Source organism: Methanofollis ethanolicus (genome assembly GCF_001571385.1).
GTDB classification, from domain to species: Archaea; Halobacteriota; Methanomicrobia; order Methanomicrobiales; family Methanofollaceae; genus Methanofollis; species Methanofollis ethanolicus.
In genome coordinates this window covers 1,851,932-1,908,710 of record NZ_BCNW01000001.1, presented here as the reverse complement: position 1 = coordinate 1,908,710, position 56,779 = coordinate 1,851,932, and the positions used below count along the sequence as shown (strand labels likewise).

At 60.3% G+C, this 56,779-nt stretch carries 54 protein-coding genes and 1 pseudogene (2 of these 55 cut by a window edge); 33 read left to right on the top strand and 22 right to left on the bottom strand.

The window, feature by feature from the left end; translation table 11 throughout:
* Positions 1-1,324, bottom strand: partial view of an ABC-ATPase domain-containing protein gene (locus tag MEFOE_RS09365; RefSeq protein ID WP_235809599.1) — the 5' portion only. Its footprint begins 470 nt before the window's first position; the window shows 1,324 of its 1,794 coding nt (coding positions 1-1,324); the start codon lies at positions 1,322-1,324; its stop codon lies off the left edge, out of view.
* On the opposite strand from MEFOE_RS09365, the gene MEFOE_RS09360 reads away from it, so the two are divergent.
* From MEFOE_RS09360 to MEFOE_RS09350, 3 genes are all read left to right on the top strand, one after another.
* Positions 1,318-1,800 (top strand): YkgJ family cysteine cluster protein, encoded by a 483-nt coding sequence (locus MEFOE_RS09360; RefSeq protein WP_067051433.1) that lies wholly within the window; start codon positions 1,318-1,320, stop codon positions 1,798-1,800. The two genes, MEFOE_RS09365 and MEFOE_RS09360, sit on opposite strands and share 7 nt — an antisense overlap.
* 456 nt (positions 1,801-2,256) lie before the next feature.
* Positions 2,257-4,743: a translocation/assembly module TamB domain-containing protein gene (locus tag MEFOE_RS09355; RefSeq protein ID WP_153015929.1), complete on the top strand. Its 2,487-nt coding sequence runs from the start codon at positions 2,257-2,259 to the stop codon at positions 4,741-4,743.
* Positions 4,744-5,309: 566 nt separating this feature from the next.
* Positions 5,310-6,512: a DUF308 domain-containing protein gene (locus tag MEFOE_RS09350; protein ID WP_067051429.1), complete on the top strand. Its 1,203-nt coding sequence runs from the start codon at positions 5,310-5,312 to the stop codon at positions 6,510-6,512.
* Between the two features lie 301 nt (positions 6,513-6,813).
* Here MEFOE_RS09350 and MEFOE_RS14785 read toward each other — a convergent pair.
* A pseudogene (locus tag MEFOE_RS14785) lies at positions 6,814-7,163 on the bottom strand (transposase); the annotation flags it as partial.
* 147 nt (positions 7,164-7,310) lie between these two features.
* Between MEFOE_RS14785 and MEFOE_RS09345 the strand changes: the two are divergent.
* The 3 genes from MEFOE_RS09345 to MEFOE_RS09335 all read left to right on the top strand — a co-directional run bounded on the left by MEFOE_RS09345 (position 7,311) and on the right by MEFOE_RS09335 (position 11,065).
* On the top strand, positions 7,311-7,682 hold the full coding sequence (locus MEFOE_RS09345; protein ID WP_067051427.1) for a tetratricopeptide repeat protein: 372 nt from the start codon (positions 7,311-7,313) through the stop codon (positions 7,680-7,682).
* A gap of 983 nt (positions 7,683-8,665) precedes the next feature.
* Positions 8,666-9,358, top strand: coding sequence for a queuosine precursor transporter (locus MEFOE_RS09340; protein ID WP_067051425.1), 693 nt, complete (start codon positions 8,666-8,668; stop codon positions 9,356-9,358).
* 546 nt (positions 9,359-9,904) lie between these two features.
* Positions 9,905-11,065 (top strand): TIGR04083 family peptide-modifying radical SAM enzyme, encoded by a 1,161-nt coding sequence (locus tag MEFOE_RS09335; RefSeq protein ID WP_067051423.1) that lies wholly within the window; start codon positions 9,905-9,907, stop codon positions 11,063-11,065.
* 186 nt (positions 11,066-11,251) lie between these two features.
* Here MEFOE_RS09335 and MEFOE_RS09330 read toward each other — a convergent pair whose 3' ends face one another.
* The 14 genes from MEFOE_RS09330 to MEFOE_RS09265 all read right to left on the bottom strand — a co-directional run bounded on the left by MEFOE_RS09330 (position 11,252) and on the right by MEFOE_RS09265 (position 25,639).
* Positions 11,252-11,641, bottom strand: coding sequence for a cupin domain-containing protein (locus MEFOE_RS09330; protein ID WP_067051421.1), 390 nt, complete (start codon positions 11,639-11,641; stop codon positions 11,252-11,254).
* A gap of 58 nt (positions 11,642-11,699) precedes the next feature.
* Positions 11,700-12,689 carry a TIGR03557 family F420-dependent LLM class oxidoreductase gene (locus tag MEFOE_RS09325; RefSeq protein WP_067053167.1) on the bottom strand — a complete coding sequence of 330 codons (990 nt, stop codon included), beginning with the start codon at positions 12,687-12,689 and terminating at the stop codon, positions 11,700-11,702.
* 495 nt (positions 12,690-13,184) lie between these two features.
* A complete protein-coding gene (locus MEFOE_RS09320; RefSeq protein WP_067051419.1) occupies positions 13,185-14,522 on the bottom strand; it encodes a PAS domain-containing protein in 1,338 nt (445 codons plus the stop codon).
* A 451-nt stretch (positions 14,523-14,973) separates the two neighbouring features.
* On the bottom strand, positions 14,974-16,722 hold the full coding sequence (locus MEFOE_RS09315) for a DUF2070 family protein (RefSeq protein ID WP_067051417.1): 1,749 nt from the start codon (positions 16,720-16,722) through the stop codon (positions 14,974-14,976).
* The gene (locus MEFOE_RS09310; RefSeq protein ID WP_067051416.1) at positions 16,719-17,375 is read right to left on the bottom strand and encodes a diphthine--ammonia ligase; all 657 of its coding nucleotides are present in this window, start codon (positions 17,373-17,375) and stop codon (positions 16,719-16,721) included. Before MEFOE_RS09310 ends, MEFOE_RS09315 begins: the two co-directional genes overlap by 4 nt.
* Position 17,376: 1 nt before the next feature.
* Entirely contained in the window at positions 17,377-18,264 is an 888-nt protein-coding gene (locus MEFOE_RS09305; protein WP_067051414.1) for a carbohydrate kinase family protein, read from the bottom strand.
* Positions 18,261-18,599 (bottom strand): DUF555 domain-containing protein, encoded by a 339-nt coding sequence (locus MEFOE_RS09300; RefSeq protein ID WP_067051411.1) that lies wholly within the window; start codon positions 18,597-18,599, stop codon positions 18,261-18,263. The genes MEFOE_RS09305 and MEFOE_RS09300 overlap by 4 nt, the downstream gene beginning before the upstream one ends.
* Positions 18,600-18,603: 4 nt before the next feature.
* Entirely contained in the window at positions 18,604-19,131 is a 528-nt protein-coding gene (locus MEFOE_RS09295) for a nitroreductase family protein (RefSeq protein ID WP_067051409.1), read from the bottom strand.
* Positions 19,118-19,474 carry a hypothetical protein gene (locus tag MEFOE_RS09290; RefSeq protein ID WP_067051407.1) on the bottom strand — a complete coding sequence of 119 codons (357 nt, stop codon included), beginning with the start codon at positions 19,472-19,474 and terminating at the stop codon, positions 19,118-19,120. The genes MEFOE_RS09295 and MEFOE_RS09290 overlap by 14 nt, the downstream gene beginning before the upstream one ends.
* A 54-nt stretch (positions 19,475-19,528) precedes the next feature.
* On the bottom strand, positions 19,529-19,837 hold the full coding sequence (locus MEFOE_RS09285) for a DUF5350 family protein (RefSeq protein ID WP_067051404.1): 309 nt from the start codon (positions 19,835-19,837) through the stop codon (positions 19,529-19,531).
* A gap of 48 nt (positions 19,838-19,885) precedes the next feature.
* On the bottom strand, positions 19,886-21,709 hold the full coding sequence (gatE, locus tag MEFOE_RS09280; RefSeq protein WP_067051402.1) for a Glu-tRNA(Gln) amidotransferase subunit GatE: 1,824 nt from the start codon (positions 21,707-21,709) through the stop codon (positions 19,886-19,888).
* Positions 21,699-22,940 carry a Glu-tRNA(Gln) amidotransferase subunit GatD gene (gene gatD, locus MEFOE_RS09275; protein WP_067051399.1) on the bottom strand — a complete coding sequence of 414 codons (1,242 nt, stop codon included), beginning with the start codon at positions 22,938-22,940 and terminating at the stop codon, positions 21,699-21,701. The genes gatE and gatD overlap by 11 nt, the downstream gene beginning before the upstream one ends.
* Complete coding sequence (argH, locus tag MEFOE_RS09270; protein WP_067051397.1) at positions 22,933-24,417, bottom strand: argininosuccinate lyase; 1,485 nt, start codon at positions 24,415-24,417, stop codon at positions 22,933-22,935. The genes gatD and argH overlap by 8 nt, the downstream gene beginning before the upstream one ends.
* Positions 24,418-25,105: 688 nt before the next feature.
* Complete coding sequence (locus MEFOE_RS09265; protein WP_067053164.1) at positions 25,106-25,639, bottom strand: helix-turn-helix domain-containing protein; 534 nt, start codon at positions 25,637-25,639, stop codon at positions 25,106-25,108.
* 188 nt (positions 25,640-25,827) lie between these two features.
* Here MEFOE_RS09265 and MEFOE_RS09260 point away from each other — a divergent pair, with 188 nt between their 5' ends.
* From MEFOE_RS09260 to hisB, 19 genes are all read left to right on the top strand, one after another.
* Positions 25,828-27,042 (top strand): ABC transporter substrate-binding protein, encoded by a 1,215-nt coding sequence (locus tag MEFOE_RS09260; RefSeq protein WP_067051395.1) that lies wholly within the window; start codon positions 25,828-25,830, stop codon positions 27,040-27,042.
* A complete protein-coding gene (locus MEFOE_RS09255; RefSeq protein WP_067051392.1) occupies positions 27,042-27,854 on the top strand; it encodes an ABC transporter permease in 813 nt (270 codons plus the stop codon). Before MEFOE_RS09260 ends, MEFOE_RS09255 begins: the two co-directional genes overlap by 1 nt.
* Positions 27,851-28,612 carry an ABC transporter ATP-binding protein gene (locus tag MEFOE_RS09250; protein ID WP_067051390.1) on the top strand — a complete coding sequence of 254 codons (762 nt, stop codon included), beginning with the start codon at positions 27,851-27,853 and terminating at the stop codon, positions 28,610-28,612. The genes MEFOE_RS09255 and MEFOE_RS09250 overlap by 4 nt, the downstream gene beginning before the upstream one ends.
* Positions 28,613-28,673: 61 nt before the next feature.
* Positions 28,674-29,174, top strand: a complete 501-nt coding sequence (locus MEFOE_RS09245) for a 50S ribosomal protein L16 (protein WP_067051388.1) — start codon at positions 28,674-28,676, stop codon at positions 29,172-29,174.
* A gap of 92 nt (positions 29,175-29,266) precedes the next feature.
* On the top strand, positions 29,267-30,109 hold the full coding sequence (locus MEFOE_RS09240) for a fumarate hydratase (RefSeq protein ID WP_067051385.1): 843 nt from the start codon (positions 29,267-29,269) through the stop codon (positions 30,107-30,109).
* Positions 30,106-30,648: a FumA C-terminus/TtdB family hydratase beta subunit gene (locus MEFOE_RS09235; protein WP_067051383.1), complete on the top strand. Its 543-nt coding sequence runs from the start codon at positions 30,106-30,108 to the stop codon at positions 30,646-30,648. Before MEFOE_RS09240 ends, MEFOE_RS09235 begins: the two co-directional genes overlap by 4 nt.
* Before the next feature lie 14 nt (positions 30,649-30,662).
* Positions 30,663-30,935, top strand: a complete 273-nt coding sequence (locus MEFOE_RS09230) for a 4Fe-4S dicluster domain-containing protein (RefSeq protein WP_067051381.1) — start codon at positions 30,663-30,665, stop codon at positions 30,933-30,935.
* Entirely contained in the window at positions 30,932-32,032 is a 1,101-nt protein-coding gene (locus MEFOE_RS09225) for a 2-oxoacid:acceptor oxidoreductase subunit alpha (RefSeq protein ID WP_067051379.1), read from the top strand. The genes MEFOE_RS09230 and MEFOE_RS09225 overlap by 4 nt, the downstream gene beginning before the upstream one ends.
* Complete coding sequence (locus MEFOE_RS09220) at positions 32,029-32,817, top strand: thiamine pyrophosphate-dependent enzyme (protein WP_067051376.1); 789 nt, start codon at positions 32,029-32,031, stop codon at positions 32,815-32,817. The genes MEFOE_RS09225 and MEFOE_RS09220 overlap by 4 nt, the downstream gene beginning before the upstream one ends.
* A complete protein-coding gene (locus MEFOE_RS09215; protein WP_067051374.1) occupies positions 32,814-33,362 on the top strand; it encodes a 2-oxoacid:acceptor oxidoreductase family protein in 549 nt (182 codons plus the stop codon). The genes MEFOE_RS09220 and MEFOE_RS09215 overlap by 4 nt, the downstream gene beginning before the upstream one ends.
* Positions 33,349-34,434: a succinate--CoA ligase subunit beta gene (locus MEFOE_RS09210; protein ID WP_067051372.1), complete on the top strand. Its 1,086-nt coding sequence runs from the start codon at positions 33,349-33,351 to the stop codon at positions 34,432-34,434. The genes MEFOE_RS09215 and MEFOE_RS09210 overlap by 14 nt, the downstream gene beginning before the upstream one ends.
* Positions 34,431-35,297 (top strand): succinate--CoA ligase subunit alpha, encoded by an 867-nt coding sequence (sucD, locus tag MEFOE_RS09205; protein ID WP_067051370.1) that lies wholly within the window; start codon positions 34,431-34,433, stop codon positions 35,295-35,297. Before MEFOE_RS09210 ends, sucD begins: the two co-directional genes overlap by 4 nt.
* Positions 35,294-36,091, top strand: coding sequence for a DNA integrity scanning protein DisA nucleotide-binding domain protein (locus tag MEFOE_RS09200; protein WP_067051368.1), 798 nt, complete (start codon positions 35,294-35,296; stop codon positions 36,089-36,091). Before sucD ends, MEFOE_RS09200 begins: the two co-directional genes overlap by 4 nt.
* Positions 36,092-37,321: 1,230 nt before the next feature.
* Complete coding sequence (locus MEFOE_RS09195; RefSeq protein ID WP_067051366.1) at positions 37,322-37,849, top strand: zinc ribbon domain-containing protein; 528 nt, start codon at positions 37,322-37,324, stop codon at positions 37,847-37,849.
* 110 nt (positions 37,850-37,959) lie between these two features.
* Positions 37,960-38,736 carry a DUF169 domain-containing protein gene (locus MEFOE_RS09190; RefSeq protein WP_067053160.1) on the top strand — a complete coding sequence of 259 codons (777 nt, stop codon included), beginning with the start codon at positions 37,960-37,962 and terminating at the stop codon, positions 38,734-38,736.
* A 286-nt stretch (positions 38,737-39,022) separates the two neighbouring features.
* Positions 39,023-40,228 carry a methionine adenosyltransferase gene (locus MEFOE_RS09185; protein WP_067051365.1) on the top strand — a complete coding sequence of 402 codons (1,206 nt, stop codon included), beginning with the start codon at positions 39,023-39,025 and terminating at the stop codon, positions 40,226-40,228.
* A 50-nt stretch (positions 40,229-40,278) separates the two neighbouring features.
* Positions 40,279-41,151 (top strand): ATP phosphoribosyltransferase, encoded by an 873-nt coding sequence (gene hisG / locus MEFOE_RS09180; protein WP_067051363.1) that lies wholly within the window; start codon positions 40,279-40,281, stop codon positions 41,149-41,151.
* A 6-nt stretch (positions 41,152-41,157) separates the two neighbouring features.
* The gene (gene hisA, locus MEFOE_RS09175) at positions 41,158-41,868 is read left to right on the top strand and encodes a 1-(5-phosphoribosyl)-5-[(5-phosphoribosylamino)methylideneamino]imidazole-4-carboxamide isomerase (RefSeq protein ID WP_067051361.1); all 711 of its coding nucleotides are present in this window, start codon (positions 41,158-41,160) and stop codon (positions 41,866-41,868) included.
* Entirely contained in the window at positions 41,865-42,446 is a 582-nt protein-coding gene (hisB, locus tag MEFOE_RS09170; RefSeq protein WP_067051359.1) for an imidazoleglycerol-phosphate dehydratase HisB, read from the top strand. The genes hisA and hisB overlap by 4 nt, the downstream gene beginning before the upstream one ends.
* Before the next feature lie 1,324 nt (positions 42,447-43,770).
* On the opposite strand, the gene MEFOE_RS09165 is transcribed toward hisB, so the two are convergent.
* The 3 genes from MEFOE_RS09165 to MEFOE_RS09155 form a co-directional block, all read right to left on the bottom strand.
* Positions 43,771-43,977, bottom strand: coding sequence for a histone family protein (locus MEFOE_RS09165; RefSeq protein WP_067051357.1), 207 nt, complete (start codon positions 43,975-43,977; stop codon positions 43,771-43,773).
* A gap of 194 nt (positions 43,978-44,171) precedes the next feature.
* Complete coding sequence (gene mtxX, locus MEFOE_RS09160) at positions 44,172-44,912, bottom strand: methanogenesis marker protein Mmp4/MtxX (protein WP_067051355.1); 741 nt, start codon at positions 44,910-44,912, stop codon at positions 44,172-44,174.
* Positions 44,909-45,916 (bottom strand): methanogenesis marker 2 protein, encoded by a 1,008-nt coding sequence (locus tag MEFOE_RS09155; RefSeq protein WP_067051353.1) that lies wholly within the window; start codon positions 45,914-45,916, stop codon positions 44,909-44,911. Before MEFOE_RS09155 ends, mtxX begins: the two co-directional genes overlap by 4 nt.
* A gap of 146 nt (positions 45,917-46,062) precedes the next feature.
* Here MEFOE_RS09155 and MEFOE_RS09150 point away from each other — a divergent pair, with 146 nt between their 5' ends.
* Positions 46,063-47,433 carry a replication factor C large subunit gene (locus MEFOE_RS09150; RefSeq protein WP_067051351.1) on the top strand — a complete coding sequence of 457 codons (1,371 nt, stop codon included), beginning with the start codon at positions 46,063-46,065 and terminating at the stop codon, positions 47,431-47,433.
* A 467-nt stretch (positions 47,434-47,900) separates the two neighbouring features.
* Here the strand turns inward: MEFOE_RS09150 and MEFOE_RS09145 are convergent, their stop codons facing one another.
* A complete protein-coding gene (locus MEFOE_RS09145; RefSeq protein WP_067051350.1) occupies positions 47,901-48,302 on the bottom strand; it encodes a UPF0146 family protein in 402 nt (133 codons plus the stop codon).
* A gap of 15 nt (positions 48,303-48,317) precedes the next feature.
* On the opposite strand from MEFOE_RS09145, the gene MEFOE_RS09140 reads away from it, so the two are divergent.
* The 5 genes from MEFOE_RS09140 (at position 48,318) to MEFOE_RS09120 (ending at position 52,595) form a co-directional block, all read left to right on the top strand.
* On the top strand, positions 48,318-48,854 hold the full coding sequence (locus MEFOE_RS09140; RefSeq protein ID WP_067051348.1) for an archaemetzincin family Zn-dependent metalloprotease: 537 nt from the start codon (positions 48,318-48,320) through the stop codon (positions 48,852-48,854).
* Positions 48,855-48,915: 61 nt separating this feature from the next.
* On the top strand, positions 48,916-49,461 hold the full coding sequence (locus MEFOE_RS09135; RefSeq protein WP_067051345.1) for a universal stress protein: 546 nt from the start codon (positions 48,916-48,918) through the stop codon (positions 49,459-49,461).
* Positions 49,462-49,469: 8 nt separating this feature from the next.
* On the top strand, positions 49,470-50,741 hold the full coding sequence (locus tag MEFOE_RS09130; RefSeq protein WP_067051342.1) for an ArsB/NhaD family transporter: 1,272 nt from the start codon (positions 49,470-49,472) through the stop codon (positions 50,739-50,741).
* 125 nt (positions 50,742-50,866) lie between these two features.
* A complete protein-coding gene (locus MEFOE_RS09125) occupies positions 50,867-52,141 on the top strand; it encodes an ArsB/NhaD family transporter (protein ID WP_067051339.1) in 1,275 nt (424 codons plus the stop codon).
* Positions 52,142-52,145: 4 nt separating this feature from the next.
* Positions 52,146-52,595, top strand: a complete 450-nt coding sequence (locus MEFOE_RS09120) for a universal stress protein (RefSeq protein WP_067051338.1) — start codon at positions 52,146-52,148, stop codon at positions 52,593-52,595.
* Here the strand turns inward: MEFOE_RS09120 and MEFOE_RS09115 are convergent.
* The gene (locus MEFOE_RS09115) at positions 52,582-53,610 is read right to left on the bottom strand and encodes a HEAT repeat domain-containing protein (RefSeq protein WP_067051336.1); all 1,029 of its coding nucleotides are present in this window, start codon (positions 53,608-53,610) and stop codon (positions 52,582-52,584) included. The genes MEFOE_RS09120 and MEFOE_RS09115 overlap by 14 nt on opposite strands.
* 210 nt (positions 53,611-53,820) lie before the next feature.
* Between MEFOE_RS09115 and MEFOE_RS09110 the strand changes: the two genes are divergently transcribed.
* On the top strand, positions 53,821-54,393 hold the full coding sequence (locus MEFOE_RS09110) for a flavin reductase family protein (protein ID WP_067051334.1): 573 nt from the start codon (positions 53,821-53,823) through the stop codon (positions 54,391-54,393).
* Between the two features lie 338 nt (positions 54,394-54,731).
* Positions 54,732-56,348 (top strand): putative manganese-dependent inorganic diphosphatase, encoded by a 1,617-nt coding sequence (locus MEFOE_RS09105; protein ID WP_067053156.1) that lies wholly within the window; start codon positions 54,732-54,734, stop codon positions 56,346-56,348.
* An 8-nt stretch (positions 56,349-56,356) separates the two neighbouring features.
* On the opposite strand, the gene MEFOE_RS09100 is transcribed toward MEFOE_RS09105, so the two are convergent.
* Positions 56,357-56,779, bottom strand: partial view of a CHASE4 domain-containing protein gene (locus tag MEFOE_RS09100; protein ID WP_067051332.1) — the final stretch only. The gene runs 1,287 nt beyond the window's last position; the window shows 423 of its 1,710 coding nt (coding positions 1,288-1,710); the start codon falls outside the window, past its right edge — the gene reads right to left on this strand; it ends in the stop codon at positions 56,357-56,359.

The following is a 56,779-nucleotide window of genomic DNA, read 5'->3' as shown; positions in this document are numbered from 1 at the left end:
CCTGCATGGATATGACGGTGTCGGCGATGTCGAAGTAGTCGCCCGACCCGCCGATGACAAGAACGGTCGAGACGCCGAGGTCGCGGTACAGCGACTGCGCCCGGTCGATGAAGGGCGTGATCGGTTCCTGCTCGTCGGCGACGAGTTCCTGCATCCGCCTGTCCCGGATCATCATGTTCGTGGCCGCGGTGTCCTCGTCGATGAGGAGGACGCGGGCGCCGGTCTCCAGGGCCTCCATGATGTTCGCCGCCTGCGAGGTGCTCCCGCTCGCGTTCTCGGTGGAGAAGGCGCGGGTGTCCCTGCCGTCGGGGAGGCCGGATATGAAGGGAGAGATGTCGACCCTCTCCACCCGGCGCCCGTCCTCGGCGCGGACCTTCACCGCGGCGGGGTCGGCGACGACGTACTCCCGGCCGTCGCCGGGGATGTGGGTGTAGATCCCACGCTCGATCGCCCTGAGCAGGGTGGACTTGCCATGGAAACCGCCGCCGACGATGAGGGTGATCCCGGCGGGCACGCCCATGCCGGTGACCCTGCCGCGGTTCGGGAGGTCGACGGTCACCCGGAGGGAGGGCGGCGAGACGAAGGGAACGGCGTCCCTGAGCGGGCGGTCGTCCACCCCGCTCGCCCGCGGCAGCACGGCGCCGTCTGCGACGAAGGCGACGAGGCTGCGGTCCTTCAGGGCGGCCCTGAGGTGGTCGGCGTCCTCGCTCACCGCAAGGTGGCGGTCGAGGGCGTCGGCGTCGGTTGCGGCGTACAGGAGGGAGGCCCTCACCAGGGCAGGGACGTCCTGGAAGAAGATCGCTTCTGCCTCCCTCCCGAGCACGGTCCGGCCGCGTGCCGGGAGGCCGACGGTGAACCGCACTTCGACGGCGCCCGCAGGGGTGACGACGACGGAGGAGCGTTCGAGCACCTCCTGGCCGGGGCGGGCGATGGCGATCTGCCCGCTCTTCCCGCTCCCCCGGCGGCCAGGCCCCAGAGAGTCGATGGCGGCGGCGAACGCCCTGGCCAGGAAGTCCCTGAATGCTACCTCCCGGGTCTTCGTCGAGAGACACCTGGCCGGGAATCCCGCGACGTCCGCCTCGACCCGCACCCGCACCCTGCTCGGGGTGGCGAAGGGGTCGGCCTGGGCGTGGTCGATGAGGAGGGTGAAGCCGTCGAAGGCGTAGGCCCCCTCGCAGTCCCTGTACGCCTTATATCCCCGGCCGTCGATCCGTCTCAGGGTCTCCCTGAGGCGTCCGGCGGGCTGCATCGTCTCGCGGGCCATGATCGGGATGTTTATGAGCGGGCAGGTGTGATAGGGTTTTCTGGAGAGACCCCATGCCATTCGCGTGTATCCAGTGCGGGGAGTGCTGCAGCCAGATGGGCGACGTCCATGTCGTGAGGGAGGAGTGCGGCGACGGGAGTTTCCTGATGGAGAACAGGTACACCGGCGAGGTGCACGCCGTCAGGGTCGACCCCGACAAGACGCACTTCTTCCCTGACAGGAGCGTCTTCGCGAGGTGGCCTCTGGCCTGCCCCTTCCTGCGCGAAGACCCGGCCGACGGGAAGGCGTGCTGCATCATCCACCAGACGCGGCCCGACATCTGCCGGGAGTACCGCTGCTGGCGCCTGCTCATCCTGAACGCAAGGGGGACGAGGGCGGGGAGGGTGATGGAGAGGCGCCACCTCGCGGCGGACGATCCGGCCCTCGCCGCCTTCTGGGAGACGCACGTCGCCAAAATCAGGGAGGATGACGACGCCCGGTGGGACGAGCGGGCGGTCCTCCTCCTTGTGCAAGCGGGCTACCGGGTGCGGCGATAAAAGAAATCTGAGGATTTCTACCATCCTGGCGAACACTATCGGCAAGGCAGCGGATCTGTGTTCAAGCGTGATCAAGGAGGATACATGACCACATCAGGAGAGTTTGCCATGAAAAACTTTTCATCCGGTATGCTTGAGGCGTGCGTCCGCTTCATGCCCGATTTTACAGGGCCGGTATCCTGAATATTCAACGCAAGACGGAAGAGATCTTTCTCGATCAAGGGCCTTCAGATGGGGTGGGTGGACAAAAGTGAAGGGTGCTGTTTTGACCCGCACAAAGTAGCGAGGAGTTATCTAATTTACCTTTAGGAACCCATCCCTACAATAAAACACGTTAAGATTGCAATGTCGCATATCAAGACCATCCACAAAACCTGTTTCGTCTGCCATAAACCATCGGAGCAGAATAAAATTGCATCTCCGGTGCATCCCGGTACAGCCGGGCCGTCAGGAATAGTGGAACTTGACGGTCGTCCTAAGGAACTGACAGAGATCGTTCTGAGAAACTGCCTTGAAGTCTGTCCGCACTGTGGACACATTGCTGAAGACATCGAGGAGAAAACATCAATCGCCAGAGAGTTCCTGCAGTCTCCTGACTACTGCAGTCTCCGAAGTCCGGAAATCCCTACGTCTCCTTCCCTCTACCTGCGTGCCGCACTCGTCCGGCTGGCGGGAAACAACCCGGAAAAAGCCGTAGACTATTATCTCTCCGCCGCATGGTGCGCTGACGACCGGGTCAACCCTGAGTTAGCCGTTTCCTGCCGGAGAAAAGCCCTGTCCCTGATATGTGCCGACACCAAAACATTTGCCGACATCCCCCCGGAAAAATGGGTTCAGGTCCTTGATACCATGCGGCGGTGCGGAGATTTCGACAGGGTGATCGCTCACTGTACCGGTCTTCTGGCTATTGCAGGCCCGGCACTGCAGCAGGAACTTGAGTACGAACTCTTCTGCGCGAAACAGAGGGACGATACACCGCATACCAATCTTGATGCCGCAAACAGCAATCGATACGGGTCCGGACCGCAAAATGCCGGGGACGAGTTTACCATCGACGGCAAATCCTACTCCGTCGAAGACGACTGTTATGGCAAGGGATGGAACTGGGTTGCAGAAACACGCACCCTTGTCCTCGCCAACTATCACGGCTCGGCAATTCATGCAACCGGAGACATAAACATCCGGCTCGAACAGATCGACAACCAGATAGACAGTTCTCACGGGCCGGGAATTCACATTCACCAGGGAAACCTGAAACTCTCAGGTGTTATGTTATTGTCCATTCGGGGAGATGAAGGGGGGATCTTCGTTGAGTCGGGCACACTGGAAATAACAGGTGTATTCCTCAAAATCCGGACAAAAGAGTACGGGATTTGTGCCTCGGGAACGATCACCCTCACAGACTATTGTGTCATTGACGTCCGTTCAAACACGACGGCAATCAAATCGATATCGGGTGGATTGAATGCATCCACCAAGCCCGTCCTGAAAATCTTTGGAATTGATGCAGGAATCGACCTTGCGGGAGATTTGAACCAGAATGATGGCATTCAGCAGATCGAGAGTCCCGACGGCTGCGGAGTTCTGATTCACCACGGTTCTCTCGCACTCACCGGCTGTGCTGTTGACGTCATCTGCGGGGATACCTGTATCCGTCTCGAACATGGCAGCCTCTCCACCAGAATGATACACGGTACCCTGAATGGAACCTCCTGTGTGCAGGTAAACGGTTCGTGCAGTATTGTCGGAAGTGGGATAACGTTCTCCGGGGAGGACTGCGGACTTTTCGTGTCCGAAGATATGGAGATTTCTTATTCTAAATGCGAATCCTCCGGGAAAACTGCCATCGCTGTTGAAGGAAACCTGCACATTCAAAATGCGAACCTCTCTGCATCAGGAGGGACGGGGATCTCCGTTGGCGGCGATATGAACTGTGCCGGGGGGATCCTGATGCTTCAGGGAGATACGGCAATGCAGATCTCGGGAAACGCGGAAATCTCCGACGGCTTGATTACGGGAGTCGGCAAAATCAGTGGCATTGCGGTGAACGGCTCCTATTACCAGTCCGGGGGAGATGTTTCTTTCTCCGGGGGGGCACAGGTCGGTATGCGGATTTCCGGAAAAGAGATGAAAATAACCGACGGAGGATCCCTCACAGCATCAGGCCGGAAATGTGGACTGGATGTGGCAGGGGATGTAGTATTAGATCATATCGGTCTCCTTTCGGCTTCCGGCACTATAGGATTTTCGTGTAAGTCATTGAAGATTGAAACCGCGAATATGAAGGTTGCAGGTGAGGAGATTGGTCTGAATATACAGGGCGGCGCTCTGATCCTCGTTGATACGGTAACGGTGAACGCAACCGGCAATGTGGGGATTTATACAACAGGCGATATCAGTCTTCAGGGAGGTGCTCTCCAGGTTACCGGGCAGTTCGGTGGAATTGTTCTGGAGCGAGGCAATCTGATGATTACGGGTGGTGTAATAGAGATTTTCGGGGATGAATTCGGGATACTGCTCCAGTCAGGGTCGATGGAGGTTTTTGGCGGGATTCTCGGTGTTACCAATGCGAGGATGACAGATTCGGGAGGCTGCGGTATTGCTGTTGAGAAAGGAAATCTGGCTGCAGGAAGTATAATGACGATTAACGGTGAGAGTTACGCGATATCGGTGCCCTGCGGAGAAATTTTCATGAGACGCGGGGTGTTCGAGGCGTACGGTTTCCGGGCGGGTATTACGGGGAAATCCCTGACACTGAAGGATGCAGCACTTACTGCCTACGGAAAGATCGAGGGGGCGGTTGTTCTCACCGGGCATGAGCCCTGGAATGATGAAGGACTCATTGTTCTGGCAGGAAAATCTACCCAGAAAGCAACGGATACGGTTTATTCCGGCCAGAAATTCGTCCATGTCTATACGGTTCATCCCCCCGATGCGTCGTGAGGCATCGTATGGGGGAGCGAGAGTTTCTCTTCATACCTGTTATTTGATCTCTTCTCTCCGGCGGATGCTCCATTCATCACGCCGCCCGGTTGCATGCACTCTCAGATGATGAGAACTGCCACGGGTCTCTGATCCCGAGCCCCGCGGAAAAGGTATTTTCAGAGGCGGCACGCGGCCGATGATCAATCACGGTGCCCCCGGTATCTCCTGCCGTCACAAACACTTTCGACTGGCACTTCAGGTTTTTGCGGTGCCGGGTCTGCATGTGGGCCTTGCACGCTCGCTCCCGTTAAGGAGCAGTCGGACCGCTCCGCACCTATTGACCGGGGCTTCTCGCCCTGCCCCTTTACTCCGCAAGGTAAAAAAGAAAAATATTTGATGGAGGAAATGGAACGGTAACGTAAGGGGTATATATCTACCATTTTATGTTTTCATCTGGTTTTTACGAATATTATGAGCATTGCAGAATAAATCGAAATTTTCGGAATGCGTGCATGAAAATTCTGCAAAAAAAAACTCGAACATTCTGAAAGCCGGATAAAAATGCTGCAACTGAGGGGTAAAATATGAAAATATTGGAAGAGACGAACATTCACCGTGAGGTGATTTTTACTCTGGTCGTTGGCCTGATAATGCTCGTCCTCGGTGCCGTGCTGTTTTCGGTCGCCGCAGGAGCATTGCCCTACTACAGGGACGGCGTGTATGGTCTCTTTCTGGTTATGTTCGGCCTGCAGCTGCAAACAATAGAAAAAATTCCGTTCGGGTCCGTGCAGAGATCATGGCTGCTCCTTATTCCGGGGATCATCATCACCCTGATCGGTATTGTCACCTGTTTTATTCCGGGCATTTTTGGCGACGTCCCGAAGTTCCTGGTGATGATCGCCTTCGGAGCGAGCGGTATTCTGCTGCTTTTGCAGATATATTTTGCACATGAGACGTCCCGGTTCTGGAAAACACCGGGTGGCGGGGTGACCGCGCACCTTACCGTCGGCTGTGCGGCAGTCTCCGTCCTGGAGGTGCTGATTGCAGCGTTGATCGCAGTGCAGATTTACCGGCCTGCCCTCCTTTCAACCGAACTTCTGGCGGTTGCCGCTCTGCTCTTCGGCAGTGCCCTGTTCTATCTTGCTTTTATTCTGCAGAACGTGTATTCGCTCCGTGCCGAACCCGGGATATCCGCAAACACTCCGGGCATGTCCCCTGGTACTGTCATGGGAATGCAGTTTGGTTTCTACATGCTGATTTTCGGCTGCCTGCTGGTCCCGGTGTACCTCGGGTTACTGCCGTATGCTCTGAGCGCCATGCATGGTACCCTGATAGTGCTGCTTGGCGTTCAGGCGCTGGTCAGCGGCGTTATGATGACGTTCTCGTTCAAACGCAATTGGATTTTTTTCCTTGTGGGAATGGTGTTTGTTGCGGTCGGTGCGTTCGCTATCATTGTTCCTGACACGATTGTTGAGTTTCTTGTTATCTTTATCGGGGTTTTCCTCATTCTCGCAGGACTGTATCTTCTCTATACCCTGATCAGGCCGAAACCGAAGTCGGAGGGCCCCGCCAGAAAACTGGAAGGAAGAGATCTTCTGCTGGTGCTGGTGCTGCTTGCCCTGGCACTGCTTATTGTCATCATGCTGATTCTCCTCGGCGTATCGATGCTGATCGAAAACCTGGTTCCGGGTATTTTTATCGTCATTATTCTGGTATGCTTCGGATTGATACAGTTCGTTCTGCTCTATGTCCAGTCAATCGTAGAGAGGAAACATCTTCTCGGATAAGGCCGGCGAACTGCCCCGCACCTGTTTTGGCGGGGTTTCACGGCCGTCATGGACCGTTGCGTGCATCACGGGGATGTAATGTGGGGTGCCATCTCCACGGCACGGGAAATCGAAGATTTCCCTGGCTGGGAAATGCTATGCATTTCCACAGGCTCAAAGGGTCGCTCCATCCCCACGCGACGAATATTCACTGCGGCGTTGTAGTCTCGCTCAGCAACAATACCAAACACAGTACAGTAATCCTGACCTCTTTTTGAGAGCACCTTTTTTATAATACTCAGGATCCCCTGGACCTTTTTATCGAGATCATTTCCTGGATCTTTCTGGTCGAAACATCCTGCAGATAAGATTCGGAGATAGTGTCCGCGAGGGCCCTCTCCACCCGGGTATGGCGCACGAAGACCTCTGTCTCGGACGAAACTCCCGGAACTGTGGTTTCTGGAGAACGGTACCCCCATACCCGGTCTTCAGGGATCAGTTCTTGTAGCCATTTCGATATGCCTTGCGCGCATCGGTTCGCTCGTACTGCCCGGTTCCCGCCTGCTGAAGTGCCTCTGCGAGCACCACCTGGTTGAGGAACCCGGCGATGATGTTTTTCACGCCGGTATCAGTATCGGAAAGACAACCTTCGATAGATGATAAAGGGCCCATGGCCCTGTTTCTCCTGGATCCAAATAGATGTTGGACCCGGGGCAAGGTCACATTTTATAAACGGGTCGTTACAAAATAGGAAATTATTTATATTGTAATTTTTTGACATTAGAAAATATTATATAATTAAACATCATCTTAAATATCATGGCAGAAACCAGCGGGTCCAGTGCTGATGCACTGACCGTAACGAGACGTGATCCTCTTGCAGAGATCACGCTGCACCAGGCGAATGAAATGAAGTATCGCGGGGACTATGCAAAAGCTATCGAAATCTACGACCGAGTTCTTGAGATTGACCCCAAACATGCCCGGGCGTTCCACTCAAAGGGGAATGTTCTGGATATGCTTGGCAGATCTGAGGAAGCAATATCATGCTACGAATCGGCCCTCACATGCGACCCGAACAACGCAGAATCCCTGTATAACAAAGGGGTAACCCTCTGTAAGATAGGGCACCAGAGTGAGGGTATTGAGTGTATTGAGCGGGGAGTATCCCTCGCACTCGGAGCTCAGTAAAAAACAGGTTTTGCCTCCCTGACCGGGGACCTACACCTGACAAAATGTGTGACTCGTACCTCAGTAAAGATAGGGGATAATTTCCTTTTTCTCAATCTACAGTATAAGGAACCGTCGCATCGAAGCACTTTCAACTGGTGAAATTTTCCGCCCCTTTTCATTGCACGCCTTTCTGCACTGAGGGCCATTCTGACCGCTCATGGCCGCGACGACCTCCTTTCCGATATTCAGACTCCAGAATTGGCTCTGTAGAAACCCTTGCGGGAAAGTACTTCCTGACGTGATAGGGGAAAAAATTCTGTTCAAAAGTGCCTGGTCCGGGGGGGCTGCCGCCCCCCATACCCCCTGCCATTACGATAGGGGCAGGGATGACCTCCTCCTCCAGGACTCCGACCCTTTCTTCCCGGGACCAATCCTCGCGCGGGGGTCCGGGGGCAAAAGTCCCCCGGCGAATGGGAAGGGGAAGGCAGAGGATCAGCACGCACTATCAACCGATGGAGGAAGATTTCTCCAAAGCCCCAGAATTCTAAAAGTTTGGCTCTGTAGAAACCCTCACCTTTTCCGTGTATGAACGTGACCCAACCGCCTTCCTCCATCTTCGCACCGGGGGACTTTTGCCCCCGGACCCCCGCGCGAGGATTAGACCTCAAAAGGGCAAACGTGCATCTTGAAGAGGGGACTGCCCTCCACCCCCCTATCCTCATGGCGGGGGGACCGGGGGGTGCAGCCCCCCGGACGAGACACTCCAGAATAGGATTTCTACAGAGCCGAAAGTTTAGATCTTCCTGATCAAAAGACAAGTCTCTTGAAATTTATCTTTGGTTGAAGTAACCTATCAACAAAATTTAAAATCGATTCAAAGATCTGATAGTGGGCATAATAACACGGACTTCATTTTGCAATTATTAAATAAATCCTCTAATGTTGCCAGGATTTCATCAACACAGTAAATAATACCCAAGCCATCCAACAAAATAAGGAAAATGGACTTCCCCATCGTCTGGCTCTACTGGGTCGTCAGCCTCACCATCGTCACCTACACCTCGGCGTACATCATCCGGAACCACCGGGAGTACGGCTATGCCGCCCTTGTCGGTTTCTATGTCGTCTACCTCGCGGCCTCGCAGATCATCGCCACGCGGATCGTGGAGTTCGACCTCGGCATCGCCGTCTTCCTCGCCCCTGCCGCGGTCTTCCTCTACCCCTTCCTCTCGCAGGCCATCGACATGATCAACGAGGTCTACGGCGAGAGGATGACGCACATCGCCATCGGCATCGCCTTCCTCTCGCAGGTGCTCCTGGTCACCTTCATCGTCATGACCAACACCCTCACGCCCGCCCCCTTCTTTGCCTACGAGGAGATGTGGCAGGAGGTCTTCGCCCAGAGCCTCAGGATCGTCGTCGCCTCCTGGATCACCTTCCTGATCACGCAGAACCTCGACGCCTGGATCTTCGCGCGGCTCAAGGAGCGCTACCCCGACAGGATCCTGCTGCGGAGCGTCTCCAGCGACCTCCTCGGCCTGACCATCGACAGCGTCATCTTCGTCACCATCGCCTTCGCCGGCGTGGCCCCGCTCCTCCCCCTCATCATCGGCCAGATCGTGGCGAAGAACATCATCGGCTTCCTGGACACGCCGTGGTTCTGGTGGTACAAGCGGTATTTGGAGAAGGCCTGAGGGCCTCTTTTTTTCTCAGGGATAGGAGAACTCCCTCCCCAGGATCTCCAGATCGCTCTTCCCCGGCCCTATCCTAGATCGGGGGTCTGGGGGCGTTAGTCCCCCAGTCAAGATTGTGGGGAAGGCGGTTGATCGGTATCCTGTGCCCGGGGGCTGCCGCCCCCCGGACCCCCTGTCATTAGGATAGGGGGGTGGATGGCAATCTCCTTCATCAGGATCTCTGTTTTCTCTTCCCCGACCCTATCCTGTTTTTTGGGGCCGGGGGCTGGGAACGGAGTGAGCACAAGAAAATATCTGATTTTCGACGTCAGTCCCCCGGCGAACGGGAAGGGGAAGGCAGAGGATCGGCGCTTTCCAGCGGGGGACTACCGCTCCCGTCAGCGAAGACTTCGTCTTCTCGAACTCGCTGATGCTCGTTTCCCCCGGTGCAGGATAAGCAGTTGAACGGGTACCTCTCCTCTTCTTTAGACCCGTGGCGATCTCCTCTTTCACTCCCCCCAAAAAGAATCCACAACCTTATTCTTTGAAGAAGGAGAAAACCACCTCATGAAAAGCCCCTTTCATATCATGCTCATCCCCACCCTGGGCTGCCCCTCAAAATGCAAATACTGCTGGAGTTCTGAGGAAGGCTCGCCCCGCATGAGCATCCAGACCGTCGAGGAGGTGGTCGCCTGGCTGAAGGACTTCAGGGACAACCAGGTCACCATCACCTTCCACGGCGGCGAACCCCTCCTTGCCGGCGCCGACTTCTACAGGCAGGCCCTGCCCCTCCTCTCCGACGGTCTTGCTCACCTCACCCCCACCTTCGCCCTCCAGACCAACCTCTGGAAACTCACCCCCGAGATGGCCGAGATCTTTGCCGCGTACAACATCCCCATCGGGTCGAGCATCGACGGCCCGGAGGAGATCACCGACAGCCAGAGGGGTGACGGCTACTTCGCGAAGACGATGCAGGGCTACACAATCGCGCGGGAGCACGGCCTCAACGTCCGCTTCATCTGCACCTTCACCTGCACGTCGGTCGAGCACAGGGACGAGATCTTCGACTTCTTCCTCGAAAACGGCCTGACCCTCAAACTGCACCCGGCCCTGCCGTCTCTGCGCGGCAAAAACCCGGAGGAGTGGGCCCTGGCGCCGGAGAAATACGGCGACCTCCTCGTCTACCTTCTCGACCAGTCCCTCGACCACCTCGGCGAGATCGAGGTGATGAACATCAACGACCTCTGCAAGTGCGTCCTCACCCGGCACGGCAATGTCTGCACCTTCGCCGATTGCATGGGCAGCACCTTCGCGGTCGGCCCGGACGGGAGCATCTACCCCTGCTACCGCTTCGTCGGCATGCCCGATTACGTGATGGGCCATGTGCGTGACCGCCCGACGAGGGAGGACCTCGCCGCCTCCCCTGTGGGGCAGAGGATGCAGCAGTTCAAGGCGTACGTCGACGAGCACTGCAAGGAGTGCAAACATATCAGGTACTGCCGGGGCGGGTGCCCGTACAACGCCATCACCCCGACCGGCGGCGAGGTCCGGGGCGTCGACCCCCACTGCGTCGCCTACAAGAGGATCTTCGACGAGATCACCGACCGCCTCAACACAGAAATGTTCGAGTCCTCCCCCTTCCTGGAGATGGACGGCGGCAGGCCAGGGCCGAAGAAGGGTGAGAGACCAGGCATCATGGCCCTGATGCGCCAGATGGTGATGCGGTAGAGGTCGAGATCCGAGAAGAGATCGGGAGTTTTTGAGGTAATGAGATAGGCGAAGGGTCCAGATCGGTGCATCCGGAGGGGGAAGCCTCCGGGATGCCATCTCTCCGAACTGACGATCCGCGCCGCACCAGAGAGATCGTCCTGTCCTTTTCAGCAGGTCTCGAGGAATTCCATGTTCATTCTATTTTTATAGTGCCGGGACGAACTTCGCCAGGAGATAGAGGTCCTGCCCTTCGGCAACGACGGTATGCGCCACTCCCGGAGGCGTTGCAAAGGAGTAGCCCGGGGTAAACCTGATCTCCTTGTCTCCGAGAATAAACACACCATATCCTTCGATGGCCTCGTTGAACTCCCACTGGACGTCGTGGGAATGGCTGCCCACCTCACACCATTTTTCGATCTTTACGACATGACAGCTGAATTGACCTCCTGTATCCTTCCCCGTGACGAGGTCTTTCAGAAACACCCCCTTGAATGCCGGATGTTCATACCACGTCTTTTCCTTTGCATCAACCTCCTTTTCCGGGTAGATGATTTTCGCCTCGTTGAACAGATCGATTACTCCGGTTTCTGTCATTATTTCCTCCTCCAGATGATCGTTTACCCACAAAAAAAGAGATTTCCCCGATACTATTTTACTTGACGTGCGGAATGACGTCCTTGAAAACATCGATGCCCAGGTTCACGTTGGGACTTGAATTGCCAAGGCAGAAGTGGGTGATTCCGGCGGCCTTGAACCTCTCGATCTCCTTGATCAGATCCTCGGCATCGGTTGCGACCATGTAGTTTTCCTTCATCAGGTCATGCCCGACGATGTTTGCATGGGCTTCGACTTCCCGTGAGTCGTAGACCTTGTACTTGAACATGGCAGGAACAAGGCAACCGGCCCAGAAGCGCAGCCCCTCAATAGCCTTGTCGTAGTCGGGGTCGACGGAGTACCAGATCAGCATGGCGCGCTCCATCTTACTCGGGTCCTTTCCGGAATCGGCGGCACCTTTCTCGAAGTTCGGGATGGTGACGTTCTTCAGCACGGACGGGTCAGCAGCAACGGTCATCAGGTGGTCACCGTACTTGCCGGCGAGTCGTGCTCCCTTCGGGCCCATGCCACTGAAGTAGAGGGGCACTTCGTCTTCGGGCTTGGTGTACAGGAACGCCTTGTCGAGAGTGAAGTACTTCCCCTTGAATGTGACGGGGTCCTTGCTTCCCCACAGTTGTCGCATCACACCGATGGCTTCCACCGTCATGTCCTGGCGCTCGGGCACGCTCGGCCATTCGCCGGTCACCGGCACTTCGTTCATGGCCTCACCGGCGCCGACGGCGATGCCCACTCTTCCGGGGTACATCTGCCTGAGGGTCGCAAATGTCTGCGCGACAATCGCCGGGTTGTACCTCATGACCGGGCAGGTGATGCAGGTGGAGAAGAAGACCTTCTTCGTTGCCTGAAGGGCCGCACCCATCCATGCCCAGGCCTGTGCCGACTGTGCATTGGTGTGGTACCAGGGGTGGAAGTGGTCATCTGCCCAGATCGAATCAAAACCGACATTTTCTGCCCGAACGGACTGTTCCAGTGCATCTCTGGGTTTGTACTGCTCCAGGGATGCGAAGTAGCCAACTTTTGTCTCCATGTTCATCATCTCTCTGACAGAGAGGGGGAACCGGGCATGGACCAAAAACCAAATGTTTAAATACAGCAGGTATTCTAAACTATTTGGATTGGGTTGAACCTGATGTTCACTCGGGAACTCGCAACTTTTCAGGAGTGAATCTCAGACATTCCCTGTCCACGTTCGCGGTACGCCGTCTGTCTCTTTGTGCAGGTGAAACCTACACGACTAAGTGTTATCGCTTCATGATATAGTTCTCACCTTTATTGCTGGTCAATGCTATCAAGTACGCTCTATTTAAATACTGCCTCCATATCCGGGGCTGTAGATCGATCGGTTGATTGTTGATTTCCGGTCTGATCTGTGATGTACATCGACTTTTTTCTCTCAGAATAGTATGTAACGCCGTCCGCCAGATCATTTGGTGAGCAATAGGGGGAACGCTTTTATATCGATTTCCCTGGCTCCCCCGTCCGGATCTTTTCCCGGGAGTTTGCCCAGCCCCCCCTACTCTTTTCAGCGAATTTTTTGCGATGTCAGTTTCTCCCTCAGTTCCCTGGAGATGTCGATCATAAACGAGGCTATCTCCCCGGTCGGGAGTTTAAATATGAAGTGCGTGAGCCATGGCGATGTCTCGTTCGTGACGTACTGGAGGGGCGGGACAACCTCCGGGAGGCCTGTGCTGTTCACCCTATTCAAAGCCTGGCGCACGCTGACGACCGGAAGATCGGGGAATGTTACAAAGAGTTTTTTCCTGATTATGTCCTCTTTTTTCACCTGTAAAATAACTTCAAGGGCGTGATTGACATCATTGATGAGGAAGTCGTCACCGCCGTCGACAGGCTGGTAGATCAGGACACCTGTACAGGTATCGTTAAAGAACGAACGATAGCGTGATTCATTGAACTTCAGTTCTTTTTTTGCCATTTTTTCTGCGGTAATGTCCATGAATATGAGGGCGTACTCCTGAAACCCCCTTTCACTTGAGATCGGAGCGAATGACGCCTCAAAATATGCGATGCCTGATTTTGAGGTGGGCATGATATTTTCTCGTTTCAGACGCCCGAAGTCGCAGATGATGTCCCCGTCAATGAGAGCACTTTTTATTCTCTCCCTCTGGCAGAAGAGGTCGAAGAGGTTTGTCTGCATCAGGTCCCGGAAATTGTCCACGCCAAGAAGGTGGAGAGATGCACCGTTGGCGTTGATGATGTTCCCCGATTCATTGAAGAATAATATGCCGCTCGGGACTTTCTTAAAAATCGTCCGTAATTTTTCGTCGCTGATGGAAAGAGCTTCTTCGGTCTGCTTCTGGTCGGTGATATCTCTCAGGGTGATCATGCTGTTTTTGTTCCCGTCGAGGGAGACGGTCGGAATGAATTTTATTGAATAGATCTGATTGGTTTTCTCATCGATATGCTGCATCTCATGGAGATATTTTTCTCCTCTGATCATTCTCTGGATATTTTTCTGGATCGAGGAGTCGGAAAAAATACCCAGCCCCATTTTGAAAATATTGGTACCTACCAGTTCTTTCTCTTTCAGGATATCGAATTTGGAGAAGAAACTTTTGTTTGCCATCAGGATCCGGGCACCGGAGTCCATGACGACGATGATGTCGGTCGTATAATCAAACAGAGACATTGTCGGGATTCTTTCGGCAATGGTGTAGAGTTTTGACTTGCCGTAGGGCGTCATGGTGACCTGGCCGTTGATCAGGAGAAGATCCAGGTACTTGGCTACCGTGCCCCGGTTTATCCCCAGATTTCGGGATATAGATGAGATCGACAATTTTTGAGGGCTTTTCTCTCTGAGATACTCCCGAACGGTGACAAGTTTCTCCTGATATTCTTCCATCGCTATGCAGTATGTATGTCAAAGTGATTATATACGGTTTTTTTCTTACTGGCGGTGGAGGCGGGGTCCTTAAAAAATAGTGCAGGAGGTCATCCCAAAACTGATCATACCCTCTGTCCTGTCGATGGAATGATCGGTATGTGGTTCTGAAAAATCCTGTTCTGGTGTCTTGTCCGGGGGGTTTCACCCCCGGTCCCCCCATCATTGCGATAGGGGGCGGATGGCAATCTCCTTCATCAGGATCTCCGGTCTCTCTTCCCCGACCCTATCCTGTTTCGGGGGTCCGGGGCGTCAGTCCCCCGGCAGAGAGGTAGGGGAAGGCGGTGGTTTCGCACGACTCTTCATGGAATTCGGGAAGACATCGACCCGATCATGAGATTTTCTCCCGAGGTCAGCATGCGGGGAAAGGGGAATGAACGAGAGTTTTGGGATATGCTCCTGGTGAAAGACCTCACCCGATCACCACATACGCGAGCACCGAAAGCAAAAACGCCACCAGGAGCACCGCAAGGGAGAGGGGCGGTATGAAGATGAGCATCGCGTTCACCGTGCTCGCAAGTTCGGAGATGCGGTTCGACCCGAAGACCAGCACGTCCTGGCACCACCCGGTGGCCGCCGCCACCTTCGCCTCCGCCAGGTCGTCGACCGCCGCCTTCACCGCCTCGGCCGCATAGGGCGCGAGGGTTTCGGGCGGGACGCGGAGACCGACCGGGTTCTTGCCGCTGATCGTGTTCACGCTGTGCGAGTCCGAGGTCATCACCTCGCACTCGTCCACAAGGCCCCGCACCGCCTCGAAGACCGCCGGGCGGAGGGCCTCGACCGTGTTGTTCCCGTCGAAGAGGATATATGCCGTCTTCTGCCCGGCACACTCGACGACCAGGGCCTGGACGCCAATGTCGCCGATCCCCTGCTCGCGCGTGAAGGGGAGGACGACCCTTCCTGCACCTGCCCTGAAGGGGTGGACCGCCCTGCCCGCCGCCCCTGTGATCCCCTTCCCGGCCGCGGCGAGGTACTCGTTCCCGACCGCCGACCCGAGATGGACAGGGGACGCCACCTCTGCCATGCAGTTGTGGGCGTCCACAAAGGCGCAGTGCGCGAAGTGGCAGTGGGCCTCGGCCATCACCGTCATCCCGATCGCAAAGTCCAGGTCCTCGGTCTTCTGCGGCCAGCGCGTTGAGACCATCAGGAGAGCGTCGCCGAGGGGCTGGCAGAGGACCTCCACAGAACCGCTGCCTGTGCGATACGACCGCCCGGCGAAGGGCGCATACCTGGCCCCGTCGAGGGACTGCCGCATCGCCGAGATGATCTTCTCCGCCTCGGACTCCGAGACCAGGTTGAAGTCATGGGTCGAACACCCGTGGGCCGTGAGCACCTCCTCGTCGAAGGCGTCGTGGATCGACCGGGTCAGCATGCTGCCGCCGATCTCGCCCATCGGGCCGGGGTGGACATTCGGAACCGTGAAGAGTATGTCCTTCTTCCCCTCCCGTCTGAAGGCGAAGGTCGCCTGCGGGACAGAGACCTCCTCCCCGATCTCCTTGAAGAAGTCCTCCATGCTCTTCGAGCCATCTGTCATGTGCTCGATGAAGGTGTTGATGAAGTTGAACGCGCTGATATGGAAGGCCTTGTTCAGTGGCCTCTCGACAAACCAGACGAAGAGCAGGCACCCGAACCCGAAGACCAGGTGGAGGACCACACCGAGGACCAGGTAGCCCGGCCCGAAGGGAATGCTCGCAAAGATGATGCCGAGAGCGCTCTGTGGCAGCGCCGGGAGAAAGACGCGGGAGAGGCGGTAGTCGGCAATCGCCGCCATGACAAGCAGCCTGATCGCAAAGACAAAGCCCATCGCTATCGCGAAGGAGAGGGGGAGCAGGTCATCGTAGCCGATGACGACCGGCAGAACAGTGATGATGATCGCAAAGACCGTCCCCGCCGCGGCGAGCAAGGCAGAGCGGTTCCAGGTGATCATCTTTCCCCTGCTCCGGATCAGGGGTCTGGTGAGAAGAGTCGCCAGAACCGCCGGGAGGGTGAATGCAAGGGTTCCGAAGAAGGGGTGGACCCAGCCGGCCCGGAAACTTGCCGCATCGATGAGAAGGCCGAGAAGGATAATGATCCCGAGGGACCGTGGCCATGCCGGGGCGGTGAAGATGTACCGGGAGAGCCCGGCCATCCTCACATCGCTGCCCGAATTTGTGTCGTTCATACGAATCCCTTGAGGATCAGTTCGTGCCGCCCTGCCTCCGACCTCCGTTCGCCGGAGGCGTAGGTGAGCGGGCGGGAGAAGAACGGTGCATTGAGGGTGAGGGTCTCGTATTCACCTCCCTCCCCCGCAGGATTGATACGGTACCGTTCTTCAAGGGCGAGGAGACGGTCCACCGTCGCTCCGTCGATGTGCACGCCGAGGAACTCCTCGGTGAGACCTTCGGCGGCGCAGACCACGATGATGGCATCGAGACGTGCCGCCACCTCGCGGAGGAGGGTGGCATAGTCCATGTGCCAGAGCGGGGCATAGAGACGGACACCAAGGCGCCCCGCGATCGCCTCCAGGCGGGACCGCTGATACGTCGAGGCGACCGCACCGGTGACCAGGCCCTCGATATCGAGGTGTGCAAGACCTTCCTCCATTTCAAGGGTCTCTTCCTCTTTTTTTCCGGCCGATGCGATCTCGTAATACTCCATGCCCGCTACCTCTGCCATCACGCGGACGGCGTCGAGGTTTGCCGAGTGGAACATGTACGAGTGAGGGTTCGCCGGCCTGACAGTCACCAGGGTCGTCACCTCAAGACCGGCGTCGATCGCCTTCTGGACCGCAAGGACAGAGTCCTTTCCCCCTGATGTCAGCGCTGCCCATGCCATGTTATGCCTCCTTTTCGATGGGTCCGAAGTACTGCGCGTGCCGCCCTGCCATTCTCTCCCAGGTCGGGAGATTGGTCTGGCACCCGACCTGCTCGACGACGAACGACGCTGCCGTCGTCCCGATCGTGCAGCAGCGGAGGGGTGCGTAGCCCCGCTGGTACGCGGAGAGGAAACCCGCCCTGAAGGCGTCGCCGGCCCCTGTGGGGTCGGCCATCTCCACCCGGATCGCGGGGACCATCTGCTTTTCGCCGCGGACGCAGAGCATGCACCCCTCGGCGTCCATCGTGATGACCGCGATCTCCACTCTCTTTGCCAGGTCGGAGACGCTTGTCCCGAGCACCTCGGCCATCGTCGCCGCCTCGTGCCTGTTCGCAAAGAGGATGTTGATATTGTCGAGGATCGTCTCGAACTGCTCCCGGGAGTACTTCAGGATGTCCTGGCCCGGGTCGAAGGACGCAAACTCGCTCTTTTCCGCGACCCTGACATTGAAAGACGGGTCGGCCGTCGCCATATGCACGAACTCAAGCGCCGGGGCATCGGCCTCGGCAAAGACCGCCGACGCCCCCCAGTCGAAGTAGGTGATCTGGTCGCCGGCAAGGTCGTTGAACATGAAGGCTGTCGCCGTCGGCCTGTCAGGGACAAAGAAGAACCGGCGTTCAATGCCGAGTTCCTCCATCCGCCTCTCGTACGCGCTTCCCGGAAAATCAGACCCGACCGCGCTCACCAGGGTGCACCGTTCGCCGAGAGTGGCGATACCCGCCGCGATGTTTGCCGCCCCGCCGCCAAAGAAGATCCGGTGGTCAAGGGTGTAGGTGGAGGTATGTTTCTCGGGAAAACGGGGTACCCGGCAGATGTGGTCGATTGCTGTATGGCCGACGACGCTGATCATGACTCCTGCACATCCGTCACTTTGAGCGGCACCGTACCCAGTGCCCTGCCGATGACCGACTTCGCAATCCGTGTTGCGTGTTCGGTGGACTCGGCGTTGAAGACCTTCATTTCAAGGGTAAGGCCCACAAGAGCCGTGTTGGCCACGACAAGCGCGCAGTTCAGGTCTTCTTCGCAGAACGGGCACTGGATCGATCCTGCTTCGACCTCGACAAACTTTGCCGAGGGGTTGAGACGTTTTCCTGCCTCGCTGATCGCTATGCCGATGGCGTCGTCAAGGGACTTGACGTCCTTGATGACCCATGCAGATTCAAGTGTAACGCAATAATCGGTCATGATATTACCAGGTCTCTGTGTGCACGTGCTCGCCGACCGGCATCCTTTCTGTCCGTGCGGCAGGGACTGCACCTTTCCCGACTGCAAGGAGCGAGATGGGGCGGATATGGGCCGGCATGTTCAGCACTTCCCGCACCGCATCGTCATCAAACGCCCCGGTCCAGCAGGACTGGAGGCGGAGGGCGTGCGCCGCGAGCATCATGAATGTACAGGCAATGGTTGCGTCCTCAAGAGCATAAAGAATGCCCCGCTCCCCGTAGCGGGACATCGATCTGACATAGTTGGCGCAGATCACAAGAGTGACCGGTGCTTTTTCGATATGCTCCTGGCCGAATGCCGCTTCGGCAAGGGCTTCGCGCTGGTCCTCTGACCTGACGACGATGACGTCCCATGCCTCCATGTTCCCGGCGCTCGGCGCCGCTGACGCGGCCTTCAGGATGGAGGATATCTCCTCTTCGGTGACGGCTTCGTCCCCGTACTCCCTCACCGACTGGCGGGACTCAAGGAACGCGAGGAATTCAGAGGAGTCCATGTGCGGCGAGCGCCTCCCAGGACTCCTGAGCAACGGTTGTGGCGGCAGAGACTGCCTCTGCGACCTTCGGGATCGCTTCGTCGAGGTTCCCGCCCTCGACCATTGATATCGTTGCATTCAGGGCCTCGATGGCCTTCGGGAAAGATGCATGGTGCGTGCTCTCGCGGGCGAACTCGATCTCCGACCTGATCCCCTCGAGCATGAGGAGCACCATCTTCTTTCCACCTGCCTTCTCGATCTCGGAAAATCCGGTCAGGCCGGCGATAAGTTTTGAAGCGAGAATCAGTTCCGATTTCGCTCTTTCGCCGTACTGATAGTTCAAAACAGCAGTCTTTGGATCCATACAATGAATGGATGCCGGAGATATAAAAGATGATTCGGGAGGTGATCCCGCTGATTATCTCGACTTCTGCTTCACGCCCAGTGCCGAGACCTTTGCACGCGCCATGCGCCTGCGGATCTTGGGGTCGGCAACTTTCGGCTGTCCACGGGCACCGCCCCTGCCGCCACGACCGCCACGCGGGCCTCCCCGGCCGCGTCCCTGCTGGCGTTCTGCCTGAGCGACGATCTTCCTGAGTGCTGCTGCCGCCTTAAAGCGCTGGTTCGGTCCCGGCTTCTTGAAAGTCGCCTCTTTTGCTCTGACCAGGCGGATCTTGCCTGAGACATTCTTCACCTGTGCCCAGGTGGTGGTTCCTGTTTTTCCCATAATCGAACTCCCTATATATTTACTCAGCCGGTGGTTTAAAGATGTTGCTCAGATCACCCGCGAAATCTCGGACCTGAGTACCTCGCTCACCTTCTTTCCGTCGACTTTGCCGCGGGCCTCGTCCATGACAAGTCCCATCAACGGACCGAGGGCACGCATGCCCTTCTCGGTGACGAAATCGATCCTGTCTGCGACGACCTTCCTGGCGATCGCGGCGAGTTCTTCGTCTGATATGCCGCCGGCGTGGCTCTCTATCACCGTTGCCATGGGCGTCCCTGCTGCGATCTCGGTGAGGATCTCCGGGATCGCCTCCTTGGCGACCGTATCTTTTTCCACGGCGAGGAGGACGGCGAGCACGTCGTCGTTTGAGACCTTTTCGACGGCGACGCCATCGCGTCCCAGTTCCTTGAGGGTGGCCAGGATCGTCCGCGCGGCCAGGTTCGGTTTGATACCGGCCCTGATCGCCGCCCTGAAGAGGGGCAGGCTTTCCGAGTAGGCGACCTGCCTGGCGACGGCCGGGTCGAGGTCTCTCTCGAAGCGCCGTGCCAGGTCGGAGAGGAGTTCTGGCACCTGGATCTCTTCCCAGATGGCGTCGGTGATCACCACCGGGAAGACGTCGGTCTCCGGGTACATCCGTGCGGCGCCGGGGAGGGGACGCATGTATGCTGTGCTCCCCTCTTCGAGCATCTTCCTCGTCTCCTCGGGGATCCCCTCGAAGGCGAGGCGGGCGCGGTGCCGCGCCTGCTTGACGCCGCAGGCGGTCTTCTCCTTCGAGCCTGAGACCAGGATGATCGCGTCCTCGTCCGCGACGCCGAGGTGCTCGCGCAGGCGGGCCACCTCCTCCGCGGTCACGCCATAGGCCGGCAGTTCGTCGGTGTGGAAGATGCCGCCAAGGCCGCACTTCTTCACGTAGTCGGAGATCTCGGAACCGAGTCTGCGGCCGGGCTGGATCTCCCGGCCTACCAGGCCCGCAAAGCCGGGGAGGACGAAGGCCCTGATCATTTTCGCCTTTTTCAGGATCGAGGACTTCGTCTCTCTAAAGAGGGCGGTGACGTCATAGGTCTCCTCGCCGACGGAGGCGTGGCGGGTGCGGAGTTCGTCGCGGATCGCGAGCAACTCTGTCTGCCTCTGCGCCTCGCGGCGGACGACCTCGGCGATGAGGTCGAGTTCCTGCACGCCCTTGATCTCGACCCGTGCGCCGGCCGCGATCGAGACATTGATGTCCTGCCTGATGGTGCCAAGGCCCCTCTTCACCTTCCCGGTGGAGCGGAGGACCATGCCGATGTACTCGGCCGTCGTCTGCACGTCCTCGGGGGTGTACATGCAGGGCGAGGTGGTGATCTCGACGAGAGGGATGCCGAGGCGGTCGAGGGAGAAGGTGTCCCCTTCAACGCGCTGGGCCGCCTCCTCCTCCAGGCAGATCGTCTCGACGGCCCCGCCGTTCGGGAGGTCGCCGCCCATGGCGACGAGGGCCGTCCTCTGGAAACCGCTCGTGTTCGAGCCGTCGATGACGAGTTTTCTCATGGTGTGCACCTGCTCGACCGGGTGCATCGAGAAGGTCTTCGCCACCTGGAGGGCGATGCCGAGGGCCTCCCTGTTCATCGGTGCCGGCGGTTCCTCGTCGTTCTCCACGAGACAGGTGGTCGGGTAGGTGAGGTAGTGGAACTGCCGTCGATCCATCATCTCCTCGGCCGCAGCACGGTCGATCTCGCCCATCTCGGAGACGGTCGCGTGGAGGTACCGGAAGAGTTCGCCTGTGTGTTCCTCGGTCTTTCTGAGAGTCGTTGGACAGCGGCAGAAGAGTTTCTCCGCAGTGTCGAGTTGCTGGTGGATCTCGATGCCGGCCTTGAGGCCGAGGGCTTCAAAATCCATGGTCTGACCTCCTCCTGATCTCGCCTTTCAGATCGGTCGTCATCATCGTCCCTGCTTTCTCCGGGTCAGTTTCGTTCCCGAGCACCCACATCATCTTGGTGAGGGCGGCCTCGGGGAGCATGTCCTCGCCCTCGATCACGCCCGCGGCCAGGAGGTCGCGGCCGGTGTCGTAGACCCGGTCGCAGACCCGGCCGTTAAGGCACTGCGAGGTCATCACGACCATCGTCCCGGCGTCGACGAGGTCTTTCAGCGCTTCGATGCAGGCGGTGGAGACATGGCCGAGGCCGGTGCCGGCGACGACGAGGCCCTTGTAGCCCTCGTACGCCCGGACCATCTCAGGGGCCATGCCCGGATAGAAAGAGAGGAGGCCGCAGTGCTCTTCGAGGCGGTCCTTCAGCACGGGTTCGGTCTCCCGCCGCCGCACCGCCTCGTCGGAGAGGGTGACGGCAAGGGACGGGTATGCCACGCTCCCGAGCGGGGCCATGTCCAGGCTCTGGAAGGCGTCCCTCCGGGAGGTGTGCATCTTCCGCACCCGCGTCGCCCTGTGGATCGCGCAGGCGTCGTCGTTGGTGGTGGCGTGCATCGCCACCGCGACCTCGCCGAGGTCGCTCCGTGCGGCCGCCGCGGCGCAGAGGCCGTTCATGATGTTGTCGCTGCTCGGGCGGTCGGCAGAGCGCTGGGAACCGACAAAGACCACGGGTACCGGGGTGTCGAGCATGTACGAGACGGCGGAGGCCGAGTAGGCCATCGTGTCTGTGCCGTGGGTGACGATCACGCCCTCGGCGCCGTCCTTGATCGCCGCGTGGATAGCCCGCGCCAGGTCCTGCCAGATGCGGGGGGTCATGTTCTCGGAGAGGATGGTGGCGAGCACCTCGGAGCGGTACCGGGCAAGGGAGGAGAGGCCGGGGATCGCGCGCAGGATGTCGTCCGCGGTGAACTGGCTGGTCACGGCGCCAGTCCGGTAGTCGATCTTGCTTGCAATCGTCCCGCCTGTGGAGATGATCGCAAGTTCGGGGAGGGTGTCGTCCTGCGTGACGGCGGGCGCTGCCGGGACCGCCGGTGCCCCGGCCGCCTTCACGCGGCTGCAGGTCGCCATCTCCACGCCGATGTTGTATCCGCTCTTCAGTTTGATGACCGCCATGCCGTCGCGGTCCGTGATATAGGTCCCTTCCACCGGGTGGCCCCGGCAGGACGCGGCGACGAGGTCGCCGGTCGCGAATGTTTCACTCATGCTCTGCCAGCCTCTCTGCTTCTGCAATCAGCCGTGTGACTGCCGTATTCTCGGCCTCCCTGCGGGAAGAGACGAGGGCCATGTCGGCCGCACGTTTTTCCTTCCTCTCGGTACAGGCCCGCCCGGTCTCTGCCGGCGCCGGGCCGCCGATGGCCCCGCGCTCGGCGACGGAGATAGCCGGGTCGAGGGCCGACGCGATCCGACCTGTGGTGAGGCCGCGCGTCCGCAGGGAGAGGCCTGCCACCTCCTGTGCCGCCGCCTCCAGGGTGTCGAGGTCGAGGGCGCCCATCTTCACGGCCCTGCCGACGATGGAGTGCGCCGTCCTGAAGGGGAGGCCGAACTCCCGCACCATGACGTCGGCGAGTTCGGTCGCGGTCGAGAAGCCCTTCCCTGCCTCTTCGGCCATCCGGTCGGTGTTGAAGGTGGCGGTCCTGATCAGCCCGGCGAGCACGACAAGACACTCCTCTGCCGCCTCGACGCCCCGCCAGAGGTGGGGGGTGAGTTCCTGGAGGTCGCGGTTGTAACTCATGGGCAGGCCCTTCGTGATGGTGAGGGCCGAGACGAGCGCCCCCGCCACGGTCCCGGTCTTTGCACGCATGATCTCGGCGGTGTCCGGGTTCTTCTTCTGGGGCATGATCGAACTCGTTGAGGAGTAACCGTCGGCGAGGGTGACGAACCTGACAAAAGCGGTGCTCCAGATGGCCATCTCCTCGCAGAGGCGGCTTGTCGTCGCGGTCATCGCCGCACAGGCCGAGAGGGCTTCGAGGGCGAAGTCCCGCGCCGAGACGGCGTCCATGGAGTTGCCCATCGGGCGGTCGAAGCCGAGGAGGCTTGCCGTGTACTCCCGGTCGACCGGGAAACCTGTCGAGGCGAAGGCGGCCGAACCGAGGGGGCACTCGTTCAGCCGCACATATGCGTCGGCGAAACGGGCGAAATCGCGGGAGAGTGCCTGCTCGTAGGCGAGCAGGTGGTGGGCAAGGGTCGTCGGTTGTGCGTGCTGGAGGTGGGTGAAGCCAGGCATGATGGTGGAGAGGTGCGCGCCCGCCGTCTCCAGCAGGACGCCCCGCAGCGTGCATGTCTCCTCCATCAGGGCGACGAGTTCCCGGCGCAGGCGCATCCTGATGCAGGTCGCCACCTCGTCGTTCCGTGACCTGGCCATGTGGAGGCGTCCCCCGAACTCCTCGCCGACGCGGGCGATGAGCATGGCCTCCTTGCCTGCGTGGATGTCCTCGAAACGTTCGTCATAGGCCTCGGCCGGGATGCCGTCCCGGTAAAAGCCAAGGAGGGCGCCCATCAGCGCATGTGCCGCCTCGCTGTCGATGATACCCTGTTTCCTGAGCATCAGAAGGTGGGCCATGTCCACCAGCACGTCCATATCGGCGATCCAGTGATCGGCCGTCATGGAGGAGAGGAAGTGCATCACCTCTTCCGGGCGGTCGTCACTGAGTCGGCCCCGCCGCACCAGATCGCGTTGCATTGTATAGATGGTGGGGTTTTCGATGAAATGAATCTGTGGGGACGACTGGACGAGGCGGAGAAAGGGGCGGGGGAGGATGGCAGGAGGCGGGCCTTGTGGAGGGATGGGATGTGTTGCCCGCGGTGGTTTGGGGGAGATCTGATCAACTACCTTCCCCTCAATCGAGACCGGGGGACTACTCAAAAATCTATGATTTTCTCATGCTCACTTCGTTCGGACCTCGAAGGTCTTCGTCTTCTCGTTGCCCCCAGACAGCGAAGATTCGATCTTCTCGACTCCCTCCGGTCGTCCCCCGATCTTAGGACAGGGCCGGGGAAGACAGAGCAGGAACATTGAGAGAGATTGCCCTCTACCCCCTATCCTGAGCAGGGGTCCGGGGGCGTAGTCCCCCGGCTCGGAGCACCGATCAACCGCCTTCCCCACAATCGAGACCGGGGGACTACTCGAAAGCCTGGTGGCTTTCTCGTTGCCCCCGGACCCCCGATCAATAGGATAGAGTCGGGGAAGACAGAACAGGGAGCATGAGGAAGATTGCCATCCTCCCCCTATCCTGTACCGGGGGGAACGAGCGTCAGCGAGCATGAGAAAAACGTAGTTTTTCGAGGGTAGTCCCCGGCGCGTGGCACTGATCAACTGCCTTCCTTCACATGTCCCCCGCGTGCTCCTGCGCGAACGACACCTTACCCTTTCACATCCACGCCTTCCGCGCCGCCGTTTCGATGGCACGCTGGACGCTGTCTTTCGGGATGATCGTCGTCACCGGGATGCGGACCAGGTGCTCGATGGTGGACGATGCGATAGGGGCGCAGACGACGGCGAGCGCGCCCTCGCGCTCGGCACGCACCGCGGCGATGAGGGTGTCCTCGAAGGTGTGGACCGGGTACTCGCGGACGCGGATCGGTTGACCGTCGATCGTGACAGTCCTCTCCTGGATGGACTCAAGGACATAGCGGGCGGCGATGAGGCCGATGAAAGCCTCGCCCGACGGCTGGGAGAAAGACCTCACGGCATTGGCGATCGCCCGGAGGGTCGGGAGGGTCGGCGACCTCTTGCCGGTGAGGATCTTGTACAGAGTGCTCTGGGCGATCCCGCTCCTCTCCGAGAGTTCGCGCACGCTGATCCGCAGGTCGGTCTTCAGGATGTGGTTGAGGGTCGTCGTGAACTCGTCATCCGATATAAGGGCCGCCTTGAGGAGGCGGTCGATGGGGTCTGCCTGGATCATGTACATCCATCTGTGCAAACCAGGACGAAGAATGTTTTCTCCTGTCCACATATCCTGCCCTGTGGGAGGGGACAGGGGTGGAGTTTCACATGACAACAGGGTAATGGGGCGCCTATTTTTTCCTCATCGTACAGGGGAAACAGGCAGGATAATGACTTATAAATATCCTCGGGGCCACCAGTACGCTCATGGCAAAAAAGATGCTTGCCGCAACCCTACTTCTAGGGCTTGCGGTTATTCTTCTGGCAACCGGATGCGTCTCCGAGGAGACGCCGACGACTGAAGGAGCGGAGGTCGGCATTACCTACACCCAGGGCGTCGGCCCGATGCCGATGCTCCTCTCCACCGGCGAGATCGACGGATACATCGCCTGGCAACCCATCGTAGAGGTCGCCCCCTTGAGCGGCATCGGCAAGGTCGCCTCGTACTCGCAGGATCTCCCCCCCGCGGGGATGTGGAAGGACCACTCCTGCTGCGTGATCGCCGCCCGTGACGACTTCACTGCGGACCACAAGGACGTCGTCAACGCCATCAGCGCCCTCGGCATCCTGGGCAACCAGTACGTGAACGAGCACCAGAACGAGTCCGCCGAGATCGTTGCCGACTGGCTCGTCGGCAAGGGCAACTTCACCTACGGCGACGTCTCGGTGAACTCTGTCGACGTCCTCGAACAGGCGATCCCGACCATCAAGTTCACGAGCGAGCCCTCCGCACAGTGGCAGGACGGCGTCATGCTCTTCGTCGACGCCCAGTCGGACCTCGGCTACCTCACCGGCTCGTTGAAGAACGCCACCCCTGAAGAACAGAAGGCCCTGCTCTTCAACACCCGGCCGTACACCGACGCAAAGGCGATGCTTGATGCAGGAATGATTGCCACCCCGGCAAAGCTCGACAAGCCCTTCGGCATCGGCTACCTGATGTCAGACCACCACGCCTCGCTCTTCGTCGCGATCAAGAAGTGGGAGTACTTCGACCAGACCTACGGCATCGCCCTGAAGCCGAAGGACTCGAGCCAGACCCGGCCCGAGAACCTCGAGCTGATCATCAATGGTGAGAAGGTCGCCGACGTCACTCTCGTCTCCGGCGCCGCCGGTCCGGCCCTGATGCAACTTGCCGCGACGGACAATATCCAGATGGCCTGGGTCGGCGCTCCGCCGGCGATCAGCGCCATCGACAAAGGAACACCTATTAAGATCGTCCAACCCGTTAATACTGAGGGATCCGGACTTGTCGTCGCTGCATCCGCACCGGTTAACGACTGGCCGACCTTCGCTGAATGGGCGAAGACGAGAGCTGCCGAAGGCAAACCCCTGAAGATTGCGGCCCCGCTGAAGGGCTCCATCCAGGATGTCATGCTCAAGTTCGCCCTGAAAGACAGCGGACTGGTGGTGAAAGAAGTCTGATGAAGACAACGGAATCGGCGAAGAGAAAACGTACAGGAACAGTGTTTCTTGGGAGGAGGGCCCTCGGGGCCGTCCTTCCCATTTTACTCATCATCGGCTGGGAGATTGCAGCGATTCTTATCGACAGCGAGTTCATCCTGCCGCGGGTGGAGTCGGTGCTCGCCATCCTCACCGCCCCAACCGTTGACATCCTGGGCAGCGGGAGCCTCATCGACAACGCGCTCCTCTCCATTGAGCGCGTCCTCCTGGGCTTCGGCCTTGCGGCGGCCGTCGGCATCCCGATCGGCATCGTGATGGGCTACTGGAGAGGGGCCGAGACCTTCCTCGACCCGACAATCCAGATCTTCCGCCCGATCCCGCCGCTTGCGTGGATCCCGCTCGCCCTTGCATGGTTCAAGACCGGGCTCGTCTCGATGACCTTCATCATCTTCATCGGTGCGGTCTTCCCCGTCCTGCTCAACACAGTTGACGGGGTCAAGTCGGTGAACAGGACCTGGGTCGAGTCGGCGTACACCTTTGGTGCGAGCCAGGCCCAGATCCTCAGGAAGGTCATCTTTCCGGCGTCCCTGCCCACGATCTGGACCGGCCTCCGGGTCGGCTTCGGGATCGCGTGGATGTGTGTCGTTGCAGCCGAGATGCTCCCCGGAACGACCTCAGGTCTCGGGTACCTCATCATGTACGCCTACAACTGGGGCCAGTCCCAGGTGATCATCGCGGGCATGATCGTTATCGGCCTGATCGGCCTCGGCATCGACGGGCTTTTCAGGGCCATTGAAAACAGAGAGTTCAGGTGGAGGGGGATGGTCAGATGAGCCTCTCCATCGAGCATGTCTCAAAGGTCTTCACCAACGAGATGGGAGAGGAAGTCACCGCACTCGGCGACATCTCCCTCGACGTGAAGGACGGCGAGTTCATCTGCATCCTCGGCCCCTCCGGCTGCGGAAAGACGACGCTCCTGCGGATCATCGCGGGGCTCGACAACCCGACAGGCGGCCGGGCGGCGGTCAACGAGAAGGAGATCGCCGGGCCGACACCCGAGATGGCGATGATCTTTCAGGAGTACTCGCTTTATCCCTGGCGCACGGTCCTCGACAACATCGCCTTCGGGCTTGAGGTGCAGGGCGTCGGGAAAGAGGAGAGGTATGTGCAGGCAAAAAAATACCTTGCCCTTGTGGGCCTCGAAGATTTCGAGCACAGCCACCCCTACGAACTCTCCGGCGGCATGCGCCAGCGCGTGGCCGTCGCGCGGGCGCTCTGCGTCGAGCCCCAGGTGCTCCTCATGGACGAGCCTTTCGGGGCCCTGGACGCCCAGACCAGAAACACGATGCAGAGAGAACTTCTTGAGATCTGGGAAAAGACCGGAAAGACGGTGATCTTCGTGACGCACAGCGTCGACGAGGCCGTCTATCTCTCCGACAGGGTTGTCGTCCTCTCCCCACGGCCTTCCCGCGTGCAGGAGGTCATCCCCATTACGGTGCCGCGGCCGCGTGACCGCACCAGTGTCGAGTTCGCGCAGGTGAGGAGGTACGTCCTCTCCCTGATCCAGGGAGGCGAAGAAGCCTCCCAGTAACCTTTATTAAGCAAAATAACCATGTTATAAAGCACTAACTTACGGCGAGGCGTTGTGAGGTATGGTACGAAAACCAGGAGTAATGTATAGAAATCTCGCCAAGAAGGCCTACACCCGGCGAGAATATATGGGCGGTGTCCCCGGCAGCAAGGTTGTTCAGTACGATATGGGCGACCCGAGCGGTTCTTTTCCTCTTGAGATCACCCTTGAAGTGCTCGAATCCTGCCAGATCCGTCACTCCGCTCTTGAAGCGGCACGTATTAACATTAACAGGCGCCTGATGAAGGAGGTGGGACGTTCGAACTACTATCTCAAGCTCCGCACCTACCCCCACCATGTGCTTCGTGAGAACAAGCAGGCAACCGGCGCCGGTGCAGACCGTGTGTCGGAAGGTATGCGTCTTGCATTTGGCAAGGCCGTCGGCACTGCCGCCCGTGTCACCCCGGGCCAGAAGGTCTTCACCGTCTGGACCAACCCGCAGTACACGGACAAGGCAAAGGATGCCCTCAAGCACGGCGGGTACAAGCTCCCTGCGCCGACCCGCGTGGTTGTCTTCGAGTGAAGCAGGACGAAATTTTCTTCCTCTTCTTTTCTTTGCCGGAGGGGCGGCGGGAATGAGATATTTTTTTAGCGGCCCCTCCCCCATACTACTCAATGATAGAGAGAGCGGCATCCGGCCTTTCCGGGGCAGTCGCATCTGCTACCTATTCTGCGTTCCTGGAAGCCGAAACATCGATTCCGACAGACGTACGGCGCGCCCTCAGACGAGCCCGCGACCGGGAACAGAGTGCAACCGCCCGCACCCAGTTTGAGAACATCGAGGAGAACATCAGGTATGCGGAGGAGCACGGCCTGCCGATATGCCAGGACACCGGCGTCCCGGTCGTCTATCTCACCATACCGCCGACCGTGCCCTTCACTCGCGACCTCTTCGACGCGGTCGCGGAGGGAGTGAAGAGGGCGACACGCGAGGTCCCGCTCAGGCCGAACGTCGTCGACCCCCTCTCCCGGGAGAACAGCGGCGACAACACAGGCGCAGGGATGCCCGCCGTCCATGTGATGCCCGGCGACGACCTGACCGTCACCGTCCTCCCGAAGGGGGCCGGCGCGGAGAACTGTTCCCGGATTGCGATGCTCCTCCCCTCCGAGGCCGGGGAGATCGCACGGTTCGTCGCCGAGACTGTGCTCATCGCCGGCGGCCGCCCCTGCCCTCCTGTCGTCCTCGGCGTCGGCATCGGGTCAACCTTCGACGGTGCTGCGGCGCTTGCGAAGGAGGCGCTCCTCCTGCCCATCGACGAGATGACCTCGTTCGAGCAGGAGATCTGCGACGCCGTCAACGCCCTCGGCATCGGTCCGATGGGCCTTGGCGGGGACACGACGGCCCTCGCGGTGAAGGTGAAGACTGGGGCCTGCCACACTGCGTCCCTGCCCGTGGCGGTCAATGTGCAGTGCTGGGCATGCCGGCGGTCGACCCGCCGCGTGGAGGTGGCGGAATGATCCACCTCACGACACCCCTCAGCGACGAGGTGCTCGAACTCCGCGCCGGCGACGCTGTCACCCTTTCCGGGACCGTGTACACGGCACGGGACGAGGCGCACCAGAGAATGATGGAGGAGGGCATCCCCTTCGACCCGGCGGGCGCCGCGGTCTATCACTGCGGCCCGGTGATCGGGGCGGGCCGGGTCATCGCCGCAGGCCCGACCACCTCGGCACGGATGAACCGCCTCTCCGGCTTCATCCTGGATGCAGGCGTGCGCGCCCTCATCGGCAAGGGAGGCATGGGGCCGGAGGTGCGGGAACAGTTGCGGGGCCGTGGCGTGTACCTCGCCTTCACCGGCGGGTGCGCCGCCCTCGCCGCCGCCCGTATGACCCTGAAAGGCGTCTATTTCGATGACCTCGGCATGGCCGAGGCCGTCTGGGAGATCGAACTCGACCACCTCCCTCTGATCGTCGGGATCGACGCCCACGGCGGCGACCTCTTTGGCGACGTTGACCGGAAGGCAAAAATACAATTTGAACGGCGGTTCAATACATAAATCGGACCGGATATATGAAGCTCATCATCGACGAGACCAGGTGCAAGGGCTGCAACCTCTGCACCCTGGTCTGCCCATACAGGATATTTCAGGAGGGCACGGCGCCGAACAGGCGGGGCATCGTGGTCCCGACCCTCGACCGTCCTGAGCGCTGTACCAACTGTCGCCTCCAGAAGCTCTACGGGCGGGTGCTCTGCGGCGTCTGCCAGATGATCTGCCCGGACCAGGCGATCCGGTGGGTCGAAGAAGAACCCTTTGAGCCTGAAAAGGTGGTGATTGAAGATTGACGCGGCTTGAATTCATGCAGGGGAACACGGCCTGTGCTGAGGGCGCCCTTGCCGCCGGCTGCCGGTTCTACGGGGGATACCCGATCACGCCCTCGACCGAGATCGCCGAGCACATGGCGCGGAAGATGCCGAAGATCGGCGGGGTCTTTGCCCAGATGGAGGACGAACTCGCCAGCATCGCCTCGGTGATCGGTGCCTCCTGGACGGGTGCGCGCGCGATGACTGCGACATCAGGCCCCGGTTTTTCCCTGATGATGGAGAACATCGGCTATGCGGTCATGACGGAGACGCCGTGCGTCGTCGTCGACGTCCAGAGGGGCGGGCCGAGCACAGGCCAGCCGACCCGCGCCTCGCAGGGCGACATGATGCAGTGTCGCTTCGGCTCACACGGCGACATGAGCATCATCGCGGTCAGCCCTGCCTCTGTGCAGGAGATGTACGAACTCACGGCAGAGGCCTTCAACCTCGCCGACCGGTACCGCGTCCCGGCCTTCGTGATGACCGACGAGATCATCGGCCACATGCGCGAGAGGATCGAGGTCCCGGACAGCGTCGAGATCGTGCCGCGGCGCCCCCTGGAGAAGGGCGCCCTTCCCTTTGCGCCGGGCGAGGACGACGTGCCGGGTTTCCCGGCCTTCGGCCACGGCTACGGTGTCCATGTCACCGGCCTCACCCATGACGACCGCGGCTACCCCTCCTCAACCGACCCCCATGTGCACGAGCGCCTGGTGCGCCGTCTTGTCGGGAAGGTAGAGGGGGCGAACCGCGAGATCGCCGACTACGAGGTGACGAACCCCGACGCCGAGGTCGTCTTCGTCTCGTACGGCGCCCCGGCCCGGTCTGTGGCGCAGGCCGTCAGGGACCTGGACGACGAGAGGGTCGGCCACCTCAGGCTGAAGGTGGTCTGGCCCTTCCCCGACTTCGCGCTTGCGGCATTCAAAAATGCCCGCGTCTTTCTGGTGCCCGAACTGAACCTCGGCCAGATAGAGAGGGAGATCGCCCGCCACACCGCGGTCCCGGTCGTCCCGATATCCGAGATCGGCGGCGAATTGCACACGCCACAACGCCTCATCGCCACGGCGGAGGGATATCTGTGAACTACCAGGACTGGCTGCGGGCCGACCGCCTGCCCCATATCTACTGCGCAGGCTGCGGTAACGGCACGGTGATCAACTGCACCCTCAATGCCGTGAACCAGATAGGCTGGGCCCCGGAGGACACGGTCTTCGTCTCCGGCATCGGGTGCTCCTCCCGTGCTCCCGGCTACATCATCACCGACTCCCTCCACACCACCCATGGGCGGGCGATCCCCTTTGCGACAGGCGTGAAACTCAGCCGCCCCGACCTCCATGTGGTGGTCTTCACCGGCGACGGCGATCTCGCCTCCATCGGCGGCAACCATTTCATCCACGGGTGCCGGCGGAACATCGACCTGACGGTCGTCTGCATGAACAACTACATCTACGGCATGACAGGCGGGCAGGGGAGCCCGTGCACGCCCCTCGGGGCCGTCACGACGACGACGCCGTACGGCTGCCACGAGCCCCCCTTCGACCTCGCCTCCCTTGCCGTGGCGGCAGGCGCGAACTACGTCTCCCGCTGGACCTCGTACCACGTGCAGGAACTGACGCGCGCGGTGAAGGCTGGCCTTGAGACGCCGGGATTCTCCCTCATCGAAGCGGTCGTCCAGTGCCCGACCGGGTACGGGCGGCGGAACAAACTCCGCGAAGCGCAGGACATGATTGCCTGGATGCGCGACCATGCGGTGCTCCTGAAGAGATGGAAGAGGATGGAGGAGGAGGGCACCCCCCACGACCCGACGACCTTCCCTGTCGGCGAGTTCGTGCGGCGGAACCTTCCTGTCACGGGGGTGCCGAAATGAGGCACGAAGTCCGTTTCTCCGGTTTCGGCGGCCAGGGGATCATCCTCGCGGCTGTGATTCTCGGCCGGGCCGCGGCCATCCACGACGGCAAGTATGCCGTCCAGACGCAGGTCTACGGACCCGAGGCCCGCGGCGGGGCGTCGATGAGCGCCGTGGTCATCGATGACGACCCCATCCTCTACCCGGAGGTGACGGCGCCGGACATCTACGTGATCATGTCGCAGGAGGGCTTCCTGAAGTACGGGAAGGGTGCCCCGGCAGGTGCCCTGATGCTCGTCGACGCGGAACTCGTGCAGGACCGGCCGACATGCCGGTATTACGAGATCCCCTCGACATACGAGGCAAAAAGCACTCTTAAAAAGGTGATCGTCGCAAATATTGTGATGCTCGGGGCACTGGTGGCGACCACCGGCGTCGTCTCCGAGGCGGCGATCGAAAAGGCCGTCCTCGATTCGGTCCCGAAGGGCACCGAGGACCTCAATATCCGGGCGCTGAAGCTCGGGTTCGACCTCGGCAGAAGGAGCATGAAAGATGAAACTGCTTGAGTTTGAAGCAAAAGAACTCTTCAGAGAGGAAGGCATCAGGGTGCCGAAGGGCCTCCTTGTCAGCAAGCACGAGGAGATCCTCCTCCACATGGATGAAATCGGGGACAAAGTCGTCGTCAAGGCGCAGGTGGACGTCGGCGGCCGCGGCAAGGCCGGAGGCGTCCTGATGGCCGATGCCGCCAATGTCGTCGAGACGGCGCGGCACCTCTTCCACACCCCGATCAAGGGCGTCCCTGTCTCCCGCGTTCTCATCGAGGAGCGCCTCCCGATCGAGCACGAGTATTATGTCTCCATCGCCATCGACCGCTCGAACAAGCAGCCTGTGATCCTCTTTGCCGACGCCGGCGGCGTCGAGATCGAGCAGACGGCAAAAGAAAACCCTGACGCGATCAGAAAGGTCACCTTCTCCCCCCTCCTCCCCGACGTCCCGGGCTTCCTCCTCAGGGAACTCACCGGGAACGCCCCTGCGGGCGTGCGGGAGATGATCAACAAACTCTATCATGTCTTCTGCAAGAAGGACGCCCTTCTCGCCGAGATCAACCCGCTGGTCACCACGCCGCAGGGCGTCTACGCGGCCGACGCAAAACTGATCGTCGACGACAACGCCCTTGCCCGCCAGGGCATCGCGGTCAACCGCGACCTCACAGAGCGTGAGAAGGAGGCCGAGAAGCACGGCTTCTCCTATGTCGAACTCGACGGCGCGATCGGGGTCATCGGGAACGGCGCCGGCCTTACCATGTCGACGCTCGACCTCATCGAGCACTTCGGCGGGAAGGCCGCGAACTTCCTCGACGTCGGCGGCGGTGCCGATCAGGAGAGGGTGAAGTATGCGGTCAGACTCGTCGCGGGTATGCCCGCGGTGAAGGTGATCATCGTCAACCTCCTCGGTGGCATCACCCGGTGCGACGAGGTCGCCCGCGGCATCATCGAGGCCGGCGTCGAGCAGGAGGTCATCGTCAGGCTCGCCGGCACGAACGAGGAAGAGGGGAGAAGACTCCTCGCAGAGAAGGGATATCGGATGCTCGGGAGCATGGACGAGGCTGTCAGGGCCGCGGTGGAGGTGACGGCATGATCTACGGAGACAGGAACACCGCCGTCATCGTGCAGGGCGCGACAGGCAAGCAGGGCTCCTTCCACATCAAACTCATGAACGAATACGCGCGTGAGGTCGGCGGCAGGGGCGTCGTCGCGGGCGTCACGCCGGGCAAGGGCGGCCAGGAGGTCTGCGGCGTCCCGGTCTACAACACCGTGAAGGAGGCCCTTGCCGAGCACGACGCAACGGCGAGCGTCCTCTTCGTCCCGGCAGGGGCCGCGGGCGACTCGATCATGGAGGCCGCCCATGCAGGCCTCGACCTCGTCGTCGCGATCACCGAACACATCCCTGTCCACGACGCCATGAAGGCGGTCGCCTATGCGGGCCTCTCAGGCTGCAGTGTCATCGGCCCGAACTGCCCCGGCCTCCTCTCGCCCGGCGAACTGAAACTCGGGATCATGCCCTCCCACCTGTACACGAGGGGGCATGTCGGTGTCATCTCCCGGAGCGGCACCCTCACCTACGAGGTCGTCGACGAACTGACAAAGGGGGGCATTGGGCAGTCGACGGTCGTCGGCATCGGCGGCGACCCGGTCATCGGCCAGACCTTTGCCGATGTCCTGGCCCGTTTCGAGGATGACCCGCAGACGAAGGCCGTCGTCCTCATCGGCGAGGTCGGCGGCAATCTCGAAGAGGAGGGCGTCCGCTCGACCGACCTGCCGATCGTCTCCTATATCGCCGGCGTCACGGCTCCGCCGAACAAGCGGATGGGCCATGCCGGTGCGATCATCGAGGGCGGCGAAGGCGACGCACGCTCCAAGATCGAGAGGCTGAAAAAGATGGGCGTGGCGGTCGCCTCGCGGCCGTCAGAGATACCGGGCATGATCCGTGGCCTGTTATGAATGACGAACTGCTGATGCGAGTGGCCGCCGAGATCGCGGAGGATATCGGGGCGAAGGCGATCGTCTCCTTCACCCGCCCCTGCACCTGTCTCTCCAGGGTGCCCCTGATCTGGGTGCAGGACCTCCAGCTCGACATCCTGAAAGACCTCTCGATGAACGAGATCGTCTCGGTCTGCGAGCAGCACATGCTCGACGCGGCCGTGCAGATCTATCTCACCCGCCGTTTCGAGGACGGCAACGTCGTCGCGGTCTTTCCGTACGCGATCCTGATCTACGACCTCGAACGCGCCAAAAACTTCGTCGACCTCAGGAACTACGAAGACATCGTCCCCAGGGAAGTGATGTACGCCGTCCTCAACCTGGCGATGGAGATCGCGATCGAGGGGCGGGAGGGCCGGAGGATCGGCACGGCGTTCGTCATCGGCGACGACGAGGAGGTCGGCCACCACTCGCACCAGGCCATCCTGAACCCGTACAAGGGGCATGACGCCGCCTTCAGGGACATCAAGAACCGCGAGAACTGGGAGAGCGTCAAGGAGTTTGCCCAGCTCGACGGCGTCTTTGTCGTGAACAGGAATGGCCTGATCTGTGCGGCTGGCCGATATATTGACGCGAATGCGAAGGACGTCAACCTCCCCGGCGGCCTTGGCGGTCGGCACCGGGCGACGGCGGCGATCACCCGCCTGATCCCCGCGGTCGGCATCACTGTCTCGGAGAGCGGTGGCCTGGTCAGGGTCTTCAGGGACGGGGCGTGCACGATCACGATCCGGTCCGAGATCAGGATCACCGGGTGAATTTCCCCCCATCTCTGCATGCAGGGTTCGGGAGAGTCATGATCGGGTCGATGTCTTCCCGAATTTCATGAAGAATCGTGCGAAACCACCGCCTTCCCCCAGATCTCTGCCGGGGGACCGACGCCCCCGGACCCCCGAAACAGGATAGGGTCGGGGAAGAGAGACCCTGATGAAGGAGGTTACCATCCACCCCCTATCGCAATGAGGGGGGGGATCGGGGGGTGAAACCCCCCGGACAAGACGCCAGAACAGGGTTTTTCAGAACCGAATGTGAGCCCTTTCATCGGCGTGCATGAAGGTTCGGATCCGTTTTGGGATGACCTCATACTGAAGATATCTCCAGATCCCGGATCCGGACAATTTCCAACCCCGCTCCCTTTCCTTTCCCGGCACCAGGGAGACCGGGAATGGCGGGGCATTACCTGCACTCATATCGACGGCCCTGGGGCGTTGAGTCCTGTCGGATTTCGTCCAGTTTCGCCCGCGGACCCCATTCTGCCCGGATCGCCGGTTCTCCCCGATATGGCCCAGAATGGGAGGTGTGATCCCCAGATCGGAGGTAGATCTGGGCGTATTTGACCCGGGCGTGTCCGGCGGGGCATCACCCTCACGTTCCGCCATGCAGGCACAATAATGAATGGGATCGAGGGGATTTACCATGAGGTCATACCAGAAATCTCGTTCATTTGGCTTTGATTGAAGAAACCCTCATGATAGGATCGATGTCTTTCCCTGATCCTTTGAGGGACGCTCAGATCCCCCGCCTTCCCCCACCTCTTTGCCGGCGGACTGATGCCCCCGGACCCCGAAACAGGATAGGGTCGGGGAAGAGAGACCAGAGATCCTGATGAAGGAGATTGCCCTCCCCCCCCTATCGCAATGATGGGGGGTGCGAGCGTTAGCGAGCATGAGAAGGCGAAGTCTTCGAGGAGCCCCCGGCAGACAGTAGGGGGAAGGCGGAGGATCCGCGTCTGCTCTCATGGAAGGGAGAGAGACATCAACCTGAACCTAAGGATTTCAACGAAGCCGTTTTTCGTAATAATTGGGACCATACCAGAAGGGCGGCTCCGCTTTCATCCACGCACCTGTTGGCCGGGGTCTTCCCGCTCCACCCCTTTACCCCGCGAGATAAAGAGAGCATTCCGGTCTGCACCGCGGAAATATTTATCCCCACCCATCCCATTTACTCATTGAGCACCTCGGGGACACTCGATACCGAGGAGGTTTTCTATGGAAGAGATAACTGCACAATCATGCCAGAGTTGTGGAATGCCGATGCGATCAGAGGACGACTTCGGTATCGAAGCGGACGGCGAGAGGTCGAAGGACTACTGCACCTACTGCTACCAGAACGGTGCCTTCACCGAACCCGGTATCACCATAGATATGATGGCGGAGAAAGGCGGGGCAATTTTCTCGCAGATGTTCGACATTCCCCTTGAGAATGCGAAAGCGTTCTGCAAAGAACAACTCTCATGCCTGAAGAGGTGGGCCGGACGGGAGATCGCCTTCTGCGAAAGTTGCGGGATGCCCCTTGCACAGGACGAGGACGCCGGGACAGAGGTGGACGGGTCGCAGAGCGCGAGGTACTGCATCCACTGTTATCGGGGCGGGGCGTTCGTCGAACCCGACCTGACAGAAGAGATGGCGGTCGAGAAATATGCGCCGATGATGGCCGAGCACCTCGGCATGCCTGTCGAAAAAGCGAGGGAGATGGTGCGGCAGTACCTCTCGACGCTTCCCCGGTGGCGGGAGTAAGTCCTCTTGAGGATGAAACGGGTCGCGGCCATGCCGGCATGACCCGGTGCCTCCCCCCGATCAATACCTTTCTCTCCCCTCTCGTCTATCCCTCCGATGGTGATCCGTGCGTGAAAAATTCTGAATTTTCCCTCATCGGCAGGCGTCTTTCGGCGGCGTTTCGGCTCTTGACAGAGCCCCTTGCCGTCTGCGGGGCGGAGGAGGTTCCGGCGGACGCTGTCCCCCTTTCTTCGGTCCACCGGTGCATTGCCGTCGCCATGTGTCGCATGGCGACCCGCGGGACAGACGTCCCCGCACTGTATCTTGGCGAGGACGTGAAGGCGGGGTGCTGTCCTGGCGGCCTCGTTCACATGGGATTCTCGGAGCGCTCTGACGATATCCGCTGGTTCGTCTCCACCGGGCGTCCGGACGTGCGGGGCGGGGTGGCTGAGTACCTGAAGGCCGACCCCGGACTGGTCGACGCCTGTTTTGCATGTGCCGGCCCGGTTACCCCGCCGGGACGCTACCTGGTGATCAGGCCCTGCCGGACCGTGACCGACGCCGACGTCGTCCGGTCGCTCTGTCTCTTCGGCACCTCCGAGGAGATCCGGAATATCGCCGCTCTCGTCCACTTCGACCGCGCCGACCCCTTCTCGCCTGTAATCGCCCCCTGGGGGCCGGCATGTGCGACCTTCGTATCCTACCCTGCTGGCATGGCGGCCGGCGCCCCGCCGGACGCCGCCTTCATGGGACCCACCGACCCGACGGTGAACCCTGCCCTGCCACCCGACATCATGGGCGTCGGCATCCCGGCGGCGGTGGCCCGGAGGATGATCAGGAATCTCGACGCCTCCTTTGTGGTCAGACGGCCGCGGGTGGCGTTCCCCGACCACGGGCGTGGGAGGTGAGCACCGGCGTTCCATCAGGGTACTTCATCTTGCCTCGTTTTTACAGGATCACTCTCCCTGTATCCGTGCCACACCCTTCCCCGCGCGATGGCCACTCCGATACCGGGATACTGATTATTACTATGGAGAATGTGCTGCCCCTCCTTCTTTTCCTGGCAGAAATACTCATTTTTCTGTAATACGGCGATCGGGCCTTTTTTGGAGCACCAACCGCAGGCAGACGCAATTATAGAAACCGTTAAATGAGACTCGATCCTTGTAATTATTCATAGAGATGAGGGATCGGATGATCAGAAACATCAAGGTTGAGCAGCTGGAGCAGACCCCCATAGAGAACCAGCGGATCGAACTGATTGAACGCAAGTGCATCGGCCACCCTGACAGCATCGCCGACGGCGTTGCGGAAGCTGTTTCACGGGCGCTCTGCAAGGCGTACCTCGAAGAGTGCGGTGTCTATCTCCACCACAACACCGACCAGGGCGAGATCGTGGCCGGCGAGTCCATCCCCCACTTCGGCGGCGGGAAGATCGTCAAGCCCATCTACGTCCTCCTCACCGGCAGGGCGACAAAGACCTTCGACGGGATCAACATCCCGGCCGACTCGATCGCCGTCGAGGCGGCACGCTCGTACATCAAGAGCATCATCCCCATCATGAACCTCGAGCGCGACGTCATCGTCGACTGCCGCATGGGGACCGGTTCGACCGACCTCCGCGACGTCTTCAAGGTCTGCGGCGGCTCGGCGATCATGCGTGCCAACGACACCTCCTTCGGCGTCGGCCACGCTCCCTTCAGCGAGACCGAGAGCCTGGTCAAGGGTGTCTCCGACTATCTTGACACTGTCTATCGGCCGAAGAACCCGGCGATCGGCACCGACGTGAAGGTCATGGGCCTGCGCGACGGCGATGCGATCACCCTCACCCTCGCCGTGGCGATGGTCGACCGGTACCTCGCCGACATCGGTGAATATGTCGAGACCGTTGAGAGACTCAAGGAGACAATCACCGAGATCGCCCCGCGTTTCACGACCAGGAAGGTCCACGTCGACGTGAACACCGCCGACGACCTCACGGCAGGCAGCGTCTTCCTGACCGTCAACGGCACCTCCGCCGAGATGGGCGACGACGGCTCTGTCGGCCGCGGCAACCGCTGCAATGGGCTGATCACGCCGAACAGGCCGATGAGCATGGAAGCGACGAGCGGCAAGAACCCGATCAACCACATCGGCAAGATCTACAACCTCCTTGCAACCCAGCTCGGCAACACCTGCGTCGCCGAAGTGGACGGCATCGAGGAGATCTATGTCCGCCTCCTCTCCCAGATCGGTCACCCGGTCGACCAGCCGCTCGTGGCGAGCGCGAAGGTCATCCCGAAGCCGGGCTACGACATGAAGACGATCCAGCCTGCTGTCGAGGCGATCATCGACACCGGGCTTGAGAACATCAGTGACATCACCGAGAAGGTCGTCAGGGGCGAACTGAACACCTTCTAAACCGATCATTTTTTGCGTACACATTTCCCATCCCTTCAGGGAGAGAATAGATGACTGATCCTATCCGTATACGTCTTGCAATCCCGAATAAAGGACGGATTGCACAACCTATCAGGGACCTCGTGGAGAAGAGCGGGATCCACCTCATCGACGGCGGCGAGCGCAAGCTCATCGCAAAGACGGTGGACCCCGAGATCGAGGTGCTCTTTGCCCGCCCGATCGACATCCCCGAATATGTGGCGAACGGCGCCGCGGATATCGGCATCACCGGCCGTGACATGGTGATGGAGCGCGGCTCCGTCGTCGACGAACTCCTCGACCTGAAGATGGGCGGGGCGACCCTGGTGGTGGCCGTGCCCGAGGACGCGAAGGTGAAGGAGTATGCCGACCTTGCCGGGGCGAAGGTGGCGACCGAGTTCCCGACAATCACGAAGACCTTCTTCGAGAAGCAGGGTATCTCGATATCTGTCGTCCCGGTCGGTGGTGCCTGCGAGGCGACGCCCTATCTCGGGATCGCCGACGCCATCGTCGACCTGACGAGCACCGGTACCACCCTCCAGACGAACAGGCTGCGCATCCTCGGCGAGGTGCTGAGGTCGAGCACTCTCGTCATCGCAAACCCGGCCTCACGCACCAAGAAGAGGGAGAAGATCCAGGAGGTGCTCCTGGCCCTGGAGAGCGTGCTGCGGGCGAAGGGGCAGTGCTATATCATGATGAACGCCCACAGGGACGCCCTGCCTGAGATCGAGAGCGTCCTCCCGGGCCTCGGCGGCCCGACCGTCATGGACGTGGCGTCGAGGGAGGGCCTTGTGGCCGTGCACGCGGTCGTCAAGGAGGAGTGCGTCTACCAGTTGATCACCCAGCTCAAGAGGGCCGGCGCCCGCGACATCCTGGTGATGTCGATCGAAAGGATGATCCCCTGAGTGCCTATGATGGTCTTTCCCGCAGTCGATATCCTCAATGGCCAGTGTGTCCAGCTGGTGCAGGGCAAACGAGAGAGTGCGGTCGCCTACGGAACGCCTCTTGAAAATGCGCGGCGCTGGCTCGACGCCGGGGCCGACGCCCTCCACGTGATCAACCTGGACGGCGCCTTTGGCAGCGCGCAGGCGAATGTACGCGAGATCCGGGAACTGATCCAGGAGACAGGCGTCTTCGTCGAACTCGGCGGTGGTATCAGGAGCCGCGAGGACGCACGGGCCTGGCTGGAGATCGGCGTCGGCCGTGTGATCCTGGGAACAGTCGCGGTCAGGGAACCCGAGATCGTCCGCGACCTCTCCCTGGAGTTCGGGCCTGAGCAGGTAATGGCCGGGGTGGACGCCCGCGGCGGCCGGGTCGTCATCGAGGGCTGGGAGGAGGAGGCGGGCGATTACCTCTCCTGGGCCGAACATTTCGAGATGCTCGGTGCCGGGTCTCTGCTCTTCACGAACGTGAGTGTGGAGGGGCTCTGCCGTGGGATCGACCCCGAACCGGTCAGGCACCTTCTGGAGCACACCGATCTCCCGGTCGTTGTGGCTGGCGGGGTGACGACGCCGGCCGACGTGAGGATACTCCGGGACCTCGGCGTCTCGGGGGTGGTGCTCGGTTCGGCCCTGTACAGCGGGAAGATCACGATCAGAGAGGCACGGGAGGCAGCACAATGAGGATGGGAGAAGTCAGACGGGAGACGAAGGAGACGAAGATAGGCCTGAGCATCGCGCTGGACGGGGAGGGGGGCGCCGATATCGCCACCGGCCTCCCCTTCATGGACCACATGCTCAATTCTTTTGCACGGCACGGGGGTTTCGGCCTCTCCATCCGTGCGAAGGGCGACCTGGAGGTGGACGCCCACCACCTGGTGGAGGACCTCGGGATCGTCCTCGGCATGGCCCTCAAGGAGGCGGTGGGGGACGGCAGCGGCATCACCCGTTTTGCGGACGTGGCGGTGCCGATGGACGAGGCCCTCGCTGATGTTGCGGTCGATGTCGGCGGGAGGGGCTACCTGGTCTTCACCGGCGACTTCAACAGCCCCGCGGTCGGCGGGATCGACACGACCCTCTTCGAGCACTTCTTTTATAGCCTCTGCACCCGTGCCGGGATCACGGCCCACATCAGGTTCTACGGGCGGAACGACCACCACATGGCCGAAGCGATCTTCAAGGCCTTCGGCATCGCCCTTGCGAAGGCCGTGGCGGTCGACCCGCGGCGGAGCGGCGTGCCGAGCACCAAGGGCACGCTATAGGTCTCTGAGACCACTTTCTTTTTTGCTGCACCTAGAGGGTGTTTCCTGCCATTTTACCGTCTGCCCCATGGGGGAGCCAGATCCCGCAGCAGAGTGGGTTTGCGAGGCTCTGTGTGCGGCAGTGACGCCGGCCTGACTGCTATGGGTCCGAACCGTCGGTGGTGTGTCGGAGATCTCTTTTTCGGCTCTGGAGAATCGGGCATGAGTCGGGAGAATGTCTCAGGCATACTGCATGACGGGTGTTTCATGGCAAACCCCGTGCTCGGGTCAATGTAACTCTGATCCCATGAGGGAACGCGCGGGTCCGCTGCCTTTCCCATACAGTCCGCCGGGGTTTCACCCCCGGATCCCCTACGTAGGATAGAACCCGGGAAGACAGAACAGGATATTCAGAGGAGGGAAATAACCATCTCGTCCCTATCCTCATGGCAGAGGGTGGGGAGTGCGAGCAAAGCGAGCTTGAGAAATACGGGAAAATCGAAGATTTTCCCGTTCTGACGGCTCTGTAGAATCGGGCATGAGTCTCGGGGAACTCAAGCATACGCGATGAAAATTGTTTTTTGTGGTCTGCTGGTCAACATGCCTTCCCCCACGCTCGCGCCGGGGGACTACCTCGAAGACCTTCGGTCTTCTCGTTGCCCCCGGACCCCCGCAATGCGATAGGGCCGGGAAGGCAGATGCGGACCTCCCATCTCTGAAAGGGGATGCTCGATGAGAGTCAGAGTCTCGTGCAAACCCGGAGAGACGTTCTTCGGGATCATTTTCATGGTAAACCCTCGCGGGAAAGTACGTCCTGAAGCGATAGGAGAAAATTCTGTTCATAAGCGCCTGGTCCGGGGGGCTGCCGCCCCCCATACCCCCTGCCATTACGATAGAGGCAGGGATGACATAATCCTCCAGAACTCCGATCCTTTTTTCCCGGGACCAATCCTCGCGCGGGGGTCCGGGGGCAAAAGTCCCCCGGCGAACGGGAAGGGGAAGGCAGAGGATCAGCATACACTATCAATCTATGTAGGAGGAATTCTACAGGGCCGTTCTGACAAATCTTTGATTTGCCGGTGACCGTAGGTTTTCGAACAGCAGCCCCCCGGCACAGGCACGCCGGAACAGGAATTTTCCAGATCTTTTTTTCTTCGATCGAGATTTTCAGTCCTCGGTCCTGGATCCCGTCGCGCCAGATCGGCGTCAGGTTCATCCGCACTCGCAGCTTGTGCCGGACGGAGCGCACGCTCTCCCGACAGCATTGAGGTAGACCGACGACGGACACAAAAGACCCCGCATCCGGGGTTTCGAGGAATAGAGACTACGAGAAAAGAGGGAGAACTCAGGCGGACTTTGCCGCGAGTTCAACATCCTCTTCCTTGATCGTCTTGCGGCCAGCGTGCTGGGCAAGGCGGTTTGCTTCCTTGGTCAGGTTGGCGATGTAGGCCTCAGCCTTTGCGACAAGGGCCGCAGCTGCATCGCTTCCAACTCTCTCAGCACCGTTCTTCTTTGCGATTCTGACAACCGCTGCAATAGGTAAGTCTGCCATGTCTAATTACCTCTAAATTATCAGTTTCTCGAAGACTATTTAAGGGTTTCGTAACGATGCCGCCGGTAAGGCTTTCGATGGGTGTTTGGGGGGGGATTTATCGGGGAGGTGGATTTTGCATCGCAGATCGTGCTCCAAAATAAATAACGATTATAATCGGGAATTATTGGAAAAACAGTTCAAAAATACGTTTTTTACCGGTCGCCCATCGACGCGGCGAGGAGAACCGCACTCGTGTAGTCGGGAGAGGCGCGCGAGGTATCCACGAAAATTCTGTCGATATTGACCACCGGCGCCCCATGCCCGGATCCCTTCCCGAGGAAGGTCAGAGTGCGGAAGATCAGGTTCCCCGATATCCCGTCTGGGGCGATGATCACCCCGCACCGCCTGACCGCCTCCTCGATCAGGATCTCGCAGTGCTCCGCGTTGCCGAGGCGGGCCACGAGTTCGGCATCGGCAAGAGACCTGTCGACCGCCGGGTGGCGGCCGACATCGCCGAACCTCCCCCCCGAAAGGACCGCGACGCGCTCGGAGAGACCAAACGACCGGGCAATATCCCGCGCCTTCGTCACGAAGGCGAGTTTTTCTGCGACCGTCCAGCCCTCGTCCACGCCCACCGGGGCGAGGAGGAACTGCACCCCGTCAGCCGTTTCCAGGAGTGCCACCCTCTCCAGGTGATCGGTATGGCAGGCCCTTTTCAGGCACCTGAGTGTCTCATTGGCCGGCAGAGTCCCCCGCACCGCACCGTCGATCTTTCCTGCCATCAGGTCGGCGACGAGCGCCTCTTCAGGACAGTCGCTCTCCCGGCACTCGGTCTCGTACCCGGCCATCACGCCCGGCCGGCAGTAACAGACGAGCCGCACCCGGTCTCCCACGCGCGCCGCCGTCCGCGCCACCTTTTCCGGCTCCCCCCCGACACCGATACCGATGATCATACCAGTTTTGCCGTGTCAATGATCCGCATGATCCCATCCTGCTTCAGGTCGAAGACAGAGGTGGTGGCCCCCTCGTACGACACCGACAGGGAACTGGAGTCATTCACCCACCCGATTGGCCGGGCCGTCATCCCCGTCTCTTCGAAGAGACGACAGACCTCCTCCGTGTTCTCGTCCGGGCAGGTGAGGATGAAGCCCATGCCCGGGTACATCCTGACCCACTGCTCGAAGGTGAGATTGTGGGCCTTCAGGTCTGGTCGCGGTATCGCCTCCAGTTCGAGTTCCGCACCCTTCCGCGAGACTTCGAGGAGCATGCCGAGAGTGCCGATGAGGCCGGGGTTCGAGATGTCCTTCCCCGCAGTCACTAAATGCCTCTGGGCGAGTTCCTGCATCACGCGGATCTGCCGGCGCACCGTCTCGTCGGACTTCATCGTCACCGAGTCCCAGTTCGCCATGCAGGAGGGGTGGACCCGGCCGTCCAGGTCGATCGCAGCGACGACACGGTCGCCGGTCCGGGCATTGCTCGAATAGATCACGTCGTCGATCTGCATCGACCCGAGAATGGCGACATCGATGACAGAATAGGGCGTGTCCGGGTGGAGGTGCCCTCCAACGATCGGCACGCCGAACTGGCGGGACGCCGCCTGCATCCCCTTCGTCACCTCGTTCCTGAGTTCGCCGTTCTTGAAAGAGAGGACATCGACCATGGCGAGGGGTGTGCCGCCCATGGCGGCGATGTCATGGACGTTCACGAGCACCGCGCAATACCCGGCCCAGAAGGGGTCGGCCTCCATGAGTTTGCTCCAGATGCCGTCTGCCGCAAGGAGGAGGGCCAGGTCGTCCTGACGGATCACTGCTGCGTCTTCCCCGAAGGATGCGACAACATTAGGCTGTTCGTTTATCCTGAGGCATTCGATAAGCTCGCCGATGCCGCGCTTTCTCGTCACCCCCTCATATTCCCGGATCGATCTGGCGACCGCATCAGGGGAACAGTTGTCTACCACGATAACATCAACATCCTTTCAGCTGCTACTAGATACTCTGTTTCATCAAAGATAATGTATTTGATTGCTTTCGGAAAGCACCGGCCGCCGGGGTGCCGCCCTCCCACCAGTGCATATTTGAGATCATCCTCCCTATGATCCTGCATATGGACTGGACCGAGAAATACCGACCCCGGACCCTGCAGGACCTTGTCGGAAACGCCCCTGCCGTGCGGCAGATCTACGAATGGGCGAGGTCGTGGACGAGGGGGAGCCCCCCCCTCATCCTCTACGGGAAACCCGGGGTGGGAAAGACGTCCAGCGCTCACGCCCTCGCCCACGACATGGGCTGGGAGATCGTCGAACTCAATGCCAGCGACCAGCGGACAAAGGCCGCCCTCGACCGTATCGCCGGCACGTCGAGCGCGACTGCAAGCCTCCTCGGTGCCGAGAGAAAACTGATCCTCCTCGACGAGGCCGACAACCTCCATGGCACGGCCGACCGCGGGGGGGCGCGGGCGATCATCGACATCATCAAGAACTCCCGCCAGCCGATCCTCCTCATCGCAAACGACCTCTACGGCATTGCCCGGGAGGTCAAGGCCCTCGGCGAACCCGTTCAGTTCAGGGCCGTGCAGGCCAGGTCCATCGTCCCGAGGCTGCGGGAGATCTGCGGGGCCGAGGGCCTCACCTGCAGTGACGACGCCCTGGTCGAGATCGCCGAGAGTGCGAGCGGCGACCTCCGGGCCGCCGTCAACATGCTCTGCGCCGCGGGGGCGGGCAGGGAGAGGATCGAGGCCGGCGACGTCTCCACCTCGCAGAAAGACGAGCGGTCGACGATCTTCGACCTCGTCGCCGCCATCTTCTCGGGAAAACCCGACTACGAACTCCTGGCGAAGGCCAGGCAGGTGCAGGACACCCCTGACACCATGGTCCAGTGGATCGAGGGGAACCTGCCGGCGATGAAGGACGGGAAGGCTGTGGCCCGGGCATATGCCCCCCTCTCGCGTGCCGACGAGTGGCTCGGCCTCACCAACCGCCGCCAGTACTACATGCTCTGGAGATATGCCAGTGCCATGATGACCCTTGGCGTCAAGGTGGCGGCTTGCGGCGCCGGTGTCCACGACAGGATCATGCCCCCCTCCCGCTGGCGGAAGATGGGGGGAGCGAAAAAGGGGAAGGCGGTGCGCGAGTCGGTGATGCAGAAACTCTCCCGCTCCCTCTCCCTCCCCCAGCACACCATCAGGGAGGAGTACCTCACCCTGATCACCCTCCTCGTGGAAGAGAACCCCGAACCTGTTGCGCGGGAACTCGCCCTCGATGTCGACGAACTGAACTTCTTCATCCACGATAAGGAACGGGCGAAGGCGATCATCAAGGAGATGAAGGCGGCAGAAAAACCAAAAAAGAAGAAGGAAGCGAAGAAGGAGGAGGCCCCCCCCGAACCGGCACCGGCCCCTGTCGCGGAGAAAGACCCGCCCGCGGAGGAGGAGAAGAAACCCGCCGCCACCCAGGCAACCCTCTTCGACTCCTTCTGACAGGACGTCGTCATGCACGGAGCGGGAACACGCGCCCTCGCCACCTCTTTCCTCTTCTGAAGTGTACTGACGGGCTGTATCGGAATCCTCATGTTCGGATCGATCGTCTCCCCGGTGATCGCTGGGAGGGAGAGCGGAACCCCCGCCTTCCCCTTTTTTTTTACTGGGGGACTACGCCCCCAGACCCCCGCTCAGGATTGGCCCCGGGAAGAAAGAATGGAGATCTTGAAGAGGGAGTATGCCAACCCTGCCCCTATCGTAATGGCAGGGGGTCCGGGGGGCAGCAGCCCCCCGGCACAGGCATCCAGAGCGGGAATTCGCAGAGCCCGAAAATCAAAAATTTTCTCGAACCGCTGACGTTCGTTCCCTCCACTTTCAGGAAAGATCGGGGAGAGAAAAGAACATTTCCCACAGCCTACATCCCCTCCAGGTACTTCCTCCCGCCCCCTCTCTTGCGCCGACCCCCCTCAGGCCCGCACGTACCTGTGAAGGACCACGCCGCAGTCGATGGCCTCCCCGCCGTCCAGGTAGATCTCGTTGCCCAGGTGGTAGACGATAAGGTCGCAGCCGACTGCCCGGGCAAGGTCGATCATCGACGGCACCATCTCCACGCCCGGCCGCACCGCATAGATGAGGTCGGCCCCCCTGTACCAGGGGAAGTCGGGGTCGAAGACATCGTCCACCCGGCCCTCCACGCTCTCGACAGGCGGGATCTGCCTGATGTCCGTCGCCCTGACCCGGAGGCCCGCCCGTGCGCAGGCCGCGGCGACATCGGTGTTCCTGCCGATCCCGATCTCGATGACATCCCGGTAATTTTTCGAGAGATAGGCGCCGATTAAGGATTCAATACGTTTATACTCACATGCCACGATGATCTAGGTACCATGGGTGTCACGATTATATGGGATCATCAGGTGCCCTCAGGCCTCCAGTTGCCGACGGCCAGGCGCATCGAGATGATCCTCGGCATGCCGGTCGATAACGCCGCTGCCGAGGCCCTGATCAACGGTTACCACCCTGAAAGAAACCAGTACGACGCTGGCGCCGTCCTCGGCCGTCTCCTGTTCATGAAAAAGATGGGAGAATATGCCGGTCCCGCACTCCTTGTCGTCACCCATGACCTCTTTGTCGGCGACTGCGATTTCGTCTTCGGCCTTGCCCGTCCCCAGACCGGGTGTGCCGTCCTTTCTATTGCCCGGTTGGGCAACGGGTTCTACGGGAGGACAGATGACTTCGACGACCTCGCCGACAGGGCGGCAAAGGAAGGCGCCCACGAGATCGGCCACCTCTTCGGGCTCGACCACTGCCAGGACCCCGAGTGCGTCATGTTCAAACCTGCCACCCTCTCCGAACTCGACAGGAAGAAAATGACGCTCTGTTCTGTTTGCCGGGAGAAACTGGACCGGCCCGTAGCCTGGTAGGGCCGCTCCCGCCTCCGGGAAAGTGTTAATAAATCCCGACCGCACCATTGATGAGATCACGATGGGGTATTTCACTTCATTATTGCAGCGCAAGTTCAAGGACGTGGCCGGGACACGATATGAAGCGGTCGCCAGGGAGTACAGGGAGTTCCTCCTCACCGAGGAGGAGATGGTCGTCCCTGAGGTCTCGTCCATCCTCATGCCTCTGGATTATTTCGTGAAGGAGATCCCGCCCGCCCTGTACGAGACTCTTTCGAGTTATGAAGGCGCGAAGGTCACCCTTGTCTATATCATCGACATGGAGGTGATCAGGATCGTCGAGGACAGCCTTGACGAGAAGGCGATCGCCGAGTTCAGGCGGAAAAGGGAGTCTTTCGGGGAAGACCTGCTCAACCGTGCGATCGCGTCTCTCGAAGGCGCCGGCCTCTCGGTGACGAGCAGGATGTTTGCCGGGAAGAAGTTCGACAATATTCTTGAACTGATGCAGGAATCCGACCTCATCGCTGTTTCGAAGACGTACGGCACGCAGACCACCGAGATCGCACCGCTCAGTTCGGTCACTCTCAGACTCGCCCAGATGGCGAACATCCCGATCATCGTCTACTGAGGACCCTGATGAACGCAGAAATCATCGCAATAGCAGTATTCATCATTACGTACGCACTGATCATCGACGAGCGCATCCACCGCGCGGTTGCGGCGATGGCCGGTGCCGCCGTCATCGTCTTTGCCCATATCGTTCCCTGGGAGAAGATCCCGGAGTATCTCGACCTCGGGACGATCTTCCTCCTGATGGGCATGATGATCATCGTGAACACCGCACGAAAGAGCGGTCTCTTTGAATACATCGCAATACGGACAGCGAAACTGGCGAAAGGCAGCCCGATGAGAGTCCTGATCCTCTTCTCTCTCGTGACCGCAGTCGTCTCGGCGTTCCTTGACAACGTGACGACCGTCCTCCTCCTCACTCCCATGCTCCTCTATATCGCCAAATTGATGAAACTCAACCCTGTGCCTTTCCTGGTCTCCGAGATCTTCGCCTCCAATGTCGGCGGCGCGGCGACCCTCATCGGCGACCCCCCGAACATCATGATCGCCTCCGCGGCAGGCCTCACCTTCAACGAGTTTCTCATGAACATGGGGCCGGTCGTCGTGGTCGACATGGTGATCATGCTCGTCATGCTCTACCTCATCTACGGCCGCACCCTCAGGGTGAAACCCGATGAGCAGGAGACGATCGCCAGTACCATCGACGCCCTTGACGAGCGTGCGGCGATCCTGGACCGGTCTCTCTTCATGAAGTCTGTCGTCACGATCCTGCTCGTGGTCTTCCTCTTCTTCATCCATGCCCAGCTCGAACTCGAACCGGCGATCATCGCCCTGACAGGCGCCGCGATCATCCTCATCTGGAGCCGTGTTCCCCCGGAGGAGATCTTCGAGAAGATCGAGTGGCCCGCGCTCTTCTTCTTCGGCGGCCTCTTCATCGTGGTCGGCGCCCTGGTGGAGACCGGGCTCATCTCGCAGCTCGCCTCCTTCGTCATCGGCCATGTCGACTCCACGACAGAGGCGATGATCATCATCGCCTGGTTTGCAGCCTTCGCCTCGGCGATCGTGGACAACATCCCCCTGACCGCGACTCTCATCCCCCTGATCACCGAGATGGGGCAGACGATGGACGTGTACCCCCTCTGGTGGGCCCTCTCCCTTGGCGCATGCCTGGGAGGCAACGGAACCGCCATCGCCGCCTCTGCAAACGTCGTTGTCATCGGGATCGCCGAGCGCGAGGGTGTCTCCATCACCTTCATGGACTTCCTGAAGATGGGGATGCTCGTCCTCGTCATCACCGTGGCCGCGGGCCTCGGCGTCCTCCTCCTGATGTACGGCTGATGAGGGGTTTTTTCTCCCCCTCTCTCCCTCATATTCAAGAGGTCAGTGGGAGACATTATTCTGGAAATAATCATGACGTCCATTCTGAGGGGACTCCGATGGTCCCCTGCCGGAGGTGAAGGGCGATGTATGCTGAACTGATTGCGATTGCCGTCTTCCTCTTCACGTATGCCCTGATCATCGACGAGCGTATCCACCGCGCGGTTGCGGCGATGGCCGGGGCCGCCGTCATCGTCTTTGCCCATATTGTTCCCTGGGAGAAGATCCCCGAGTATCTCGACCTCGGGACGATCTTCCTCCTGATGGGCATGATGATCATCGTGAACACCACGCGCAAGAGCGGTCTCTTTGAATATATTGCAATACGGACTGCGAAACTCGCGAAAGGCAGCCCCATCAGGGTCCTGATCCTCTTCTCCCTGGTGACCGCAGTTGTCTCGGCGTTCCTTGACAACGTGACGACCGTCCTCCTCCTCACCCCCATGCTCCTCTACATCACGACGCTGATGAAACTGAACCCTGTGCCCTTCCTCCTCTCCGAGATCTTCGCATCGAATATCGGGGGGACTGCGACCCTCATCGGCGACCCGCCGAATATCATGATCGGGTCTGCCGCAGGCCTCACCTTCAACGACTTCCTCATCAACATGGGGCCTATCGCGGTCGTCGACTTCGTCGTCATCCTCCTCCTTCTCGTCCTGATCTTCGGGAGGTCGATGCGGATCGGCGAGGAGGAGAGGGTCGGGATCAGCCAGACCATCGACGCCCTTGACGAGCGTGCGGCGATCCTGGACCGGTCTCTCTTCATGAAGTCTGTCGTCACGATCCTGCTCGTGGTCTTCCTCTTCTTCATCCACGATAAACTCGGGCTCGAACCGGCGATCGTCGCGCTGACCGGCGCTGCGTTTATCCTCTTCTGGAGTCGCGTGCCTCCCGAGGAGATCTTCGAGAAGATCGAGTGGCCCGCGCTCTTCTTCTTCGGCGGCCTCTTCATCGTGGTCGGTGCCCTGGTGGAGACCGGTCTCATCTCGCAGCTCGCCTCCTTCGTGGTCGGCCATGTCGACTCGACGGAAGAGGCGATGTTTATCATCGCCTGGTTTGCGGCCTTCGCCTCGGCGATCGTGGACAATATCCCCCTGACCGCAACCCTCATCCCCCTGATCACCGACATGGGGCAGACGATGGACGTGTACCCCCTCTGGTGGGCCCTCTCCCTCGGAGCATGTCTCGGCGGCAACGGGACCGCGATCGGCGCCTCGGCGAACGTCGTCGTCATCGGGATCGCCGAGCGGCAAGGCATAAATATCAGCTTTGTCGAGTTCCTAAAGGTAGGGATGGTCGTTCTTATCGTCAGCGTGGCGGTCGGCCTTGGAATCCTATGGTTGCGGTATTTCTGGTGATGATATGAAAATTCTGGTATTAATCGACGGGTCGAAGTGGAGTCACAAAGGGGCACTCCATGCGGTTTCCATCGCCAAAAAGAAGGACGCTGACGTCCTCCTCCTCTCGGTCCTCGACAGGCGCGAGGCGCGGACGATGGCCTTCAACTATTGCACCCAGAGTGACAAGTGCGATATCATCGGGACCTATGAACAGAATATCTGGCAGGATATGCGCCGGAACATCGAGACCGAACTGGCCGCGGTCTGGGACTTCTGTCATGGCGAAGGGTGCCGGTGCACGACAAAGATCCGGGACGGCGACAGAAGAGAGGAGATCGTCAGGGAGGTCAGGGATGGCGGGTACGCGCTTGTGGTCATGGGAGCCCATGGCAGGAGTGCGAAACCCTCTCTTGGCGGTACCCTCAGCGATATTGCAGGAGAGATCGAGACTCCGGTCCTTATTGTCCGTTGACCTGGCCGGCGTTCGTTTTACTTTTCATTTTTAAGAGGATCACGGACATCGCGTTGAGGACGGCGACCCTGACATAGGGGTCGCAGAACTCGTAGATCTTCTGAAGTGGCTCGAAGGCGCCGGGGTCTCCGATCTTTCCGAGGGCCTCCGCGGCTTCGTAGCGGCAATTTTCGTCATGCCTGAGGACGGCGACAAGAGGGCCGACGGCCGCTGGGCCCCCGATCTCGCCGAGGATCTCGATGGCGGTCCGGCGGACGTCGGGGGCGTCGTCGGTGAGGAGGGGCAGAAGGACATCGGTCGTGTCCTGCCCGCCGACCCTGACCAGCGCTTCGGCGGCGACAAGGCGCACCTCCCAGTTTTCATCTTTGATACGGTTGATCAGAGGCCTTTCTGCTCTCTGGTCTCCGATCTTGCCGAGGGCCTTCGCAGCCTCGAACCTGATCTCGTAGTTGCGGTCTTCGAGGGCCTCGATGAGGGGGGCCACGGCCCGCGGGTCATGGAGTTCACCGAGCGCGAAGATGGCGCCGTCCCGCCCGTCCCTGTCCCGCCTGTCCTTCAGGGCGTCGAGGAGATATTCAACGGCACGGTGATCGCCGATCTCGCCGAGGGCGGTGGCGGCCCCCCACCTGACATCGGGGTCATCGTCGTGCAGGGTCTGGATCAGGGGGCAGACCGCCTCCTGTGCCTGCATGCCGCCGAGACTGATCGCCGCCTTCCACCTGACATCCTTGTCCCTGTCCTTTAACGCGGTGATCAGGGGCCTGACTCCTCGATCGTCACCAATACGTCCCAGAGCCTCGGCAGCACCCCAGCGCACGAATTTATTCTCATCCTTCACGGCTTCACAGATCTGCGGGACAGCCCCGGCTCCGATATCGACCAGAGTCCCGATCGCCTCCCATCTGACCGTAATATTCGGGTCTTTGAGGGAAAGGATCAGGTCCGCGATCTCCTGATCGATCGATTCCTGGTTTTCCTCGTCAGAAGGGGTGTATTCCTGTTTATCTGCTGCCATGCCGGGTCCTGAGATGACCTGAATAATAGGGTGCGAGATAATAAGAATCTTCCCGCCACCGGGTTCCCCGGGCAAAAAGTCGTTTCTCGGGCAGTTCACGCCCAAATCGAGAGTATCCAGTCTTGCTCGGGGAACAGGCCGTCCCGGTGGTGCCGGAGATCGCAGGGTCCTGGCGCAACAGACTTCAGGTATGGCGTCTATTCTGTGGGCATGAAGAGATCCTGCGGCGCGCGGCCGCTTCTTTATCCTCATCCTGTACTGATCGTCTGCACCTATGATGCCGACGGCAACCCCGATGCCATGACCGCGGCATGGGGAGGGATCTGCTCGTCCAACCCGCCGTCGGTGGCTGTCTCGATCCAGAAAGTGCGGATGACCTACGAGAACATCCAGCAGCAGAAGGCGTTTACCGTCTGCATCCCGTCTGCCGTCCATGTCGCCGCGGCAGACTACTTCGGGATCGAGTCGGGGAGGCACGCCGACAAGATCGCGACGGCCGGACTGACCGCGGTCAGGAGCGACCTCGTCGATGCGCCCTATGTCGCTGAGTTCCCGGTCGTCCTTGAGTGCAGGCTCACCGGGAGCATGGAGGTCGGCGTCCATACCCAGTTCATCGGCGAGATACTGGACGTCAAGGTGGACGAGTCGGTGCTCGGGCCCGACGGCGTGCCTGACCTCACAAAGGTCATGCCTTTTGTCTACGACTCCGCGGGCCGTGCGTACCATGCCGTCGGCCCGGAGATAGCAAAGGCCTTCTCGGCAGGCCTTGCCCTGAAGAAGTGAGGTAGGCCTCTGGTGGAGAACACCGATCCACCGCCTATCCCAAACTCTCCCCCGGAGGCAGCCCCCGGACAGCGTCACAGATTTTCTCGACTCTCTTCGGTCGTCCCCGCTCAAGGATTGGTCCGGGGAAAAGAGAGAGGGAGATCTTGAGGGGGTTGCCATCACTCCCCTCTTCCGACGCGGCACCACAGGGCCGTTCACTCCGCAGGGCCACCTTTATCTTTTGTGTTTTTCCGCCCGGGCGTGCGTTGTGCTTCGGGAGGGTACCGGGGGCAAGGAGATAAAGAGGCGGGACGTACAGATAAAGACACTATCCGCACTCTTTGCGGGGGATGATCATGAACAAGGTCTATGTGATCGGGCACAGGCACCCTGATACCGACAGTATCTGCAGCGCCATAGGTTATGCCGAACTCCTGAACCGTGAGGAGGCAGGGAAGTATGTCCCTGCGCGGTGCGGCGAAGTCAATCCCGAGACGGGTTTTGTCCTTGAACGGTTCGGCACCGAGGCGCCGGCCCTGATCGAGAGCGTCGAGCCCAATGTCTCCGACCTGCCCTTCACCTATCCGGTCAGCGCCCATGCCGACATTCCGACGATCGAGGTCGTCGCCATGATGGACGAACACGGCGTGCGCAACATGCCGATCGTCGACGACAACGGCATCCTCCTCGGCCTTATGAGCGAACATGGCCTGGCCCGCGCCTATGTGACCCGGACGAAGATCGAGCAACTCGCCATCACGCCGATCAAACTCCAGACCCTGGCAAAGATCCTGAACGCCCAGATCCTCGTGCCCGGCCCGGACCTCCTGGAAGGGAGGGTGTACATGGCAATAGACGCCCTCCATGTCTCCCTCTCGCGGCTCTCGCCCTGTGACGTCGCCATCGTCGGGGACAACGAACCGGCCCAGCTCGCCCTGATCTCGGCCGGGATCGCCGCGCTCATCCTCGCCGACAATTCGCCGGTTGGCGAGCGCGTCATCAATGCCGCAAAGACGCGGAACGTCGCCGTCCTCTCGACCGCCCTCGATGCCTTCGGTGTCGGCAAGATGATTAATCTCTCCCTGCCGGCAGGTATGGTAATGGCGACCGACGTGCCGCGGGTGAGCATGGCCGACCCCCTCGAATACGTGAAGGACGTCGTCTCGAACTCCAAGTACAGGACGGCCTGCGTGGTCGAAAACGACAACCGCCTGCTCGGCATGATCTCGCGGAACACCTTCGTCGACGACATCCGCAAGTCGGTGATCCTTGTCGACCACAACGAGTTCTCGCAGGCGGTGGACGGTATCGAGAAGGCTGACGTGCTGGAGATCATCGACCACCACCGTCTCGGGGCGATCACCACCCTGAAACCGATAAAATTCCTGAATGATCCCGTGGGGTCGACCTCGACGATCATCACCAGGATGTTCATCGAGAAGGGGGTCGAACCGACCGAGCAGACGGCAGGCCTGCTGCTCTCGGGCGTCCTCTCCGACACCCTCGCCCTGAAGATGTCGACGACGACTCCCGAGGACGAAAAAGTCGTGGACTACCTGGCCGGCATCGCGGGCGTGGACCCGGTGGCCTATGGCATGGAACTTGTCCAGCGGGGGATAGAACTGGAAAATGTCCCCCTCCACGACCTTCTCCTCAGGGATACCAAGCACTACAACCTCTTTGAGAAGAAGGTGGTCATCGCGCAGGTGACCGTCCCCTCCTTCGAGTTCAGCACCGTGCATGCTGACGAGATCAAGGAGAAGGTCAACGCCCTCCGCCAGGAAACAGGGAGCGACTTTTTCCTCGCCCTCTTCACCAATGTCTTCGAGAACGGCAGCGACCTCTTTGCCGCGGCAGAGGATGGCCACCTGGCAAAACTGGGAATTACGGAGCAGCCCCGGCGGCTTCCGGGCGTGATGTCACGGAAGAAGGACTTCCTCCCGCAGTTCGGGAGCATGCTCCGGGACCTCTGAAGAGGTTCTCATTCCTTTTTTCCGAAGTGGTAGTGTTTTTTGAGGAAGTCACGCACTTTTTCTGACTCGATATACCCGGCGTCCAGGTCGTCCACGAGTCTGTCGATGCGCCTGACCTGCTCCAGCACGATCTCCTTCTCGTCGCCGGCATGCATCTCGATGACGGCCTGGATGACCTGGAGGGGGTTCCTGATCTCGTCGTTGAGGATGGCAAACTGCTCCAGGTTCTCTTCGATCCGGGCGAATGCCTCTGCCTTGAGCCTTTCCTCCTCCTTTCTCCCGGTGATGTCCCGCGCGATGGCAAGGAGATAGGGTGCTGACGCCAGGTCGAAGCGCGTGAGGGTGACCTCGGTATCGACATATGTGCCGTCCTGTCTCAGGGTCCGCCACTCGAAACGGGGAGAATCGTGCCTGCACGCCCTGTCATAATA

Excerpts from the sequence above, each read along its gene's own strand:
- MEFOE_RS09150 (WP_067051351.1), top strand. The coding sequence starts at position 46,063 with ATGGACTGGACCGAGAAATACCGACCCCGGACCCTGCAGGACCTTGTC.
- MEFOE_RS09350 (WP_067051429.1), top strand. The coding sequence starts at position 5,310 with ATGAAAATATTGGAAGAGACGAACATTCACCGTGAGGTGATTTTTACT.
- MEFOE_RS09185 (WP_067051365.1), top strand. The coding sequence starts at position 39,023 with ATGATCAGAAACATCAAGGTTGAGCAGCTGGAGCAGACCCCCATAGAG.
- gatE (WP_067051402.1), bottom strand. The coding sequence starts at position 21,709 with ATGGATTTTGAAGCCCTCGGCCTCAAGGCCGGCATCGAGATCCACCAG.
- MEFOE_RS09285 (WP_067051404.1), bottom strand. The coding sequence starts at position 19,837 with ATGGGAAAAACAGGAACCACCACCTGGGCACAGGTGAAGAATGTCTCA.
- MEFOE_RS09195 (WP_067051366.1), top strand. The coding sequence starts at position 37,322 with ATGGAAGAGATAACTGCACAATCATGCCAGAGTTGTGGAATGCCGATG.
- MEFOE_RS09135 (WP_067051345.1), top strand. The coding sequence starts at position 48,916 with ATGGGGTATTTCACTTCATTATTGCAGCGCAAGTTCAAGGACGTGGCC.
- sucD (WP_067051370.1), top strand. The coding sequence starts at position 34,431 with ATGATCTACGGAGACAGGAACACCGCCGTCATCGTGCAGGGCGCGACA.
- MEFOE_RS09320 (WP_067051419.1), bottom strand. The coding sequence starts at position 14,522 with ATGGAAGAATATCAGGAGAAACTTGTCACCGTTCGGGAGTATCTCAGA.
- MEFOE_RS09360 (WP_067051433.1), top strand. The coding sequence starts at position 1,318 with ATGCCATTCGCGTGTATCCAGTGCGGGGAGTGCTGCAGCCAGATGGGC.
- hisG (WP_067051363.1), top strand. The coding sequence starts at position 40,279 with ATGACTGATCCTATCCGTATACGTCTTGCAATCCCGAATAAAGGACGG.
- MEFOE_RS09305 (WP_067051414.1), bottom strand. The coding sequence starts at position 18,264 with ATGATCAGCGTCGTCGGCCATACAGCAATCGACCACATCTGCCGGGTA.
- MEFOE_RS09215 (WP_067051374.1), top strand. The coding sequence starts at position 32,814 with ATGAGGCACGAAGTCCGTTTCTCCGGTTTCGGCGGCCAGGGGATCATC.
- MEFOE_RS09255 (WP_067051392.1), top strand. The coding sequence starts at position 27,042 with ATGAAGACAACGGAATCGGCGAAGAGAAAACGTACAGGAACAGTGTTT.
- MEFOE_RS09265 (WP_067053164.1), bottom strand. The coding sequence starts at position 25,639 with ATGATCCAGGCAGACCCCATCGACCGCCTCCTCAAGGCGGCCCTTATA.
- MEFOE_RS09235 (WP_067051383.1), top strand. The coding sequence starts at position 30,106 with ATGATCCACCTCACGACACCCCTCAGCGACGAGGTGCTCGAACTCCGC.
- MEFOE_RS09240 (WP_067051385.1), top strand. The coding sequence starts at position 29,267 with ATGATAGAGAGAGCGGCATCCGGCCTTTCCGGGGCAGTCGCATCTGCT.
- argH (WP_067051397.1), bottom strand. The coding sequence starts at position 24,417 with ATGCAACGCGATCTGGTGCGGCGGGGCCGACTCAGTGACGACCGCCCG.
- MEFOE_RS09200 (WP_067051368.1), top strand. The coding sequence starts at position 35,294 with ATGAATGACGAACTGCTGATGCGAGTGGCCGCCGAGATCGCGGAGGAT.
- MEFOE_RS09230 (WP_067051381.1), top strand. The coding sequence starts at position 30,663 with ATGAAGCTCATCATCGACGAGACCAGGTGCAAGGGCTGCAACCTCTGC.
- MEFOE_RS09260 (WP_067051395.1), top strand. The coding sequence starts at position 25,828 with ATGGCAAAAAAGATGCTTGCCGCAACCCTACTTCTAGGGCTTGCGGTT.
- MEFOE_RS09335 (WP_067051423.1), top strand. The coding sequence starts at position 9,905 with ATGAAAAGCCCCTTTCATATCATGCTCATCCCCACCCTGGGCTGCCCC.
- MEFOE_RS09310 (WP_067051416.1), bottom strand. The coding sequence starts at position 17,375 with ATGGCATGGGCAGCGCTGACATCAGGGGGAAAGGACTCTGTCCTTGCG.
- MEFOE_RS09345 (WP_067051427.1), top strand. The coding sequence starts at position 7,311 with ATGGCAGAAACCAGCGGGTCCAGTGCTGATGCACTGACCGTAACGAGA.
- MEFOE_RS09290 (WP_067051407.1), bottom strand. The coding sequence starts at position 19,474 with ATGGATCCAAAGACTGCTGTTTTGAACTATCAGTACGGCGAAAGAGCG.
- MEFOE_RS09115 (WP_067051336.1), bottom strand. The coding sequence starts at position 53,610 with ATGGCAGCAGATAAACAGGAATACACCCCTTCTGACGAGGAAAACCAG.
- MEFOE_RS09140 (WP_067051348.1), top strand. The coding sequence starts at position 48,318 with ATGGGTGTCACGATTATATGGGATCATCAGGTGCCCTCAGGCCTCCAG.
- MEFOE_RS09250 (WP_067051390.1), top strand. The coding sequence starts at position 27,851 with ATGAGCCTCTCCATCGAGCATGTCTCAAAGGTCTTCACCAACGAGATG.
- MEFOE_RS09295 (WP_067051409.1), bottom strand. The coding sequence starts at position 19,131 with ATGGACTCCTCTGAATTCCTCGCGTTCCTTGAGTCCCGCCAGTCGGTG.
- gatD (WP_067051399.1), bottom strand. The coding sequence starts at position 22,940 with ATGAGTGAAACATTCGCGACCGGCGACCTCGTCGCCGCGTCCTGCCGG.
- mtxX (WP_067051355.1), bottom strand. The coding sequence starts at position 44,912 with ATGATCATCGGTATCGGTGTCGGGGGGGAGCCGGAAAAGGTGGCGCGG.
- MEFOE_RS09340 (WP_067051425.1), top strand. The coding sequence starts at position 8,666 with ATGGACTTCCCCATCGTCTGGCTCTACTGGGTCGTCAGCCTCACCATC.
- MEFOE_RS09120 (WP_067051338.1), top strand. The coding sequence starts at position 52,146 with ATGAAAATTCTGGTATTAATCGACGGGTCGAAGTGGAGTCACAAAGGG.
- MEFOE_RS09330 (WP_067051421.1), bottom strand. The coding sequence starts at position 11,641 with ATGACAGAAACCGGAGTAATCGATCTGTTCAACGAGGCGAAAATCATC.
- MEFOE_RS09300 (WP_067051411.1), bottom strand. The coding sequence starts at position 18,599 with ATGACCGATTATTGCGTTACACTTGAATCTGCATGGGTCATCAAGGAC.
- MEFOE_RS09110 (WP_067051334.1), top strand. The coding sequence starts at position 53,821 with ATGAAGAGATCCTGCGGCGCGCGGCCGCTTCTTTATCCTCATCCTGTA.
- MEFOE_RS09325 (WP_067053167.1), bottom strand. The coding sequence starts at position 12,689 with ATGGAGACAAAAGTTGGCTACTTCGCATCCCTGGAGCAGTACAAACCC.
- MEFOE_RS09315 (WP_067051417.1), bottom strand. The coding sequence starts at position 16,722 with ATGAACGACACAAATTCGGGCAGCGATGTGAGGATGGCCGGGCTCTCC.
- hisA (WP_067051361.1), top strand. The coding sequence starts at position 41,158 with ATGATGGTCTTTCCCGCAGTCGATATCCTCAATGGCCAGTGTGTCCAG.
- MEFOE_RS09210 (WP_067051372.1), top strand. The coding sequence starts at position 33,349 with ATGAAACTGCTTGAGTTTGAAGCAAAAGAACTCTTCAGAGAGGAAGGC.
- MEFOE_RS09130 (WP_067051342.1), top strand. The coding sequence starts at position 49,470 with ATGAACGCAGAAATCATCGCAATAGCAGTATTCATCATTACGTACGCA.
- MEFOE_RS09245 (WP_067051388.1), top strand. The coding sequence starts at position 28,674 with ATGGTACGAAAACCAGGAGTAATGTATAGAAATCTCGCCAAGAAGGCC.
- MEFOE_RS09125 (WP_067051339.1), top strand. The coding sequence starts at position 50,867 with ATGTATGCTGAACTGATTGCGATTGCCGTCTTCCTCTTCACGTATGCC.
- MEFOE_RS09105 (WP_067053156.1), top strand. The coding sequence starts at position 54,732 with ATGAACAAGGTCTATGTGATCGGGCACAGGCACCCTGATACCGACAGT.
- MEFOE_RS09165 (WP_067051357.1), bottom strand. The coding sequence starts at position 43,977 with ATGGCAGACTTACCTATTGCAGCGGTTGTCAGAATCGCAAAGAAGAAC.
- hisB (WP_067051359.1), top strand. The coding sequence starts at position 41,865 with ATGAGGATGGGAGAAGTCAGACGGGAGACGAAGGAGACGAAGATAGGC.